The organism is Aphanothece hegewaldii CCALA 016, assembly GCF_003007785.1.
Taxonomy (GTDB): domain Bacteria; phylum Cyanobacteriota; class Cyanobacteriia; order Cyanobacteriales; family Microcystaceae; genus Chroococcus; species Chroococcus hegewaldii.
Map to the genome: position 1 here is coordinate 1 of NZ_PXOH01000003.1, position 57,671 is coordinate 57,671.

The window sequence follows — 57,671 nt, forward strand, 5'->3', positions numbered from 1 at the left end:
CGCGTCTATTTAATACTTATGGTCCCACAGAAACAACCGTCGTCGCCACACAATACGAAATAACTTCATCTATTGACATCAATACAGTACTAATTGGAAAACCATTAAACAACGTTCAAACCTATATCTTAGACCAATACTTACAACCCGTACCTGTTGGAGTACTAGGAGAATTGCACATCGGAGGAAGACAACTAGCGAGGGGCTATCTAAACCGTCCTCAACTCACACAAGAGAAATTCATTCCCAACCCTTTTAGTAATGACCCATTGGTTAAATTATATAAAACGGGTGACTTGGCGCGTTATTTAAGTGATGGAAATATTGAATATGTCGGACGCATCGATAATCAAATAAAATTACGAGGATTTCGTATAGAATTAGGAGAAATAGAAAGCATTTTGATACAACATCCTGAGATTCAAAACGCTGTAGTAATAATGAGAGAAACAGCATCAGGAGACAAACAATTAGTAGCTTATTTAGTTGCTCCTGAACAACCTATAAATAATATCCGTGCTTTCTTACAGGAAAAACTTCCCCCTTACATTATTCCTCAAAATTTTGTCTTTTTAGAATCATTTCCCCTGTCTTTTAATGGTAAACTCGACCGTAAAGCATTACCAACACCCGATAATCTCAATCGAAATTCATCAAATTTTATTGCACCAAGAGACCTTTTAGAACAACAACTCTCGATAATGTGGTCAGAGGTTTTAGAGCTTAATTCGATTGGAATTCGAGATAATTTTTTTGAAATAGGCGGACATTCCCTGTTAGCTGTTCAATTAATGTCTTTGATTAAACAACAGTTTGGACAAAATTTACCTTTAGCAACTCTTTTTCAGTATCCAACCATTGAACAATTAGCGAGTTTGTTACGCCAAGAAGCTAATTTAAGCTTACATTCTCCTTTAGTTTCTATTCAACCCAAAGGAACTAAACCACCATTATTCTTTGTTCATCCTGTCGGTGGAATGGTTTTATGTTATTTTGATTTAGCCCAACAATTAGGAACAGAACAACCTTTTTATGGATTACAAGCAGGAAATTTAGATAAGATGAATAGTGTTGAAGAAATGGCGCAATACTATTTAGAAGCAATTCAAACTGTACAACCTCAAAGTCCTTATTTAATTGGGGGTTGGTCTTTCGGTGGTTTAGTAGCTTATGAAATAGCGCAACAACTTCAAAAACAGGGTGAAACGGTTTCTTTTTTAGGCTTAATTGATACCCACATTCCTGATGACGAGCCTTTAAATTTAGAGCATCCTCTGAATTTATTAGCAGATTTATTTAATATTGAACGTCCAGAAATTGAGCCAGAATATGTAAATCTAAGCCAAGAAGAACAACTTATTTATGCTTTTGAAATTGCCCAAAAAACAAATTTAATTCCCGATGATTTTGATTTAGAACAAGCACAATATCTCTGGCAAGTTTATCAAAAAAATGTTATGGCTTTAAATGCTTATAAACCGCAATCTTATACAGGACAAATTACTTTATTTCAAGCAACCGAAAATACTTTAGCTCAAGAAATCCAAAATAATCTAGAAAAATGGAGTGAATTAACAACTAATGAAATTAATAATTATTTGCTTTCAGGAACTCATTACACAATCGTTCGTCCTCCTTTTGTTGCTGATTTAGCATTGTGTTTAATACAGTGTTTGACAAACCTCACACCCTAACCCCCTCTCATAAAAAGCGAGGGGGAAAATGGTAAAAGAATCCTACATGATTAATGTTCTATTTCTTCAATTAATTTAGGTGTAGAACAGGTTAAAACATCATGTCCTGTTTCTGTTACTAATACATCATCTTCAATGCGTATCCCAATACCTCGCCATCTTTCAGGTACTTCGGGTTGTCCTTCAAAAGGTTTAAAATCGGGTGATATATAAATTCCAGGTTCAACCGTTAAAACATGACCAGATTGTAGAATTTGCCACGTTTCCTCATTACATTTATAACCTCCCGCATCATGAACATCCAAACCTAACCAATGTCCCGTCCTGTGCATATAAAAAGGCTTGTATTTTTCCTCTTTAATAATTTCTTCAATATCCCCAACTAATAAACCTAAATCCATTAAACCTTCAACTAGAACCCTAACGGCTGTATCATGAAAACAATTATAAGGTTGACCAGGTTGTACAGCTTCAATTGCTTTTAATTGTGCCGTTAAAACAAGTTCATAAATGATTTTTTGTTCGGGTGTAAATTTTCCATTTACGGGAAAAGTGCGGGTAATATCGCCGTTGTAATACCCATAGGAACAACCCGCATCAATGAGCAGTAAATCATTATCTTGTAGCTGACAGTTATTCTCGATATAATGCAGAATACAAGCATTTTTACCCGATGCAACAATTGACGGATAAGCAGGCCCAATTCCCCCTTCAATACGGAAAGTATGTTCAATTTCGGCTTGAATTTGATATTCATATTTTCCGACTTTAGCAAATTCTCTCGCCCTATTGTGTGCCATAGCAGAGATAGCAGTCGCTTGACGAATCATTTCTAATTCAGCAGGACTTTTCACCAAACGCATTGGATGAAGAATAAAATTAGTATCTTCTATTGCTACGGGGGCGGTTCCTCGTTTCGGGTAGCCAGCTATGAGACGTTGCCAGTGAGAAAGAATAGTATCATTAAACTTATGATCGCGTCCTAAATGATAGTATATGCGATCGGCTTTTTCGATATACTGGGGTAACTTTTCGTCTAATTCGTGAATTGAATAAGCTTCATCCGCTCCAAAATCCTGTTTAACCCCCTCTACTCCCCAACGATAACCCGTCCAAGTTTCTTTTTCTGGGTCTTTCGGCTGTACAAAAAGAATAAAGCGATGTTCCGCATGATGAGGCGCTAATACTGCAACCGCTTCGGGTTCATTAAACCCCGTCAAATAAAAAAAATCGCTATCCTGACGATAAACATACTCTACATCGGAGTGCATCACGGCATGAGGCGCACTGCGAAAAATCGCTGTACCATTGCCTACTTTTTCCATCAACCGTTCTCTACGTTGACGATATTCTGCTTGAGTAATGTCCATCATAAGGGCGTTAAGTATCTACAAATAAAGATTTATCTCTTTATATTATGGAAAAAAATTAATCTCATGGTTGACAGTTCTTGGAACAAGCTATGATCATTCATAAACGCTACTATCTTTAAGACTATGGGTGAATCAAAACGTCGTAAAGCAGCGCTCGGCGAAAAATACGGACAAGAAGAAAAAATCGTCTCTTGGCTTCCTTTTACCAACAAACAAGCCGAAGAAGCTTATAAAATAACCACTAAAGGAGCTTGGGTTGGTATTGGTGTTTTAGCAGCCATTTGGTTTACCATCTGGTTTATTGGTCCTGCGTTCGGTTGGTGGATGGTTCAGTGAATTAACCGACCTTTGCGAGAAATTGTTGTTATTGGTGCTTTTATTTTTTATGGCACCAGTTCTTGTTCTAAAAGCTGTATCAAGCTGATCGCAAACTGAATCGGAATTTAACCCATTAGCATCATAAGAATTTATCAACCTCAGATAGAAGATAATTTTACTTAATTTGTTTAAAATTCTGCAATCATTTATTAATCAACGATGGAATGAACGCAGAAATATCGATTATTTGGGACAAAATGCAGAAAATGGTCAATGATTTCCTATCTCTGCTGCCCAACCTGATCTTAGCATTAATTGTCTTTGCTATCTTCTTCTTTACAGCTAGGACTATTAAGCGAGTCGTGAGAAACCTGACACGCAACCATCGCCAAGCGCGAAATCTAGGTTTAGTGCTAGGGCGATTGGCACAAGGAACAACAGTTCTACTCGGATTATTTATCGCATTGTCGATCGTAATTCCGTCACTAAAAGCAGGGGATCTAATTCAACTATTGGGAATTAGTGGAGTTGCGATCGGATTTGCTTTCCGGGATATCTTACAAAATTTCCTTGCGGGTATATTGATCCTTCTAACTGAACCCTTTCAAATTGATGATCAAATTATCTTCAAAGATTTTGAGGGAACAGTAGAACAAATTCAAACACGCGCCACAATGATTAGAACCTACGATGGTAGGCGTATCGTCATTCCAAATTCAGAGTTATTTACCAATTCTATTATTGTAAATACCGCATTTTCTCACCGCCGTTTCGAGTATGACATTGGGATCGGTTATGGGGATGACATCAACACAGCAAGACAATTAATCTTAGAAGCAATTCACGAAACTGATGGAGTTCTACAAGATCCTGCCCCTGATGCAATTGTCGTCGCGCTTGCTTGTAGTACAGTCAACATCCGCGCTCGTTGGTGGGTACAACCGCCGCGTCGTGCCGATGTCCTAAAAGTTCAAGATCAAGTATTAACAAATATCAAAAATAAGTTAATGAGCAATGGGATTGATTTACCCTTCCCAACACAGCAAATTTTGTTTCATGATCAGACTGAAGCAACAGATGGCGATCGCACTCGTCAACGGGAAGGTTGGCCATCCAAAAAAGGCCAAGATCCACAGCCCCGTAGTATTAGCGATGCAGTCTCCAAACTTGCTCAAATCAAAAATCAGCGAAATGGGAACGCCGAACAGGATAACCGATGAAACAGACTAAATTTAGCCAACTTTGGGATTCACTACATTCTAGTTTCTGGTTTGTCCCAACCCTAATGGTTATTTTAGCGAGCGCACTTTCATTCATCACAATTCAACTTGATCAAACGCTAAAAACGGATATTATTGGACAGCTTGGCTGGGCTTATTCTCTTGGCCCTAGTGGTTCACGCGCCATACTTTCTGCGATCGCTGGCTCAATGGCTACTGTTGCTACAACTGCCTTTTCTATTACAATTGTTGCGCTTCAGCTTGCATCTTGACAATTTGGCCCTCGATTGTTGCGTAACTTTATGCAAGATACGGGCAATCAGATTGTACTCGGAACATTTATCTCGACCTTTGTTTATAGCTTGCTGGTACTGCGAACGATCAATGGCGTTGAAGAAAACGAATTTGTACCCCATCTTGCCGTGACGTGTGGTATCGGATTAGCAATCGCTAGTATTTGTGTACTCATTTACTTTATCCATCATTCGGCCTCTTCGATCCAAGTCGATCAAGTCATTACTAAAGTTGGTATTGAATTAGAGGATGCAATTGATCGGCTTTTTCCCGACAAAATAGGAAGGGGTGCATCAAAGTTAAGCCAAGAACCGATAACGGACATTCCAACTAATTTTGAGCGTGATGCTTACTCAATTAAAGCCATCAATAGCGGCTATATTCAAGCCATTGATCATCATCAGCTTATGAAGATTGCGACAGAAAATAACCTGCTGTTGAGAGTTCAGAACCGCCCAGGAAATTTCGTTGTTAAAGGTAGTGAGCTTGTACTGGTTTTCAGTGAGGAACGGGTTAACAAAAAGCTTACAAAGCAGATTAACGATACTTTCGTTTTGGGATTACAACGCACAGAGCAACAAGACGTAGAATTCTCCGTCAACCAGCTTGTTGAGATTGCTGTACGCGCTCTTTCGCCTGGAATTAACGATCCATTTACTGCCATTCGGTGTATTGATCAACTGAGTGCAGCCCTGTGTGATCTAGCTCAAAGAGAGATACCTTCTCCCTATCGCTACGATAATAATAACAAGCTTCGTATTATTGCTGAACCGATTTCATTCGCGGATGTGACAGATGCTGCTTTTAACCAAATTCGACAGTATGGAAAAACGAGTGTAGCGGTTACGATACGATTACTAGAAGCGATCGCTGTTATTGCTCCTTTTACCTATCATAAAGCAGACAGTGCCTCACTATTGCGTCATGCTAAGATGATTGAGCGCGGTAGCTACGAGGGAATTTCAGAGGAGTTAGACCGCGAAGATATCAAAGAACGATATCTAGCAGCAGTTAAAGCACTCAAACAAGCATAATTTAGCCTAATTACCGCCAATCATCGAGAACGAAAACATCAGGACGATTAAAACCTACTTTATTGGGTTTCTGCATAGCTACCCCCGTAATTTCTGTGCGGAACCCAAGATTTAGCATTGTACAATAAGCTTCATGACGACTGGTATTCACCCCTGCTCGTAACTTCGTCAAACCTTGAGTAAAACTAAACGCCTCACACAATTCCAGTAATCGCTCAAAGTGTTCACCTGCTTTATCTGTAGGTCGAATTGCACCAAATTTAACAAAACAAGTCTGATGACCCGCTTCAGTTCCTTGGCCACAGTGACAAACCGCAAAACCCAGCAAACGGTCATTATCCCACAACATCACCGTATCACCAAGTTTTAGAGTATCAACTGCTTGAATTTCTTTAGATAAATCTAATCCATCATAGATAGCATCAGTCAGACTTTGACACTCAAAGAGAGCGATCGCTTTTTCGCTTTCATTAAATTGAGAATAACAACTTTGAGACAAATTTAACTTAAGCGGTTGTATCGATTTCGCCATCACTGGAGTGAGAAACTGAGGATAAAAGCCGAATTTTTGATACAGTCCGTGATGTTTTGAGCTATTAGGAAAAGTAAAAAGTCCTGCTTGTTGTATTCCCCATGCTTCAAATCGTTCCATTTCTGCCGCTACCAATGATTTAGCAATACCTTTCGCCCAAAAATCAGGATGAACACTTAAAGGTCCAAAAAAAGCAAAACTACCCCAATGAACCCCTAAAATTGAGCCGACTAATTGTTGATTCATTTGAGCAGCAAAAGCCCCACTAGGTTCGGTTTTCCAACGATGGGGAAAATGAGCCGCACCACTCTCAAATTGCATCGGGTCGGGTAAACCAATAAAAGTACCAAAAGCCAAGCGAAAAATCTGGTCAGCTTTGGCTAATTCTTGTTCTTGTAAAAGACGGATTATAATTTCTGACATGATAGACCTGCACAACATTAAAAATGGGTTATTAGATAAGTAAAGAACAACTTAGAAAACCAGATATTTTATTAAATTTAACTTTAGCGAATCCGTATAACAGGACATTTTTATAGGGTATTTATAACGAATTTAGTAACCTAAGATTAATCTAAGTTTCTACTGGAGATTGAGGTAATTCAGTTAATGAATTGAGTTCGTTTTTCAGTTCTTCTGATAATTCTCCTTCTTTAATCGCTTCTAATTTAATAACTTCTTGAATTGCTTCTTGAATTGCTTCTTGTTTAAATTCTATTTCTCTATTTTTAGCCAGCATTTCTTTAAGGAGAGATCGAGGATTATCATTAATTCTTCCTGAACGAATAAACTCAGCATAGGTATCCGCTTCTATATTTAAAAGAGTTTCTCGCAATTGTTCGACTGGTAAAAACTTTAATTGTGGATTTGCGGTTGTCAATTCTTTAATTTTTTCTTCAATATTCTTAAGTTGTTTTTCAATTAATTCCTGTTCTGCTTGATAAACTTGTGCATTAAAATCAGCCGATTTATCTAGAGATTCCATATAATTTAGAATACGATTAAGAGCGACCTTTTGAGCTAATAATTCTGAATATTCTAATCGAAGAGGCTGATCACCGATTAAATTGAGTTTATTTAATAACCACTGAATTGATAAACCTTGAACTAATAATGTAAATAATACTACGCCAAAAACAGTTTCAATAATTTCTTGACGCGCTGGAACAATAATCGGTAAACTCAAAGCGAGTGCAACTGAAACAGAACCTCTTAAACCACTCCACCATAATACAGTCTGTTCTCGCCAATTAATCTTACTTTCGGCGATAAAATTACTAAAATTACCTAAACCAAAAATACTAATAAAACGAGTTATTACTACGGCTAAAATCGCAATACCAATGACTTTAAAATTATCAGTTAAACTCGAAAATTTAACCTGATCACCAATTAAAAGAAAAACAATTGAATTCACAAAAAAAGCGAAGAACTCCCAAAACTCAGTTACTAATTGACGAGTTCGGGGATTCATGCCAATCCGAGAACCAAAATTCCCTAAAATAATCCCGACAATAACAACACCAATTACCCCAGATCCTCCTAATTCTTCCGTTAATAAATAAGTTCCATAAGCCGACACTAAAGTTAAAGATTGCTCAACTGATGGAACATCAATTCTTTGAGTTAGATAAGAAATTCCAAAACCAATTAAACCCCCGATGACCACGCCCAAACCAACATAAGTTAAAAAACGATTGAGAGTTTCAGACAGTGAAAAATCGTGAACACCGACCGGCATTTCCGCTAAGAGAAGAAACGCCACAACTGCCACCCCATCATTAAATAAACTTTCGCCTTCCATTAGCGTTAGTAAACGATTACTTGCGCCCAATTCTTTGAATAATGCGACAACTGCAACTGGATCGGTTGAAGCCAAACTTGCACCCACTAATAAAGCCGTTACTAAAGATAAAGACGTAAATTCATCTAAGGCAAATCCCACCCCAATCATTGAAATGATGACACCAACGATCGCAAAAAGACTTACAGGTAGCCAATTTTCTTTTAATTCTCGCCATCGGGTATTCCAAGCGGCTTCAAACAATAGAGGAGGCAGAAAAATTTCTAGAATTAACTCTGGAGAAAGATTAACTAAACGAATATCTAAAAACGCTAATCCCAAACCAACAATCACCAAAAGGAGAGTATAGGGAATTTGGCGAAACCAAGTAAAAATCTTGGAAATGGTGGCGACACTCAAAGAAACGGAAAGAACAATTAAAAATTTTTCTAAATTTTCCTTAATGGCTGCATCGGCTACTGATTCTAAACTCATAAAGGGGATGTAAAAACGGCGGTAAATGGATAGAATATCTGGCTGTGAGTCCGTCTAAACTATTGTATTACTGTTGATCACCAGAAAAATAGCTCAAATACAGGTTAGAATCTCTCTATTAAACTTCTGAGCAACTCAGGTTTTTTGTTAAAAGCCCTTTTTTTGACTTATGCCCCCTGAAGTGAAAATGCCTACATCTGCCCGAAATTGGGAGGATTTACCTCTAAATACGCCGCCTGATGGTCAACACTTAGATAACATGAAAGCCCATCTAGACTTGATTTTAATGGCTTTAGAGGCCTTGACTGAAATTAGCTCAGATGGCATTTTACAGGCAGTCCACGCGCTAAACTTAGAAGAGGTGATCGCAGATCGAGTAGCCTTGTGGCGATTACGTCAGTCTAATCCTAAACGAAAAAGTTCGGGCGGACGAAAAAAAATGGATGTTGAAGAAGCGCGATCGCTGGTTATTATTATCGGTTATCTCGCTCAAGAACACAGAGAATTACTTCGTCGGGCTGTCGGTTTACTAGAACAAATGATCGCACAAAATCAAGAACCTCATCAAGCTTCCCTTCTAGGGGATTACCTCGACAACTTTAGCCAAATCTATCAAGATAGGCTAGAAGAAGGCGAAAAAGTGACAACCCAATCACTCACCCAATTAGCCTTTAAACTATTAGTCGATTTATTGTTTTACAGTAGTCATAATGGTCATCGTCGTCTTTGGTTAGCCCTTCTAGATTATTCAATTCCTTAAATCTTATGTTTTCTCAAGAAGTCCTGATTCGTCGTTATACACCTCCTACCTGTACCCTAGAATTATCGGGTAATCGTTCTAGATTGTATTTATGGACGGGACAAAATCGTGTAAAAGATATAGGCTTTATACTACGGTTTGATGATCCGAGAAATCCCACCGAAGACCAAATTATCGTAAAAGGCGATCGCACCCAATTACAAATTTTTAGTGATGTCGTCAATCACTATATCCAAAACTTTCTTAAAACCTCATCCTCTCATCTTCCTCTAACAGCCAGTTCGACGGCTACCCTCTTACAACCTACTATTACCCTGCCCTCGATCCCTTCCCTACACCCCCTAGGGCTTCTCAGACATGAATTATCTTTCGGTTCTTTAATCGTCGAACCCCCTCAATCTTCCGTTTCCCTAACCGCTTCTCAACTCTATGATTTAGCCAACGCCTTAGAAGAATATAAGACTGATATATCAATTTTACCAGCGATCGCCAAACCCAAATTGCAGCAAGTCGCCACAACATGGTTAGGAACCGCAGTAGCAGCATTTTTGATCGCATTAGGTGTCGGTACAGCAAGTCTAAAAATTCGAGAAAATCTCCAACAAACCGCAAGTCTTCCCGAAGCAAATTCTAAACCCGCCGAATCGATCGTCAAAGATGTTTTACCCCCCGTTCCCACACCGCCAACTGGTACACCAGTTCCATCTCCTAGTATTCCGCCAACCTTAGCGCAACGTCAACCCCTACCCACACCATCGACAGTCGTCGCCTTACCCCCACCACCGCGCAATCCCTCGATACCCGTCGTCATTCCTCCTAGAGCAGTCTTACCACCGCCTCCAGTAGTTCCAAGCGCCAACAATCCAGCGATTATTATTACACCTCAAACCAGCAACCCATCAACAGTTCAACCCTCTAGAACCCTACCCACTTTACCCCCTCCAGTTGCGCCCAGATCGACGCAAAACCTTTCACCACAGACGTTTAATCCAAATCCACCCGCGCCAAACTTACCAGAGTTACCCCCTCTAGCATCATCACAAGAGACCGAAACAGCTAAAACAATCAGCACACAAAGTGATAAAAGTCAAGCAACTTTATTAGATACCATTCCTCAAGTCGGTGAAGCTAGACAATATTTTAAGGAACGTTGGAAACCGCCAGAAAGCTTACAACAAACCTTAGAATACCGTTTAGTCCTAAGTCAAGATGGTTCGATTAGTCGAATTACTCCATTAGGTCAAGCGTCTAAAATTTATTTAGATCGGACTGGGATGCCATTAATCGGAGAAACTTTTGTATCTCCTCTAGAAGTTGCTGGAAATCCTCAAATACGACTGGTTTTAAGTCCAGATGGAACCGTTAGAACATTCATGGAACAATAATTAATTGGGCAAATTTCTTCGCTCAAGATAACTTAATGAAAAGCCAAACTCATAATAATTAGAGCTGATGTAGATGTATACTGAGAGTGACTCCTCATTGAGTCTGTCGATCGCCCGTTTATCTCAAATAAACTCCAATCACTTTGCAATCTGGGTAACACGTTCTGCGATCCCAGGTGGGTATGTTCATCATGATTGTACATGGCCCGAAAAATTAACTCAACTCTGGTTAGCTTGGCAAGAATTTTATTCACTACAAAAAGTGGCTTTTCCGTTTGCCACCCCCGACTCACTCCCCCTTTTATTCCATCCCGAAGCAGGGGAAAGCTATAGCACTCAAGTAATGCAAGAATTAGGAATCAACTTATGGAACTGGTTATTTAGTGGCGCAATTAATCAAAGTTTAGCTCAAAGTTGGGGAATGGCATTAGGACAAAATCGATCGCTACGCATTCGCCTAGAAATCCGCGAACCCTACCTAATAACCTTACCCTGGGAAATCATCAAACCATCTCCGAGCAAACAATCGATCTCACTACATCCGCAAATCTTATTTAGTCGTACAACCAGTAATGTTGATCCCCTAGCCTTTGTCCCATATCGCAAAACATTAAACATCTTACTCGTTTTAGGACAAAAAGAACCCTCTAACCTTGCTACAGATGCCACCGTACTCACCCAAATTTCTAAATTAGTCCCATCGAATGTCCCCGTAAAGCTAACAACACTCACTCAACCCACGCCCGCAGAACTAACAGAAGCATTAGATAACGGAGATTATAATATTTTCTTTTATGGGGGACACGGCATGACTGGTCCCAATGGAGGCTACTTATTATTGCATCCAGAAGCCGTGATTAATGGCACAGAACTCGCTCAAACCCTCGTCCGTAATCATATTACCCTCGCCCTTTTTAACGCCTGTTGGGGGGCGCAGAGTGCCACCTGTGAGCAACAGATCTTAGAACAAAGTAGCCTTGCAGAAGTTCTGCTCAATCATGGCGTTCCTGCCGTTTTGGGGATGCGTGACACAATTTCTGATCCAGAAGCGTTATGTTTTATCCAAGCCTTTACCAAAGCATTAACAGGGCGACTTCCTATCGATCATGCGGTTCGAGTCGGTAGACAACAACTGTTAACCATTTACAAATATCATCAACCTGCTTGGACATTACCTATTCTTTATATGCACCCTGAATTTGATGGTGTGTTACTCGAACCAAATAACGCAGGAATTACAGAATTGCCAGATTTACCGCTAAATATCGAACAACCTTTATTTCCCGTTGCCTGTTTACGTCCACTGAAAAACCCTCACAAAGTCTGGCCAATTAATGGGGGACTCATGCGACTCGGCCGACAGAGTGAAAATGATCTAGTCATAGAAGAAAAATGGGTTAGTCATAAACACGGTGAGATCTTCTGTCGTGAAGTTTTAGCGAATTCTGGTTATCAGTATTTCTTTAAAGATTACTCTCGTTTTGGTACCTTTATTTCAACGAATGGCGAATGGCAAAAAATCCATCACCAAGAAATCCCTTTAGAATCTGGGGTACAGCTTCGGTTCGGCAGTCTATCGGGTCAGATTTTAGAATTTTGCATTGAATCATAATTAAATTTTAAGTTTATTTTTTCGTGTGATGATTTTGAGCAATTTTTCGGGAACTTTAGGAATGTAGTCTCTGAGATTGAGCGGTCATTTGGCTGCGCGAAAACATAGCGTAGCCATTTCCTACCTCTTTTATAGTCAAAAAAAGCTGTGACGGAGCAGTACTTATGACGCACATCGTATCTATTCATTCCTACCGGGGGGGAACGGGTAAATCAAACCTCACCGCTAACCTCGCTACAACGATGGCTATGGGGGGAAAGCGAGTAGGGATCATCGATACAGATATTCAATCCCCAGGTGTTCATATTCTCTTTGATTTAGATGAAACCAAAATTCATAAAACCCTTAATGATTATTTGTGGGATCATCAATGTCATGTTAAACAAATTGCTTATGATGTCAGTTATGTACTCAAAAATTATGAGGGAAACGGACAAATCTTTTTAGTTCCATCGAGTATGAAAAGTGAAGATATCGCCACAATTCTTAGTGAAGGCTATGATGTAGAACTATTGCAGAAAGGATTTTATGAATTAAGCGATTATTTAACACTCGATTATCTTTTTATCGATACTCACCCTGGTTTAAATGAAGAGACTTTATTATCGATCGGTTTATCCAATACCCTTGTTATTATTTTACGACCTGACCAACAAGATTATCTCGGAACAGCCGTTATTGTCGAAATTGCTAAAGAATTAGAAGTCCCCAAAATGCTATTAGTTGTCAATAAAGCATTACCTGATTTTGATTTTACAATTCTTAAAGAAAAAGTCCATGAAACTTATCAGCTACCTGTAGGGGGAATTTTTCCCTTATCTACAGAAATGTTGCGTTTAGGAAGTCAAGGATTATTTTGTCTAAAATATCCTGAACATTCTTTCTCTCAAGAATTGCGTCACGTTGTTTCTTATCTTTAGAATGAGAAAAATAATCATATATGTTATCCAAAATTTCCGAAAAATCTATGCACACTGTCCGATGGATTATTACTAGCGGATGGTTGTTACTAATTTTTTCTCTATTCTATGATCCGATTTCTGCCAATTTATTTACTTTTAGCACTTTAAATAATTCAGCAACTTGTATTAAAGTTCAAGGAATTTGTCTATCTCAAAAACCTTATCCATTAGGAAATTCAATCTTTTGGGGTTTAATCATTCCTATTAGTATTTTTATTTTATTTGTTTTTGGTCATGAATTTTGGCGACGCATTTGTCCACTCAGTTTTTTATCACAAATTCCTCGCGCTTTGGGAAAACAACGACGCATTAGTAAAATTGACCCCAAAACAGGACAAAAACGCCATGAACTTATTAAAATTAAACCCGATTCTTGGTTAGGACGAAATCATCTTTATTTTCAATTTGGTTTTTTATATTTGGGTGTCTGTAGTCGAATATTATTTTTAGATTCCCATCGTCTTTTATTAGGTATTTTTTTGTTAGCGACGATTGTTTTTGCAATAACAATTGGTTATTTTTATGCGGGTAAAACATGGTGTCATTATTTCTGTCCGATGGGAACAGTACAAATATTTTATGGTGAACCGAGAGGACTATTAACAAGTATTGCTCATAATAGCGATAAAAATCCAATCACTCAATCGATGTGTCGTCATATTAATCCTGAAAATAAAATAGAAAGTGCCTGTGTAGCTTGTACATCTCCTTGCTTAGATATTGATGCAGAAAGATCATATTGGGAAAGATTTAATCGCTCTGACTATAAATTTATTTCTTATGGTTATGTCGGTTTAGTTATTGGTTTTTTCTTTTATTATTATCTTTATTCAGGTGATTGGCGTTATTGGTTTAATGGAGCTTGGTCACATGATGAAACACAACTTAAAAGCCTATTTTCAGCAGGATTTTATTTAGATGAAACAGCGATAGCTATTCCAAAATTAGTGGCAGTTCCTTTAACAATTGGACTTAGCACTTTTTTAAGTTATCTCATCGGCAAAAAGCTAGAAAAAGCCTATAAATCTTATCAACTACAACGCGATACATTTTTAAATTCCCAACAAGTTCAACATCAAATATTTACACTGTGTACTTTTTTCACTTTTAATTTATTCTTTATTTTTGCTGCTCGCACTTATATAAATATATTACCGATACAGCTACAATATATTTATAATATTTCTTTAGTTATTTTAAGTACAATTTGGCTATATCGAACTTGGGGAAGAAGTCGAGATCTTTATGCTAAAGAAGGTTTAGCAAGTCGTTTACGAAAACAACTGAATCAATTACAGTTAGATGTATCACGATTTTTAGAAGGTCGTTCTTTAGAGCGTTTAAATGTTGATGAAGTTTATATTTTAGCCAAAATTCTACCAGGATTTACAGGAGAAAAAAAATTACGAGCTTATAAAGGTGTTTTAAAAGAAGCTTTAGAAGAAGGATATGTTAACTCTGCAAGCAGTTTAGAAGTGTTACGACAAATGCGTCAAGAATTAGGAATTAGCGAAGATGAACATTTACAAGCTATTACAGAATTAGGAATAGAAAATATTGAATTATTAGATCCAAATATACAACGAACTCGTGAAAATCAATTACGTTTATTTTGGTTTAAACAACGAATTAAAGAATTAGTAACCCATAAAAGACGTAGAGGTGCAACAGGGTTAGGTCGTGAATTATTGAAAGTGATTAAGAAAGAAAAATCAGTTCATGAGGTATTAAAAAAAGATCATAATAGTTGGCGCAATAACTCACAAGAATATAATATTACTCCCGAAGAAGAAGTCTCAATATTAGCAGAATTAGAACCCGAATCACAATTTATTCATCGTAGTAATATTCTTCTCGATCAATTGCAACAATTAGCTGATTCTTATCAAGCTTTAGAGAATAAGAAATTAGCTTTTAAACCTAAACCTTATCTGGTTTCAGGAATTAATATCCTACAAAAAACTATTCAACGTAAACAAAAACTATTTGCTAAAGGAATTTTAGAATTATTAGAAAACCTAGAAAATTCTCCTGATGCAACTCACATCGCTATTGCTTTAGCAAGTTTAGCACCTCAGAGTTTATTAGAATTACTTTCCACTCAAGAAAATGACTGGGAAAAACGCTTAAATTCTTTTTTATTGGCGCGAATTAGAAAACAAATTAAATATGCTAAAACCATTATTTATCCTTTTTCGGAACCCTCGCTTATTCCTTATTTAGAAGTATTAGTCGATGAGTCAGATTCTTTAACTAAAGCAGTTAGTCTATATTTAATGGCATATTTAGATATTCTGCGAGGTCAACAAAAAGCTATTCAACTGTTAGAATCTTACTTAATTCTTAATCCTTTAGTCAAAGAAACAGCCCAAACGGTTTTAAATAATCATTTAACTTCTCAAAACACACTTTTAAAATTACTATATTTATCAAGTTGTGAATTATTTGATAATTTAAAATCAGAACAATTATTAGATCTAGCTTACCAAGCGAATTTCAAAACTTATCATTCATTAGAAATGATCTTAAATATGGGTGAGCTAAATCATGAATTATTGATTTTAGTCGAAGGAGAAGTTAAAGAAGAAAGAGAAAATGGACAGTTTAAGACATTTATTATTACCCCTGTACAAACCCTTAATCAAGTGGAACTATTAGCACAAATTCCGCAAATGTCTAATTTAATTGCGATGGTTTCTGAAACTAAAGTTTTAGCCTTAGATAGCCAGTGTTTTGATACTACTTTTGCTCAAAATCAAGAATTAATGAAAAAAGTTATTAGTCAATTAGCAACTAAATAATTAATTCGGTAATTTGGTCATTTCACCCGTCAAAAGATTTCCCGTAATAGGATTAATTTGATTTACAATAAAAAATGCTTCTTGGGCGACTTTAATTCCATCATCGACTTGAGCTTTAGTAATAATAAATAAAACATCACTTTCACCAGGTGGAGTAGCAATTCCTGTACCATCTGCATTAATATTATAAGGGCGTACAAATGGTGCTGTAACAAAAACTCTTTTTCCGTTGGTTTCTCCTGGAAGATTAACGATCGCATTTCCTGAAAAACTACCCTCACCATCATAATTCATAATGCCTAATCCTAACTGAGAAACTCTTCCCCCATGTCCCGTCAAAGTATAAGCATATTTTCCCTTAAGACTAGCATTTGTAAATTTTCCATCATTAGGTAGTTTAGTCGCTTCTAACTTTAATAAACCTCCAGTTTTTTCGTCTAACTGTTCTTGAATTAAATATAACTTTTGCGCTTGTTTAGCATTATCTTCTTGAGCTTGAGTAATCACAAGTGCTAAATTAACTTCTTTTACTGTACCATCAGGTAAAGAGGTTTTGATGATACTTTGTCCCGTACCATCAGGATTAATTGTATAAGTTCCACTTAAGAGCAATTTTGTTAACATTCTTTCGGAAATTGAAGCCCCTGGTAAATTTTGAATCGTTGTACCAGAAAGTTTTCCTTTTCCATCATAATTAATTACACTAATACCCGCTTGCGGATATTGTCCCCCTATATTTAAAGTAACAACCGCATAGTTTCCTTGTAAGCTTGCATTCGTAAAATTTCCATTGGCTTGAACAACTTTTCCATGTCCTAAAATTAGAAAGAGTGCTAAAATAGAAAAAAACAAGCAAAAAAACTGAAATCTTTTAACTAAAAAGAATTCTTTAAGCATATCAAATCATTAGAAAAAACAATCAAAGGTTAAAGAACGAGAATTAACAGCGAGATGTAATAAACATATCATGATTTGCCAAAAAAATTTTTAACCAACGTGGTCTTTCTGATGGCAAAAAATAACATTATGTCTCATTTTAGAGAATCCCTAGAATCTATAGTTGTTTCTGCGAACCAAATGTCACAAATTGAGGGGCGCATTTTTGAAGCTGGAATGCCCGTTGCAGCTTTAATGGAAAAAGCCGCAGGAATAGTCGCTACTCGTATTCAACAACTTTATCCTTTTCAAAAAGTTTCAATTGGCGTTTTAGTCGGGCCGGGTCATAATGGAGGCGATGCTTTAGTTGTAGCCAGAGAATTACACTTACAAGGTTACTCCATTTCGATTTATCAACCTTTCAGCAAACTTAAAGAACTAACTTTACAGCACGCCCGATATACCAATAGTTTAGGCATACCTCATCATCAAACGATTCAAGCCTTACAAGAGTGTGAATTGATTATAGATGGTTTGTTTGGCTTTGGTCTAGAACGATCGCTTACCTCGGATCTCGCGGATGCAGTCAACCTTCTTAACCAATGGCAAAAACCCGTTATTAGTATTGATATTCCCTCTGGTATTCATACTGACACAGGAGCGGTTTTAGGAGCAGCAGTTAAAGCAACACATACTCTTTGTCTGGGTTTATGGAAACGGGCGATTTTTCAAGATACAGCCTTAGAATACATTGGAAAAGCCGAAAGACTAGACTTTGGTATCCCTCATTCAGATGTATGGGCTATTTTAGGACAAAATCCCCTAATACAACAGATTACACCCACTCTAGCTCGTTCTTTTCTCCCTTTACCTCGTCCTCTCGTCACCCACAAATACAAACAAGGACATTTACTCCTCATTTGTGGTTCCTCTCGTTATGCAGGAGGGGCAATTCTCGCGGGTTTAGGCGCAAGGGGAAGCGGTGTCGGAATGCTTTCTATCGCCGTTCCTACGTCCTTAAAACCCCTTCTGGTGAGCCATTTACCCGAAGCCTTGATCATCGATTGTCCCGAAACCGAAACGGGAGCGATCGCCCAGTTACCGTCTTTAAGTCAGTATGATATTATTGCTTGTGGACCTGGTTTAACGCAGGATGCAGAGACTATTATCGAACAGGTTTTACAGAGTGAGCAACCTTTAGTACTCGATGCAGATGGCTTAAATATCTTGGCTAAACTGGGAATAAGTAAAATCTCTACAAGACAAAATCCGACGATTTTAACACCCCATTTAGGCGAGTTTAAACGATTATTCCCTAGTATAGAAAATCTCGATCGCATTAGTGCTGTATCCGAAGCTGCTCGACAAAGTGGTGCAATAGTACTATTTAAAGGAGCAAGAACAGCGATCGCACATCCAGACGGTAAAATATGGCTCATTCCCCAGAGTACACCCGCTTTAGCGAGGGGAGGAAGTGGGGATATATTAACTGGTTTACTAGGTGGGTTACTCGCACAGTCTAAGCAACCCGTAGATAAGACAGTAGCGATCGCTGCATGGTTACATTCCCAAGCAGGTATTAAAGCAGCAAAAGATAAAACAGAGTTAGGGGTAGATGGCATTACTTTAGCACAGTATATTAATTTAGCAGTCTCGGAACTACTATAAAAATCTGTGTTTCTAGAAGACGCGACATATTTTTATCGAGAAGACGCGATATATTTTTATGGAGAAGACGCGATATATCTCGTCTCTACTTTAGATCTACATTAAAACAAGTCGTATTCGCATACACCCAAAACTCTGTTACCATTCCTTCGGGGGAAGCAGGATAGTACTCTTGACCTAATACCACTAAAGGATCTTTCGTAAAACCAGACGCACCCTCATTATATTCCTCCGCGCCTAAATGCCCCAAAACATTCGCCGCAAAGACTACTTGAGGTTGTTTTCCTCCCAGTAGACACATATATTCAGTTTCAACGGTTTTAGCAGCACTTGAAGAAGGAACCGCATGAAATACAATAGTAAAACCGCCACTAATACCCAATGATTGAAAAGTTTGAGATTTGCCAACAAACTGATCAATAACATCCTGTGGAAAATTATACTGTTTTAGTTGGTTTTGTAAACCCGTCAAATCTGCGCCACCGACTTTTAAAATTTTTGCCATCGCTTCATGAGAAAGAGGATATTCATCTTGTACAAAAGCGCCTTCCGTCTCCCCAATAAACACCGGTGCGCCACCTGTGGGAATATGTATCCAGTAGTAAGTATCTGCTTTTTTGCCAAATGCTAGAGCAGGGGTTATAAAAATATATAATACGACAGACAGAATCATTAAAGTCTTTATGATTTTACCAAGGATGCGTTTCATAGAAGCTTTTTTCCATACTTGATCGATCAGATACATTGTAACTACAATAAAAACATGAGTGGGATAGAATTTGAGTGGGATAACCAAAAAGCTAAATCTGTTTTCTTTAATAGGGGACTTTTTATGATGCAAGAAGAATATGATTTTTCCCAATCTGTTCAAAATTTTTATCTAAAAAAGCTTAAAAACAAAACAATTATGAGCATTACACTTAACTCCGAACAAGAAAAATTTATTCAAACTCAACTAGAAAGTGGCCGTTTTACAGATGCGATGGAAGTCATTCAAACAGCTTTTCATCTGCTGGAAAAACTTAATGATGATTATTTACAATGGGTAGAAGAGACTCGTCAAAAAGTTGATTTAGCGATCGCTGAATTAGACAGAGGCGAAGGACACGACGGCGAGACAGTAGTTAAAGAAATTTTAGAACGATTTAAACAAGCACGTCAAGAAACAGAATGAATCGTTACATTATTTCGCCATCAGCTACCCGTGATTTAAACACCATTGCCGATTATTTTCTGACTAGAAATGTAGAGACAGGAGAAAAATTATTTCAGGAGTTTAATCAAAAGTGTCAAAAACTGACTCAATTTCCCCTTTTAGGACGAAGCTACAACCATATTAAACCTTCACTACGAGGTTTGTCTTTAATGAATGGATACATCATATTTTATAGAGTGAGCAATGGAGTAATCGAAATTTTACGAGTAGTCAATGGTCGTCAGGATTTAGAGGCTTTATTTGATGATTACAATGCACAATAATAAAAGAAATAAAAATATCCAACTCATCATCCCTCATGTCATACAAATATTTCGATACTGAAGACAATCGTAAATCCTTTGAATTACCAGGTGCTAAACCTCACTATAACCCAGATCGCCCAGGACAAGTAAATCATATATTCCTCGATCTAAGTCTAGATATTCCAAATAAAAGCTTTCAAGGAACTTGTACCATTACTCTAACTCCCATTCGCACAGGTGTTACACAGCTTGTTTTAGATGCAGTTGATTTACAAATTCAGTCCGTTTTAATCGATAATATCAGTCAACCCTTTACATACGATCGCTCCTCACTGCTCATTCATCTCCTCACACCAACCACCACTCAACCCATCAAGATCGCAATAACATACAAAGTCGAACACCCACAGCGAGGACTCTATTTTATCGCACCAGAAGAACATTACCCAAATAAACCCGTACAAGTTTGGACACAGGGAGAAGATGAAGACTCTCGTTTCTGGTTTCCTTGTTTTGATTATCCAGGACAACTAGCTACATCGGAAATACGAGTAAAAGTACCATTACCCTATTATGCTATTTCTAACGGAGAATTAATATCCACCGAAGAAATAGGCGAAAATATAATCTATCATTGGTCACAAAAACAAATTCATCCAACCTATCTGATGACATTAGCGGTGGGAGACTTTGCAGAAATAAAAGACAGTTGGAATAATATCCCCGTCAACTACTATGTCGAGAAAGGAAAAGAAACCGAAGCTATTCTGAGTATGGGGAAAACTCCCCGTATGGTGGAATTTTTCTCCAATAAATTCGGTTATCTTTATCCTTTTCCCAAATATGCTCAAGTCTGCGTCGATGATTTTATTTTTGGGGGGATGGAAAATACCTCTACCACGATTTTAACCGATCGCTGTTTACTCGACGAACGTGCTAGTATAGACTCACTCCGTACCGAAAGTTTAGTCGCTCATGAACTCGCTCATCAATGGTTCGGTGACTTAGTAGTGATTAAACATTGGTCCCATGCTTGGATTAAAGAGGGCATGGCTTCTTATTCTGAGGTATTATGGGTAGAACAAGAATACGGTAAAGATGATGGGGCATATTATTTATTAGGTGAAGCGAGAAGTTATCTAGATGAAGATGCAAACCGCTATCGTCGTCCCATTGTCACCCATGTTTATCGAGAAGCGATAGAATTATACGATCGCCATTTATACGAGAAAGGTGCCTGTGTGTATCATATGATTCGTACCATCTTAGGTGACGAACTATTTACCAAAGCGATCCATACCTTCGTTAAAGATAACGCACACAAGACCGTAGAAACCATCGATTTATTGAGAGCGATCGACCAAGCAACAGGATATAATTTAATGTTCCTGTTCGATCAATATGTGTTCCGAGGTGGACATCCTGATTATAAAATTTCTTACTCATGGGATGGAGAAAGTAACTTAGCTAAACTGACTGTAACCCAAACCCAAAGCGAAAAAGAATTATTTGATCTCAAAATCCCGATCGGCTTCGGATATACATACAATATACAAAATGTCAAGATATATACACTACGAATTCATGAAAAAGAACAAAGTTTTTATTTTCCTTTAGAGACAAAACCCGACTTTATTAGCTTTGATGTTGGTAATAATTTCCTCAAAACCGTTACCTTAGAATATCCTTTACCCGAACTAAAAGCACAATTAAAGCATGATCCAGATCCCATTTCTCGCATTTATGCAGCACAAGCAATAGGTAAAAAAGGTGGGTTAGAAGCAATAGAAGCATTATCAGCAGCATTAACTCAAGATCCGTTTTGGGGAGTGCGTTTAGAAGTAGCAAAACAACTAACCAGCATTAACCTCGATCAAGCAGTAACCGCAGTCATTCAAGGGTTACAGGATACACATCCAAATGTCAGACGCGCTGTAATTGATGGTTTAAGTCAAAGTAAAACCCTTGTTAGTTATAACATCCTGAAAACATTTTTAGAACAAGGAGATCCTAGCTATTACACCGAAGCAGCAGCAGCAAGAGTATTAGGGGGAATGGTTTACGGAAATCTTAAAGAAAAAGAACCCGAAGTTATTGCATTACTCAAAAACGTCTTAGAAACTCGTTCTGGATGGAATGAAGTGATAAGATCTGGAGCAATTGGAGGATTAAGTCAGTTAAAAACCTCACCTGTAGCCGTTGATATTATCTTAGAATATACAAAATTGGGTGTACCTCAACCCTTGCGTTTAGCGTCCATTCGTGCATTAGGTGCGGTATCGGTTGGACAAACACCCGATAAACTCCAAGCTATCCTAGAAGAATTAAAAAATATTACCCAAGAAAGCTTTTTCTTGACTCAAGTCTCGGTTAGTATTGCATTAGGACAAATGGAGACACCCAAATCGATCGCAATTCTCCAATCTCTTTCTAATAGTACCCCAGATGGACGAGTCAAACGCATGACCTCTGAAGCCATGCAACGAGTGCAAAAAAACCTAGGATCAGACAAAGCATTAAAAGGAATACGAGAAGAAGTCGAACAACTCAAACAAGAAAACCAAGATCTTAAAAGTCGTCTCGCTAAACTAGAAGCAAAAACGAATTAATATAGTGAGGGGATAGAATAAGTTCCTGTCTCCTTCTCCTTTGTTGCTCCGATTTTTCCCATGAATTATCATAAACTTATCATCGATGAACCATTTACCCAATGATTGGAAAGATATTCAACCTGATATTGTCTATCAAACCAATAAAGGTAAATTTGTTGCTTTTGCTAAAACTCAAATTGAACTCGGCAAAAAGTACGATCCAAATAACAAACACCTTAAAGCTATAGAAAAAGGAGAAGTATCACCTAGAGGAAATATGGGTTTAGTCCCTTCGGAACAAGAAGGATACTATCTCAAATCAAAAGTGTTAGGTAAAGGAGGAGATTACCGCTTTCATGCAAAATATATCGCTCGCTCAATTAAAATAGATGAAGATGAACAAGAAATAAATGAACAATTATATATGATTTTATATTTTTCAGGTTTCATGACCGCTCATTAAAATGGTAAATTTATATGCAATCAGAACTTTATAAAACTTTAACTACTTTAGAAAAATTATCACCTAAAGCATTAGAAGCTATTGGACAAGAACACTTAGAATATTCTAACTATAAAATTATTGGCTATTGGGATGAAACTAAGCAATATTATGAAGAGATCACCTTAAAAAAAAACTGTTTTGTCAAGTTATCCAGTTATTCAATTGAGAAGCATTTTATTAATTCGTCTAAGAATTTTTGGATTAAACTTAAATTTAAAATTCAAGCTGAAGAAGTCAACACAAATATTAATAATATAATTGGTGAAATGATTTTAATTTTAGATCATCAATTTCAATATATTGATGAAAATTGGTTAATTGATGTTAATTCTCCTTTTGTAGTTGCTAAAGTAGAAAAAGAAATTAACTAAAACTTTTAAATATTACCCAAGAAAGCTTTTTCTTGACTCAAGTCTCGGTTAGTATTGCATTAGGACAAATGGAGACACCCAAATCGATCGCAATTCTCCAATCTCTTTCTAATAGTACCCCAGATGGACGAGTCAAACGCATGACCTCTGAAGCCATGCAACGAGTGCAAAAAAACCTAGGATCAGACAAAGCATTAAAAGGAATACGAGAAGAAGTCGAACAACTCAAACAAGAAAACCAAGATCTTAAAAGTCGTCTCGCTAAACTAGAAGCAAAAACGAATTAATATAGTGAGGGGATAGAATAAGTTCCTGTCTCCTCATTTATCTTGTACTTAAAACGAATTTATTCTAAAAAGCAATAATTTTAATTAATTTTTGTAATACATTCAGCATCCAAAACCGTTAAATTTTTACTTTTTTTTATTGAACATTGCTCCACAACTTCAGTAAGAGCAGGTATTTCTCCTTGTTTTAACTGTTGGGAAGTTTTTAAAATAACATTATTAAAAGAACTATTAACAAGCCATTTTTGTTGCAACAGATAATCTAATGAAAAGGTTGTTGGTTCGAGCATTATATAATCTATTCCATATTTATTAATTAACTTTTGTGTATCGCCTAAATTTGTACTATATTGCGCTTTAATTAAATCAATTGCTCTTTGTTTCATTTGATTATAGTAAACTGGATGAATGGGTAAAGCAAATTCTGTACTAAATAAGACTGAACGTTTGGCAAAAGCTGGTATATTACTGGTATCAGAGGCTAAAGATGCTACTAAAATATCTTTGGGTTTTGATGCGTAAAAATGATATATTTCTGGATTTTCTCCAATTCTCCATTCTTGTAGTCTTAAAAATAATGGTGGAATAAAACTAGGAATTAAAAGTAAAATGATGCCGAAAGTTAGGATAATTTTCTTTTTTTTATTTAATTGATTCTCTAAATATTCGATTAAAATACAAATCAAAATAGCTGTAAAAATAGCCAAGATAAATCGAAGAATATGATAAGTATAACGTCCAGGGAAATATAGAATTAGCGGGACAAAAGAAGCGATGATAAACATCATTAAAGAAGCGATAAAAAGTTGCAATAAAATTGTTATATTTATAAATATTCGTGATTTTTTTAAAGCCAAAGGTAAAAATAAACCAAGCAAAATAAAAGGAGGAAATATTGGCGCACCTAAACCAGAACTACTTTTAAAAGGTAAAAAAAATGGATTAAAACCAAAATATTCTATTCTTCCATTAAGTTGATATTCTGGCATTATTTTCATTTTATTTATTGTAATTACTGAACCAAATTCAGAAACGTGTAAAGCAAAAGGAAGAAGCACAATTAAAGAAGTTACTAAACCGAAAAACCAAAAAATATAATTTATTTGATCTTGAGTGAATCTAATTTTATTATTTTGCCAATCAAATAATCGAATAGTTAGTAAAACATTTTCCACAAAAACTAACTGAGGAAAAAATAAACCTTGTAAGGCAATAGTTATTAAACAAGGAATGAGCGATCGCTTTACCAGATAATATAAAAATGCTGCAAAAATCGGATATACAAATGCTCTTGGTGTTCCCGAAACTAAATCATCTTTTAGCCAAATATTTATATTTAATATAAGAGTTGCTAAAAATGCACCAAAGGAAATAGGTAAAATTTCAAGAAAGAATCTAAACAAATAAAGCGTTGTAATAATTGCCAGAAAAATCGGAATAATTTTAGCAAGAATTAAGGGTGAAATTCCTGATTTTGCTCCTAGCCAATAAGAAAATTTATAGCCAATTGGGGCGACGGAATGAAAATAATTAGAAATTAAATCATTTTTAAATAGTTCAGGATCAATCAATTGTTGTAGCCAAACAATATGTTGACGTGCATCATCTTGTACAATATAAGGCTGGCTAAAAGAATAATAAAGAGAAATTAAGCCAAAATATAAAGGAGCAATGAGACTAGCAATTAACCAAAATTTGGATGATTTATTTAATAATTTCATATTTTTTCACATTATAATTTTTTTCAGGGTTTATCGACCAAAACCATACAATTAATTTGTAGAGACGTGATATATCGCGTCTGTACGATTTATACGAATTTGGTATTATTATGATTTGTCGACCAAACCCTACAGATATTCGGCAGCTTTAGACTTTTGTTTCAATCCAAAAACGTTGGCGTTGAAATGGATAGGTAGGTAAGATAACTTTATTACAAGACTCATTTTTATATAATTCTGACCAGTTAATCGTGTCTCCTTGGATATAAAGTTGAGCAATTTTTTGTAAACTTTCTAACTGATTTTCTGCATTAACTGTAGGAGTTTGGTTTCCAAACCCTTTATTATCTCCAAACCCTTGAGACGCTTTGCTGTAAAAAATCGGATCAGTAATTTGCCCATTAATAAATAAATTTAGTTTACCTTGTAATTCTTCAGTTGAAGAAGCAATAATACATAAACGATGATTAAAATGCGCACGCCCTGTATTTACTGTAAAACAAATATCCGTGAGTGACAGATCTCGATGAGTTTTAAAAAAATGGTAATATTTTTGTACTAATTCCTGTAAAGCTTTTTCACTTTTTGCCGAAAGGGTAAAAAGATTGATTGAAAGTTCCTTTGTTTTAATTTCCTTTAGTGGTGCTTCTTCAACAACAACATGAGCATTTGTACCACTAAAACCCAAAGAACTCACACCCGCAATACGTGGCATATTTCCGCGTTTGAAGGGTGTAAGCTGAGTGGGAATTGTAAACGGTAAATCTTTCCATTCAATATTCGGGTTGGGGGTTTTAAAATGAATCTGAGGGGGGATTTTTTCGTGTTGTAGGGCGAGAACAACCTTAATAAGACTTGCTATACCTGCTGCGGCTTCCGAATGCCCAATATTGGCTTTAACTGCCCCTAACAGTACCGATAGATTTTGTCCAAAAACAGCCCCTAACGCCCCAACTTCAATGGGATCACCTAAAGCGGTTCCAGTGCCATGTGTTTCAATATAGCTAACCTCTTCAGATTCTACCTTAGCATTCTCCAAGGCTTGTCGGATCACGGCTTGTTGTGCAGGGCCATTGGGTACGGTTAAACCACTGCTTCGCCCATCTTGATTGATCGCAGAACCGCGAATCACTGCTAAAATATTGTCATGGAGTGCGCTGGCATCACTTAAACGTCTTAAAACAATAACACCACATCCCTCGGAACGAACAAAACCATTAGCCGACGCATCAAAGGTTTTACAACGACTTTCAGGAGATAGCATCCGCGCTTTAGAAAAATTAATACTTACTTCGGGCAAAAGAATAGTATTCACACCACCCACTAAAGCGAGATCACATTCACCATTGCGTAAACTAGAAATAGCCAAATGAACCGCCACCAACGAAGACGAACAAGCCGTATCGATCGCCATACTGGGGCCAGTTAGTCCTAAACTATAAGATAAACGACCTGCCGCGATACTGTGAGTATTTCCCGTCGCCAGATAAGCATCGATATCCGTCACATCTCGCATTAATAAGCGATGCCAATGATCATTCCCACAAATACCAATAAAAACCCCAGTTTTGCTACCATTCAGTTGATCTGGGGCAATTCCCGCCATTTCTAAGGCTTCCCAACTCACCTCTAAGAGTAGACGTTGCTGAGGATCAAGACTCATCGCTTCACGGGGGGCAATGCGGAAAAATTGAGCATCAAAATCTTGTAAATTAGATAAGAAACCGCCCTGATGGACATACATTTTACCAGGACTAGCTAGATTTGCGTCATAATACATTTGGGTGTCCCAACGATCTAAGGGAATATCTGCGATCGCATCCTCACCCGATGCTAAAAGATGCCAAAACGTCTCAGGGTTATTAGCTTCTTTGGGAAAACGGCAACCCATCCCAACAATAGCAATGGGTTCATGTTGAGCATTTTCGAGACGTTCAATTTTAGCTTGAAGTTGTTTAAGTGCTAGATACACCCGTTTTGTGCTTGAAGACGTATGATCATCATTCGTCTCTATGGGGTTTGAGTTAGATATCATCCTGAATATATTAATGAGAATTGTTTGACAGTTATTGAATTGAGGTCAACATTAACGAGAAACTGTCACGATATTGCTTAAGATCTATTGTGAGTTCGTTCATCCTCATTTAAAGTATATAAGATGAAAAACGAGAATAGCGATTCATCAAGGTATCGGTAAAGTATAAAAATCAATGGTTGATCCGACACAATATTCTTTTAGGAAAGACAAACTATCTAAGCGCAGTCACCCTGGAACATCTCAGACTCATTCTGATCAGTCTAACGCTAAACCCTTCGCTTTGAGTGATGGTGGTTTTCTTTTTTATGAACCGAATACACCGACAACTTTACCCGAAATTCTTTTATTAGCTGCTAGGATTACAACAGGAACTCGTCTCATTTATCTAGATCGACAAGGGTTCGCAAACGCCCAATCTTACGCCGAATTACTCCAAAACGCCTCAAAAATTTTGACGGGTTTACGAGAAGCTGGTTTAAAACCCAAAGATCAAGTTATCCTACAATTAGAAGAAACTAGCGATCTACTGACTGCTTTTTGGGGCTGTATTCTTGGTGGTTTTATTCCCGTTATTCTCGAAATTGCTACGGCAACTCCTACCCTAGAAAAACTGCGCCATCTGTGGAATTTTTTAGATAAACCCCTAATTATTGCCAAAAATAACGCCCAAATTCAGCAATATCTTTCTCATCCTCGAATTTTTAGTCTAGATCTAAATTATCTCGCTACAACTGACTATCATCAACCCAAACCCGATGATGTTGCTTTTTTCAACCTCACTTCTGGCAGTACGGGAATACCCAAATGTATTCAACTAACCCATAAAAATATATTATCTCGCGCTATTGGAGCAAACATCCACAATCATCATCAAAGCGATGACATTATTCTAAACTGGCTACCTTTTGATCATATCGGTAGTATTTCCGATTGGCATCTACGCCCTTGTATACTGGGATGCACTTCTATTTATGTCCAAAAAGAATATATCCTCAAACGCCCCCTAAATTGGCTAGACTTAATAGATAAGTACAAAGTTACTCACAGTTGGTCGCCTAATTTTTTCTATGCTTTACTCAATGATCAACTGAAAAACGAACCGAGACAACATCGGTGGGATCTTTCCTCTGTTCATTGTCTCCTAACTGCTGGCGAAAATATTACCCAAAATGTTATTCAAGAAACCCTTAGACAACTCTCATCCTATGGTTTAGCGCAAACTACGATTAAACCTGCTTTTGGAATGGCGGAAGTCGGTTCAGGAATTACTTATTATATTCACAAAACAGAACCCTTTAAATTTTATCCCATTGATGAACAAGGAACATTTGCTGATTTAGGAACGCCAATACCTGGAATTACACTGCGCGTTGTCGATGATAATAATACTATTGTATTAGAAGACGAGATCGGTTATCTACAAGTTAGAGGCGAAGCAGTTACCCAAAGCTATTATAATAACCCAGAAGCAAACGAAGCGGCATTTACAGAAGATGGCTGGTTAAAAACAGGAGATTTAGGCTTTTTGAAAAAAGGTCACTTGATGCTTACAGGTCGTAGTAGTGAGATTATTATTATTAATGGGACAAACTACTATAGTCATGAAATTGAAGCGATCGTTGAACAAATAGAAGGGGTTACCGTCTCATATACCGCCGCTTGTGCCGTCAAAAAAGATAACGATGAAACCGAACGACTCGCTATATTCTTTAGCACAAATCTACAAAATTGTCAAGTTGTATGTCAGGAAATTAGGCGATCGCTCATAGCAAAAATGGGGATTAATCCCGATTATCTCATACCCCTTTCTCAAACCGAAATTCCTAAAACCGCCATTGGTAAAATCCAACGTAGCAAACTCGCGCAACAGTTCAAAGCGGGTTTATATAATGACATCCTTCACTCATTAACCTTGTCTTTTGACCCCAATCAAATTGAACAACAACTCCAACGCATTTGGCAAGACGTTTTACGGAGCGTACAAGACAGCCCCTTACAAAAATCAGACATCGGTCTTCATGATAACTTTTTTGAACTGGGGGGAACCTCATTTCTACTGGTACAAGTTCAACAACAATTACAAGAATATACAGGACAACCTCTATCCATTACCGAACTCTTTCGCCACCCGACCATATATACACTAAAACGTCATTTATGTCAAGGTAAAAACCAACATCAACCCAAAACCAAAAAAGAAGTCATTAAAGGCGATATTGCCGTTATTGGGTTATCGTGTCGTTTTCCTGGGGCGAAGACAATTGATGAATTTTGGCAAAATCTGACCAATAACGTCGAATCAATCAGCCTTTTCCACACCGAAGAGATCCTAGCTTCTGGCATATCACCCGAATTAGTCAATCATCCCAACTATATCAAAGCCAGTCCAATTTTAGATGACATCGAAACCTTTGACGCAGAATTTTTCGGCTTTTCTGCGGCTGAAATAGAACTTATAGACCCCCAACAACGACTATTATTAGAATGCGCTTACGAAGCCCTCGAAGATGCAGCCTGTAACCCATTCACGTATACAGGTGACATTGGCATCTATGCAGGTGCTGCCATGAATACCTATCTACTGAATAATATATATCCTAACCGTCATCGACTTGACCCAAATGATTCTCTTGATGTCGCAACACTCGACTCAATGGGTGGTTTTCAAATGATGGTTGCTAACGACAAAGATTATTTAACGACACGAATTTCTTATAAACTTAATCTTACGGGCCCTAGTATAAATGTACAAACCGCTTGTTCATCGGGACTTGCAGCCATTCATCTCGCTGTTATGAGTTTAAGACAGGGTGAATGTGACATGGCGTTAGCGGGTGGTGTATCCGTACAAGTTCCCCAAAAAATCGGTTATCTTTATCAAGAAGGGATGATCCTTTCTGCTGATGGTCATTGTCGCGCTTTTGATGAGTCAGCTAGTGGTACTATTTTCGGAAGTGGCTGCGGTTTTGTTCTCCTCAAACCTCTAGAAACTGCACTCAAAGATCACGATCGCATTTATGCTGTTATAAAAGGTTCAGCATTGAGTAATGATGGCGGTACGAAAGTCGGATATTTTGCCCCTAATGGAGATGGACAAGCCCGCAACCTAGAAAGTGCCTTAAATAACGCAGGAATTACAGCAGAAACCATCAGTTATATTGAAGCACACGGAACAGGAACTCTGCTAGGAGATCCCATCGAAATCGCTGGACTATCCCAAGCATTTCGGAATTATACTCAAAAAAAGGGTTTTTGTGCCATTGGTTCCGTAAAAACGAATATCGGACACTTACAAATTGCTTCTGGAATTGCAGGATTTATTAAAACCGTACTTTCTTTATATCATCAAAAAATCCCTGCTTCACTGCACTTTAAAAAACCCAATCCTCAAATTGACTTTGAGCATAGTCCTTTTTATGTTAATACAATGTTACAAGATTGGACATCGACAGAAAGTCCCCGTCGCGCTGGTGTAAATTCTCTGGGCATTGGTGGGACAAATGTTCATGTTATTTTAGAAGAAACCCCCACAATAGAAGATAAACCCTTAGAAAATAGCGATCGTCCCTTCCATCTTTTCACACTTTCTGCGAAAACGAATACAGCCTTAAACGATTTAGTTAAGCAATATCAACAATTTTTAGCCAAAAATCCCAATATTTCCTTAGCGGATCTTTGTTTTACCGCTAATACAGGACGCGCCCACTATAGCGATCGTATAGCCATTATTGCCGAATCCGTCGCACAATTACAAGAACAATTGAGTAAAAAACTCACAGTCATCCCAAACACGACATCGCCTAAAAAAATCGCCTTTCTTTTTACGGGGCAGGGTTCACAGTATATTAATATGGGGCGACAACTCTACGAAACTCAACCCGTCTTTAGAGAAACACTTAATCACTGTGCGGATATATTACGTCCTTTTTTAGATAAATATTTACTTGATGTATTGTATCCACAAGATATAACACCCCAAAATGGACACACATTACTCATCAATAATACAGCCTATACTCAGCCAGTATTATTCGCCTTAGAATACGCCCTGTTTAAATTATGGCAATCATGGGGAATTGAACCAACTGCTGTTATGGGACATAGCATTGGTGAATATGTTGCAGCAACTGTAGCCGGTGTTTTTAGTTTAGAAGATGGACTAAAATTAGTAAGCACACGTAGTAAATTGATGCAAGCTTTACCCCAAAATGGCGAAATGGTTGCGGTAATAGCTGATGAGTTTACAGTCAAAGAAGTCATTAAAAAATACGAAAAAGAAATAGCCTTCGCTGCTTTCAATAATTCTCAGAATACCGTCATTTCAGGGACACGAACAGCCATTCAAAAAATCGTTAAACTGTTGGAAGGACAAGGAATTAAAACTCAAACCTTAAATACTTCTCATGGGTTCCATTCTCCTTTAATGAAACCCATGATCGCCGAGTTTGGTCGCATAGCGCAAGAAATTAGCTATAATTTACCCCAAATCGCTCTGATTTCTAATGTAACAGGAACTATTATTCGAGATGAAATTGCTACACCCGCTTATTGGTGTCGTCAAATTCAAGAACCTGTAAGATTTGCGGATGGTTTTAAGGTTTTGTTACAAGAAGGCTACAACATTTTTATTGAATGTGGTAGTAAACCTATCTTACTCGGAATGGGACAAGCGATCGCACAAGAAATCAACCCCAATACTGCTCATGACTATCTCTATAACCCTAGTTTGTCTCCAAAATCTTCTTTACAAACTGGTCATGATGCGTCTTTACCAATAATACTAAATAGTGTTGCCCAACTCTATCTTAGAGGTGTAGCGATCGATTGGATTAGTTTTGAAAAACCATTATCTCGTTATAAGCTTAGTTTACCCACTTATCCGTTTCAAAGAAAACGTTATTGGATCGAGCCACCTTCTAGTATAAATGTTTCGCCTCGCCAAGAGTTAAACATTCATCCATTATTAGGAAAACGTTTACCATCAGCCCTCAAAGAAATTATCTTTCAATCCTGTCTCAATCTAAATACCCTAGAATGGATTAAAGACCATCAAGTTTATCAAGTTCCTATTTTACCCGCAACCGCATATATAGAAATCGCTTTAGCCGCCGGGCAAAACGTTTTTAAATCGACAAATCTCGTTTTAGAAAATATTACCATTCAACAACCGTTAATTTTTGCTGACAACAATTCCACAACAATTCAAGTAATTTTAAATAAAAATTCGGAACAATCAAGCTTTGAAATTTATAGTTTGATTAACGAGGATGAATGGAAACTACATAGCTTTGGGAATATTACGCACACAAACTATACAATAAATAATAATATACCTAATTTTGAAATATTACAAAAACTAGAATTAATATCAACTGAAAGCTTTTATCAACAATGCCAAACTCAAGGTTTAGAATATGGTGAAACATTTCGAGGGATTAAACAACTTTGGCGGAAAGACGGACAAGCATTAGGAAAAATACAATTACTGCTAGATACTCATCATTATTTATCTCATCCTAGTTTACTCGATGCTTGTTTTCAAGTTGTTTTAGCGGCGTTTCCTACTTTTGCCACAACAGAAACCTATTTACCCTATCGCATAGAAAGTTTGTGTTTTTATCGTCTTCTGAGTTCAAATATTTGGAGTTATGTACAAATACGCCCCATAACAGAGCAAAATCAAATCATTGCAGACTTACAAATATTCGATGAAACTGGATTAATTGCAGACATTCAAGGACTTACATCAAAACGCGCCAAACCAGAAACCTTACTCGGAAAAACCAATACAATTAATCATGATTGGTTTTATCAAATTGAATGGCAACCACAGCCCCAAATTCCAGTCTATCAATCTAAACAGAATTATGGTCATTGGCTTATTTTTGCAGACTCGACAGGCATAGGTCAACAGTTAGCCAACTTATTAGAATCACAACACCAAACTTGTACACTGATTTTCCCCAGTGATCTTAACTTAAAACAAAGCGAATACGATCAGCAATTACTCAACTCATTTTCAACCATAACAGGTGTCATTCATTTATGGAGTTTAGATATCGCAGACACTTTAGAACAAGGTTTAGAAAAAAGTTGTCAAAGTACCTTGTATTTAGTTCAAGCATTAATCAAACAAAGTGAGCCAACACATCTTTATCTGATTACACGCGGCACACAAACCGTAGCTAACCACAATCCTAATCTAAATCATATCGCGGCCTCGCCACTGTGGGGAATGGGTAAAGTCATTGCTCTAGAACATCCCGAATTAAACTGTATCAGAATTGATCTCGATTCAAACCCAAAAAATGACGTAATTCAAGATATATACTCGGAAATCATGACGCAACATATAAATACACACCATGACGCGTCATTAGGTGGTATTGAAGATCAAATCGCCTTTAGAGAGGGTTTACGTTATGTTCCTAGATTAGTTCGTGGTACTTTACCTCAAAAATCATCTTCTAGCGAAGAACCATTACAGTTAGCCATTAAAAACCGAGGAACCATCGATAATTTAACTTGGCAACCCCAAAAACGAAATAAACCCGCATCTCAAGAAGTAGAAATACAAGTTTGGGCGACAGGATTAAATTTTCGGGATCTTTTGAACGTATTAGGATTATATCCAGTCGAAGAACTCGGTTTAGAGTGTGTAGGCGAAATTACCGCAATAGGTGAAAGCGTTACAGACTTAAAAATAGGTGATACAGTAATAGCGATCGCACCGAATAGCTTTAGTCAATATGTTACCGTTAATGGGAATCTAGTCGCCAAAAAACCGAAAAACCTCAGTTATCCCGAAGCAGCAACTATTCCAGGTGCTTTCCTGACTGCCTATTATACCCTCATTCATCTAGCCCAACTCAAACCAGGTGAACGAATTCTCATTCACGGGGCCGCCACTGGAGTCGGTTTAGCCGCCGTCGAAATTGCACAATATAAAGGTGCAGAAATATTCGCCACCGCATCCGAAAGTAAATGGGACTATCTTAAATCTAAGGGCGTAAAATATGTCATGAATTCCAGAAACCTTGAATTTTCTGATGAAATCATGAGAATAACACAAGGAAAAGGTGTAGATGTCGTTCTTAATAGTCTTAATGGGGAATTTATCCCGAAAAGCCTATCCGTTTTAAATTCTGGGGGACGTTTTCTCGAAATTGGTAAACAGGGAATTTGGCAACCCGAACAAGTCGCGCAAATAAGATCAGATGTATTATATACAAGCTGTGATCTTTTAAAACTAGCCCAACAAAACCCGCAGCTTATTAAAGATTTGCTTTCTCAACTACTCATCTTATTTGAAGAGCAACTTAAACCCCTTCCTTTTTCGATTTTTTCATCAAAGAGAGTGATTGATGCTTTCCGAAAAATGAGCCACGCTAAACATATCGGAAAAATTCTAATTAAATCGCCCAAAACTAGCGTAATTCGCAGTAACGGCACTTATTTAATTACTGGAGGACTAGGAGATATTGGGCTCAAAGTCGCTCAATGGCTGATCGAAAAAGGAGCCTCAACACTAATTTTAGTCGGCAGAAATAAACCCTCAACACAAGCCCAAGAAACCATTACACAACTAACCCGCCATACCACAAAAGTTCTCGTTTGTCAAGCTGATGTATCTAATTACCATGACATTTCTGAGATTTTTCAAAAAGCGAAAACATTGCCACCGCTACGGGGTATCATTCATGCAGCAGGGGTTTTAGATGATGGAATACTTGAAAATCAGACTTGGGAACGTATGAATCAAGTCTATTTACCCAAAATTCAAGGAGCATGGAACTTACATAAATTGAGTCAAAATCTGCCCTTAGACTTCTTTATTTTATTTTCCTCGGCGGCATCTTTGCTAGGGAGTGGAGGTCAAGCGAACTATGTCGGTGCAAATAGCTTTCTTGATAGTCTAGCATCGGCTCGTCATAAAATGGGTCTTCCTGCAATGAGTATAAATTGGGGTGCGTGGTCAGAAATTGGTCTAGCTGCGAGAAATCATACGGCGAGTTCAAGTATACCGGGTATGGATGCGATCGCGCCTGAACACGGTCTAAACATCCTAGAACAACTCCTTACCGAATCTATAGCACAAATTGGCGTAATAAATCTCGATTGGTCAAAAATTCCAAAATCACCCTTTTTGAGCGAAATTATCACCGAAACCAATAATAATATAGTAAGCTTGTATCAAGACGTACAAAAAAACGATTTAATGACACACGTTTTATTACAACTTGCGACCGTACTTGGTTTAAAATCTATTGAAGCCATTGATCCACAACAAGGTTTTATTGAACTTGGTCTCGACTCCCTAACCTCAGTTGAATTCAGAAATCGACTTTCAATGACTTTAAACTGTACCTTACCTTCTACCCTCGCCTTCGATTATCCCACTGTCACAGATTTAGTCAATTATCTAATGAAAACCCTATATACTAACAAAAACGCACCAAAACAAATAGTTAGCGCGTCATTGCCTGATCTAGACACAATTTTAGAAGACCTTTCGGACTCGGAAGCAGAAATATTACTAAATGAGATGCTCGATAACCTCAATTATTAATCAATTATGTCAAATGAACCGATCGCTATCATTGGTATAGGGTGTCGTTTCCCTTGTGCACCAAACCCAGTTGCTTTCTGGCAATTAATGCGAGATGGCAAAGATGCTATTACTGAAGTTCCCTCCTCTCGCTGGAATGTAGATACTTATTACCATCCCGACGCAAAAGAACCCAACAAAACAAATACACGATGGGGAGGTTTTCTCGATCAAATTGACCATTTTGACCCGCTATTTTTTGGCATTGCACCGCGAGAAGTCCTTTCAATGGACCCCCAACAACGCCTCATGCTCGAAGTTGCCTACGAAGCTTTAGAAGATGGGGGAATTATCCCCGAACAAATCGCAGGAACTAGAACAGGTGTATTTATTGGGATTGGCAGTCATGAATATTCGACGATGCTTTGGCACAAACCCTTAAATGACCCCTACAGTACCACTGGAACCGCCAACTGTCTAGCAGCGAATCGAATTTCATATGTATTTGATTTCAAAGGGCCAAGTTTAGCAGTAGATACAGCTTGTTCGTCTTCTTTAGTCGCTGTACATCTAGCGTGTCATAGTTTATATACAGGGGAATCAACTCTAGCCATAGCGGGTGGTGTGAATATTATTATGCTGCCAGGCGGTGTGGTGGGTTTTACCAAAGGCGGTTTTCTGTCGAGTGAGGGACGCTGTAAAAGTTTTGATGCTGATGCTAATGGTTATGTACGGAGTGAGGGAGCAGGTGCCGTTATTCTGAAACCCCTCAAGAATGCGATCGCGGATGGAGATCGGATTTATGCTATCATTCGTGGGACAGCTACAAATCAAGATGGGCGTACTTCTGGACTCGCTGCACCTAACCTACAATCACAGATTGATGTTCTAAAAGAAGCGTATCACAACGCGGGGATTTCTCCAGACAAGGTACAGTACATCGAAGCACATGGCACCGGAACCAAAATCGGCGATCGCATCGAATTAGAAGCCCTTAACACAGTTCTCGCCCCAAACCGTAATATAGATAATATTTGTGCCATTGGTTCAGTCAAAAGCAATATCGGACACACCGAAACCGCAGCAGGAATAGCAGGACTCATTAAAGTCGCACTAGCTTTAAAAAAACGTCAAATACCAGCCAATTTACACTTTAATAAGCCTAATCCTGCCGTAGATTGGTCTAATCTCCCGCTACGTGTACAGGAAACCTTAACGCCTTGGAATAATACCAAAACTCCCCTCATTGCTGGTGTTAATTCTTTTGGTTTTGGTGGTACTAATGCTCATGTTGTACTAGAAGAAGCCCCAATTAGTCAATCTTATAGCTCTAAAATCTTAGAACGTCCATTCCATCTACTGACGCTTTCGGCAAAAACAGAACCCGCATTACGAGAACTTGCTGATCATTATCGACTATATTTAGAACAAAATCCTGTAACATCGATCGCGGATATTTGTTATACAGCCAATACCCGACGCTCACAGTTTAATTATCGTTTGTCTGTAATAGCAGAATCTAGAGAACAATTACAAGAAAATTTAACGGCTTTTAGCCAAAATTTACATACACCATCAATTCAGTTTTGTCAAGTAAATGATACAAAACTTGAGCCGATTGTTTTTCTTTTTACAGGACAAGGTTCACAATATATCAATATGGGGCGACAACTGTACGACACCCAACCCCTATTTAGACAAACACTCGATCGTTGTGCAGAAATCTTAAAAGCATATATAAATATACCTTTACTCGATGTTATCTCTTCAGAATTGATCGATCAAACCATTTATACCCAACCCGCTTTATTTGCCTTTGAATATGCGTTAGCGACTCTATGGATGTCGTGGGGTGTTGTGCCATCCGTCGTTTTAGGGCATAGTGTTGGGGAATATGTCGCAGCTTGTCTAGCGGGAGTTTTTAGCTTAGAAGATGGGTTAAAACTGATTGCAGCGCGTGGTCGTTTGATGCAGTCCTTACCTAATGATGGCATGATGTTAGCCGTTTTAGCAAATGAAACGACAGTACGAGAGGCAATACAATCTTATGCGGAAGATGTCTCTATTGCGGCGTTTAACGGTACAGAAAATTTTGTCATTTCAGGGCGAATTGATGCCATAAAATCGATTCAAGCCTATTTTACAGCACTAAGCATCAAAACAAAGCCACTAACAGTGTCTCACGCCTTCCATTCTCCCTTGATGGAACCAATTTTAAATGATTTTGCTCAAGTTGCTCGTGAAATAACCTATCATCAACCCTGTTTAAGTTTAATTTCTAATCTGACGGGAGACTTTATCACCGATGATATTGCTACACCTGAATATTGGTGTCTGCATATTAGACAAGCGGTTAAGTTTGCTCAAAGTATTACGACTCTCCAAAATCACTATAAAATATTTATTGAAATTGGCGCACAACCGACTTTACTGGGAATGATTCGCACTGTATGGACTACAAGCCATGAAATGTCTTTACTACCCAGTTTACGTTCAGGCTGTTCCGACTGGCAACAATTATTAAACAGTTTGAGCGAACTTTATTTAAAAGGATATAAAATAAATTGGGTTAGTTTCGATCAAGATTATTCTCGTCGTTTAGTTACATTACCTACTTATCCCTTTCAACGTCAACGTTATTGGGCTGAAAATGCCGAACAGTTTATTACTTCTTTTTCATCTCAAGTCGAAAAAAATAGCCCCACCATTCACCCTCTTTTAGGACAAGCCGTATCAATTGCCAATAGTTACTCAATTCTATTTCAAACAAAAATTAGTCAAAATAAACCGATTTACCTACAAGACCATTGTTTAGAAAATACGCCGATTTTTCCTGCTGCTGCTTATATAGAAATGGCAATAGCAGCCAGTTATAGTCTTTATCCTGAGAATAATATTCAACTGAAAAATGTTAGAATTGAACAACCATTAACTTTAAGTGAAGGTGTTAGTAAAACAATTCAATTAATTTTAGATCCTGTAGAGTCACAATTTAAAGTTTTTACCATTAATGAAGCTCAAGTTAGTACTCTTCATGCTCAGGGTGATATTGTAATTCCCGAAAAGTATCAACAGAAGTCAGTTAATCTTCAAAAAATAAAAAATGAATGTCATCAAGTTTTATCTATTGCTGAACACTATCAAAATTGTCAAAAACAAGGCTTAAATTACGGTTCTTACTTCCAGGGGATTCAAGACATATACTACAGTAATAATCAAGTTTTAGGACTAATTAAACTGCCAGATAGTCTACAACAAGAAGCGAAAAACTATCAGCTTCATCCCACTGTATTAGATGCCAGTTTTCAGATTATTGGGGCAAATTTAGAAAAAAAAGATGATATAGTCTATCTTCCAGTTGGCTTAGAAAGTATTTATTTTTATCGTCCATTAACTAATTTGTTTTGGAGTTTTGTAGAAATTAAACAACAAAATACTACAGAAATCAAAGCCGATATACAATTATTAACTGAATCTGGAAGTATTTTAGCTGATCTAAAAGGATTTACCTTAAAAGCAGTTAAACGTCAATCGTTAGAGCAAATTTTTCAAGATAAACCGAAAAAAGAAGTTACACAACAATTAGAAAATAATTTATATTATCAAATTTCTTGGCAAGCAAAACCGAAATCCAAACAAACTCAAAAATTAGTAGGAAATTGGCTGATTTTTGCAGACGCTCAAGGAATAGGAAATAAATTAGCCGATGTAATCCAAAAACAAGGAAATCATTGTATTTTAGTAAGTATTGGAGACACTTATATTTGCATTGATAAGCAACACTATCAAATTAATCCTTCAAAAAGTGAAGATTTTAAACGTTTATTCAATCAAAAACGTTCTGATTTAAAAATTGTTCACCTGTGGGGTTTAGATGAATCAACGAATTTAGCTGAATCACAAATTAGAGGTTGTGGAAGTGTCTTACATTTAATGCAAGCTTTAAATCAAACCAAAGTAACTCATCTAAACTTAATCACAAAAAATACTCAGGTAGTAAAAAACGAAACCCAATTACAAATACAACAATCGACATTATGGGGAATTGCGCGTGTTATTCGGTTAGAATATCCTGATTTATTTTGTCGCACTATCGATTTAGATTCACTCGAACAAAATCTACAAATCTTAGAAAATGAATTACTAAATCCTGACAATGAAGAACAAATCGCCTATCGTGATGGAATACGTTATGTACCGCGTTTAGTTCCACAAATATTAGATGAGCAAAAAAACGAATCTATTCAATTAAAAATAACACAAACAGGCTCATTAGATAATTTAACACTTACACCTTTAATACGTCGAAAACCTGCACCCGATGAAATCGAAATTGCTGTAAATGCTACGGGTGTAAACTTTCGTGATGTTTTAAATGCACTCGGAATGCTACAACCTTATTTAGAACAAATGGGGTTTAAAAATGCGTCTGATATTCCATTTGGGGGCGAATGTGCAGGAAAAATCGTAGCAATAGGAGAAGCGGTTAAAGGGTTACAAATAGGTGATGAAGTTATCGCAGTATTCGCTTTAAGTAGTGTAGCGAGTTTTGTCACCGTTAAATCACAGTTTGTCGTCTCCAAACCCAACCAGATGACTTTTAGTGAAGCAGCAACCATTCCCAGTACATTTTTAACCGCATATTACGGGTTACATTATTTAGCCAAAATTAAAGCAGACGATCGTATTCTAATCCATTCAGCAGCAGGAGGAGTAGGACTTGCAGCAGTACAAATAGCCCAACGAGTCGGGGCGAAAGTTTTTGCCACCGCAAGTTTACCAAAATGGGATTTTTTGCGAGAAATGGGAATTCAACACATCATGAATTCTCGTAATCTCGATTTTTCTCAAGAAATCATGACATTAACCAATAATGAAGGCGTTGATCTGGTTTTAAATAGTCTTAATGGTGATTATATTCCCCATAGTTTACAAGTTCTCAAAAAAGAGGGTAAATTTGTTGAAATTGGTAAGATTGGCGTTTGGAATGAAGAACAAGTTAAACAGTTTCGCAATGATATAACTTATTATCACTTTGATTTACTAGAAATTGCGCGAGATAATCCTAATTTAATTGCTAAATTACTTAGAGAATTAATGCTTCTTTTCCAAAATGGTAGCCTAAAACCCTTACCGCATAAAGTTTTTGACATCAAAGAATCTGTAAACGCATTTCGCTATATTGCTGGTGCAAAACATATCGGTAAAGTGATTATTTCTTTAAACGAGCAATCCTCATCTACACTAAATATTAAGACCGATAGCACTTATTTAATTACTGGTGGTTTAGGTGCATTAGGATTACAAGTCGCTCAATGGTTAGTACAAAAAGGTGCAAAACATTTAATTCTCGTTAGTCGTAGCAACCCATCTATAACCGCACAAGAAACCCTTCAACAGCTAAAACAAGACGGTGTAGAAATTACTATTACTAAAGGCGATATTTCCAAAATACAAGACGTTAATCGTATTATCGGGCAAAAAAGAAGAGGAAAAAAACAACCCCCACTTGCAGGAATTATTCATGCAGCAGGGGTTTTAGATGATGGAATGCTGTCTAACCTGACTTGGGAACGATTTAAAAAGGTGATGGATGCAAAGGTACAAGGTGCGTGGAATCTTCATATTGCCACTCAAGAGCTACCATTAGACTTTTTTGTTTGTTTTTCCTCAATAGTTTCTTTGATAGGCTCTCTAGGTCAATCTAGCTATGTTTCAGCTAATGTTTTTATGGATACTCTAGCCCATTATCGCCGTAGTTTGGGTCTGCATGGACTAAGTATTAATTGGGGCCCTTGGAGTGATGCAGGAATGGCCGTTAATTTAGAACAAAATCTCTTGGCAACTAAAGGAATTACCAGTATTACCCCAAAATTTGGTTTACAAGTTCTAGAATCTCTATTAGAGCAAAATCTTACTCAGTCGGGTGTCTTTTTAGTAGATTGGTCAAAATTCTTAACTCAATTACCACCTAATAAAGAATATCCTTTCTTTGAAAAACTCAAACCTATTGTTACTCCAATTCCTGAAAAAACAACTAAACAAAGTTCAGAATTTATCCAACAATTTGAAGCAACTCCTAAAAGTGAACAAAAACAATTTTTATCGGAACATATACGACATCAATTAGCTAGAGTATTAGGTTTTAGTCAAGCGGACCAAATTGACCTATCACAGAATTTTTCTGATTTAGGGATGGATTCTTTAATGGCAGTAGAATTCAAAAATAATCTACAAGTAAGTCTAGATATTACCCTTTCTAATAATCTATCCGTTGATTATCCTTCTGTCGAGTTATTGACTAACTATTTACTCGAGGACACGTATTTTCGACAAGTCGAAAATACCAGAGTGTCCGTAACAGAAATTGGACAAAATGAAATAGTAGATATTGTCCAAATACCAGTAACCAATAATTTACATACCAATGGTCATAAACCATCAATTGTTACACCACAAATCAAAAGCGAAATACAGAATATACCCCAACAATTTTATAAATTTGAGGAATCTAGTGAATATATTAGCTTAAAAAATGATATCAATAAAGCTAATCAACTTGGCAACCCATTTTTTATCGTTCGTGATGGAATTGCTAAAGATACCATGATAATTAATCAACAAGAATACATTCATTATTCTAGTTATAATTATATCGGAATGTCTGGTGATCCAAGAGTTTCTCAAGCAGCAAAAGAGGCAATAGATCGTTATGGGACTTCTGTTTCGGCGAGTCGTATTTTATCTGGTGAAATTGCTTTACACCAAGCATTAGAAAAAGAAATTGCTGATTTTTTAGGAACTGAAGACTGTATTGTTTATATTGGTGGTCATACGACAAATGTTACTACAATTGGTCATTTATTTAGAAGAAATGATCTAATTTTATATGATGCCCTGAGTCATAATAGTATACGTCAAGGGTGTCAAATGTCGGGTGCGACATTAATAGAATTTCCCCATAACGACTGGCAAATTCTAGAACAACTTTTGATTCAGCATCGTCATTTGTATGAAAAAGTTTTGATTGTTATTGAAGGAATTTATAGTACTGATGGTGATATTGCTCCTTTGCCTGAAATAGTGGAATTGAAAAAACATTATAAAACATTTTTAATGGTAGATGAAGCCCATTCTATCGGGGTACTTGGTGCAACAGGAAGAGGAATAGGTGAATATTTTAATATACCTGCAAAAGATGTTGATTTATGGATGGGAACCCTGAGTAAATCATTTGCAAGTTGTGGGGGTTATATTGCTGCTTCTAAAGCAATCATTGAATATCTTAAATATAGTGCGCCTGGTTTTGTTTTTAGTGTGGGAATGACTCCCGCTAATACTGCATCTGCTTTAGCTGCTTTACAACTTCTTAAAACTGAACCAAAACGAGTGAAATTATTATGCGATCGTTCTAAACTTTTCCTTTCTCTTGCTCAAAAATTCGGATTCAATACAGGAATTAGTAATAATACACCAATCATACCAATTATTATCGGTGAACCTGATGCCTCTGTCGAATTATGCAAAGAACTATTTAAACAAGGTATTAATGTACAACCAATGGTTTATCCTTCTGTTCCTTATAATGCTGCTCGTTTACGCTTTTTTATTACTTCTTCTCATACCGAAGAACAAATTAAATTTACTTTAGAAGCATTAGAAAAAGCGATGATGTTACTGCCTAAGTAAGTATTATATAGATAGCTATATTGCTTTATGATTAGCTATAACCCTAAATTTATTATAGAAACTAATTCTTGAAAAACATGAATGAAAATTATTCAAATAATAAACTTAATACCTCTCCATACACCAATAAAATTAATAGTTTATTAAAACCTAAAATTAACCATAATTTACCATTAGTTATGGATTTATTTGCTGGATGTGGCGGATTAAGTTTAGGATTTGAGGCACAAGGATTTTTAACAGTTGGCTATGAAATCAATCGAGATGCGTGTCTTTCATATTCACAAAACCTTCAAGGAGATTGCTTGAATATTAAATTAACCGAATATACAGAATTACCCAATCCTCAAATTATTATAGGTGGTGTTCCTTGTCAACCTTTTAGTGTGAGTGGTAAACAAAAAGGATTGAACGATACTAGAGATGGGTTTCCAATTTTTATCTCGGCAGTGAAAAGATATCAACCCAAACTATTTTTAATTGAAAATGTTCGAGGTCTTTTTTATCGCAATAAACCATATTTAGAAAAAATAATAACTCAGTTGCGTCAACTTGATTATTTAATTGAAGTAGATTTATTAAATTCAGTTTGGTATGATACTCCACAAAATAGAGAAAGAGTTTTTATTGTAGGTCATCGGGGAAAGTTTAAGTTTCCTCAAAAAATAAATATAAAAATTTCCGCAGGAGAAGCTTTAGGTGATTTAGCTGTTTTTATACCACCTGAATCAAATTTTTTGACCCCAAGTATGGATTCTTATATAATAAAATACGAGAAAGCCTCACATTGCTCGCGTCCTAGAGATCTTCATCTAGATCAACCTGCTCGTACAGTTACTTGTCGTAATCTTGCAGGTGCAACGGGTGATATGCAGCGTATAAAACTTCCAGATGGTCGTCGTCGTCGTCTAATTCCACTTGAAGCTGCACGATTACAGAGTTTTCCAGACTGGTTTAAATTTAATGGTAGTGAGCAATCAGTGTTTAATCAAATCGGAAACGCTGTTCCACCAATGTTAGCTTATTATTTGGCTAAAAGTTGTAAAGATTATTTTGAATTAAATTTTTTTTATGACAAAAATGAAATCATTGCCAAAAATATTTCTATTACTAATCAACAATCCTCTCAACAATTAAGCTTATTTTAAATTTATTTCAAAAAAATATAATAATTAGTTTATGAATGATGAAAAAAAAGAAATATTAATCGCGGAAGCCAAACAAATTATTAATGATTTAGGACTTCCTAAGAAAATGCTTGCCAAAACTCTTAAATACTATTACTTGGGAAACTCATGCTTGGTTAGCCGATCATCCAACTCATATGATTCATTTTAATGGCGATAAATATTGGATTAATGAGTAATACTAAATCCGCCATAAATTACATCCTTAAAATAATGTAGGGATAGGGAATCCAAATCCTTATAAAAACTGGGTTTGGTTTCCAAACCCCTACGCTGATACAGATTTCTTATAATTAATTTCCGTTTTGTTGTCCGAAAAGATGTTCTAAAATTCGGATAACTTCGGTGCGAATACCTGTCATTTCGTTCCGAATAACCTCTCGATCTGCTTCAGCTTGAGTTAAAAATTGATTTAGCCTTTCCTCTAACCGTCTGATGTGGGCTGTATTGGTGTTAACAGCATTCGTCAATGTTACAAGATCTTGTCGGTTCTGTTGAGTTAAAATAGCTGTTGCTTGTAAGATTTCTTCGATTCGTGAGAGCCTGTCTTCTGTCATTTTTAATCTACTCCAAAATAGTGAAAGTTTTTATATTACTCTTCAGGATACGAACTCAAGGGTATTAATTATAATTATGGGGTAATATGTTGTTATTTATGGATTTGGTAAAAATACTACTTGTTTAACAATACCTAATTTACATCATCAATGACTCGACCATAACGCGCTACTAAAGATGAATCCATCTCCAAAAAAACCCACATTTGATCGCCTAGGGAAAAATGCCACCATTCACCCTGATGACGCTGAAAACCCGCTTTTCTCATGACTTGATTTAATAATTCTCGATTTTGGCAATACATTTGTTCTTGTTTAGTTTTGGCTTGAGCATAATAATCAGGATACGATCGCTCCGATAACTCATCAATTTCGCCCCCCATATCGACTAAATTCCCTTCCCCGTCCACTAAAGTCAAATCAACTGCGGCACCGGTACTATGAGGGGGAGGAGTTGCCAAATCATAGCTAGGTACTGCCCAAATTTTGTACACTTGTGACCAGATTTCTTGTTCAAGTTCGGGGGAAAGATTTTCGGCCGTCAATCCTTGTTCGTTTAATACACTCGAAAATGTATAATCGACCATAAATTGTTGCACATTCACAGGACGATAAGCATCAAAAATTAAGATACGCCATCTAGGATACCGTTTCTCTAAATTAGTTTGTGCTTTTAATAACGCTTCAACAACACCCCGACGAAGATAATACGGAGACTTTCCCCTATAGTTAGCCCCTAATTTTTCATAGGGATGAGGAGATAAAACCGAGAAATAGTCTAAAGGAATAGGTACAAGCGGTTCCCCACACTCTAGAATTCTGATTTTCTGATACGGTTTCATGGCTATCTGTTCAAAATAGGCTGTTAGACAATAGAATGTAGAGAAAAGACCCTACTCAACTCATTCATGACTTTCTCAGAGCGATCGCTTTGCCAAATTGACAACTTTTCAACAATCGTCATATTTTTAGGGCTAGACATTTATGGGGTTATCATCAAAACAATTAGCCATTTATTTCGGTTTATTAGCTCTTGGTGGCGGAGCGGGACTCATTGGAAGTCGATATCTCAACGAACAAGAACTTACTACACAGATCGATGAAAATCCTCAAATTGTTCCAGCAACGATTAAACCTTTTGCCTTACCCTCCTATTCTTCATCTGGAGATAATCTAAATTTTATTGCGAAAGCTGTTCAGAAAGTTGGCCCGGCGGTGGTTAGAATAGATGCAGAGCGTGAAATTAAAGAGGCTTTGCCAGACGCACTAGAACAACCGTTCTTTCGTCGTTTCTTTGGTGAAGAAATCCCCACACCCAAAGAACATTTAGAACGGGGAACGGGTTCAGGTTTTATTCTATCTTCTGACGGCAAACTCTTAACTAATGCACACGTCGTTGAAGGTGCAAGTCAAGTTAAAGTTACTTTAAAAAATGGGCAAATTTATACAGGAAAAGTGATCGGAATTGATCCGATGACTGATGTTGCAGTTGTGAAAATTCAGGCCGCCCAATTACCCGTTGTTGCTTTAGGACGTGCAGAAAATTTACAACCAGGAGAATGGGCGATCGCTATTGGAAATCCATTAGGTTTAGATAATACCGTAACAGTGGGTATTATTAGTGCATTAGGTCGTAGTAGTAGTGAAGTTGGCGTACCTGAAAAACGAGTTAAATTTATTCAAACCGACGCAGCTATTAACCCTGGTAATTCTGGGGGACCTTTACTCAATGCTAAAGGCGAAGTTATTGGAATCAATACAGCAATTCGCGCTGATGCTCAAGGTTTAGGTTTTGCTATTCCCGTTGAAACCGCTACTAGAGTGGCTGAACAACTGTTCTCTAAAGGAAAAGTCGAGCATCCTTATTTAGGAATTCATATGGTCACTTTATCTGAAGAATTACAAAAACAAATTAATCAGAATAAAGATTTTGGCTTCAAAATTGATGACAAAGAAGGCGTAATTATTATTCGTGTTGTTCCCAATTCTCCAGCCAAGCAAGCAGGTTTACAAGCCGGAGATCTCATATTAGCAGTTGGCGAAAAAACCGTAAAAACGGCAAATGATGTTCAAGAACAAGTCGAACAGAGCGAAATTGGCCAAACTCTAGAGATAGAAATTAAACGAAAAGGAGAAATTAAATTAATTTCTGTTCGCCCTAGAGCATATCCAAAACCACAAGAAAACGATGAAAAACAATAATATCTTAATTGATATTTATATTTTTGATTTTTTCTTTTACTTAAAAATAGTCAGATAATTACACATTAAAACGGAATAATAAAATATCGCCTTCTTGCACAATATATTCTTTTCCTTCGCTTCTGACTAATCCTTTTTCCTTGGCTGCATTCATACTTCCCAAAGTAACTAAATCTTGATAAGCAACGGTTTCAGCGCGAATAAAACCTCTCTCAAAATCAGTATGAATTACCCCTGCTGCTTGAGGTGCTTTCATTCCTGCTGTAATTGTCCAAGCGCGGGTTTCTTGAGGTCCTGTGGTTAAATAAGTTCGTAAACCCAATAACTCATAAGTCGCTTTAATTAACGATTTTAATCCCCCTTCTTCTACATCCAAAGATGCTAAAAATTCTTGTCGCTCTTCCTCGGATAAATCGACTAATTCTGCTTCAACTTGAGCCGAAATAATCACAACTTTGGCTTGTTCAGTTTCGGCAAATTTGCGGACTTGTTCCACCCATTCATTCCCCGTTGCTAAATCATCTTCAGCGACATTAGCCGCATAAATAATCGGTTTTCGGGTCAAAAGTCCTAATGATTTAATTAAACTTTCTTCCTCTTCTGATAAACTAACTTGTCTGGCTGATTTTCCTTCACTTAAAACCGCCATCAAAGATTCTAAAACTGTTAATTCTGCTTGTGCTTCTTTACTATTTTTAGCTTGTTTGCGAACTCGGTCAATTCGTTTTTCAACTTGATCAAAATCGGCTAAAACTAATTCTAAATTAATAATTTCTATATCTCGAATCGGCTCTACTGAACCCGATACATGAATAATATCAGGATCATCAAAACAACGCACAACTTGTACAATTGCGTCTACTTCTCGTATATTCGCTAAAAATTGATTTCCTAGTCCTTCTCCTTTGCTGGCACCTTTGACTAAACCCGCAATATCGACAAATTCAATCCGAGTCGGTACAATCTTTTCTGAGCTAGAAATCTTGGCTAAAACCTCTAAGCGTTCATCTGGCACAGAAACAACACCCACATTAGGTTCAATGGTACAAAAGGGATAATTTGCGGCTTCTGCTTTGGCATTAGCGACTAAAGCGTTAAATAATGTAGATTTGCCAACGTTAGGTAGTCCGACGATACCTGCTCTTAACATAAGAATTGATAAAGATTGTAAAGATAATAATATTTTTAATAGTCCGATTAACTACTCTAACACGCTCTGGAAGTAATCAGGCTTAAATTAAAGGACAGGAAAGAACATTCTCTCCTGTCGCTTTAAATAAATTTTGGATTAATTTCTAAATGGTACGATAAGAAGTCTCAACAAATTGGGCAGGAATCCAACCGCCATTTTCTAATTCTAGCCAGTTATTTTCTTTGCGTCCAGTCAAATTCACTCGATCGCCATTTTGCAGTGTTCCAGTGACTCTGTAAGTCGTACCAGGACCAGAATAAACATCTAATGCTTCACCATTGGTTCTGACAAACCCTTCGGCACGTTCTGTACCCGTTGTCTGAGTAGCATAATTGTTGTAATCCGTAGTACGCTGTTTTCCTCTGGTTAATGCGATCAGTAAAGGAATACCAATTAATGGTAACAGTAACCACAGCCAAGGACTAACCCCTCGATCATTATTTTGAGTGTTTTCGGTTGTTTGATTATTATCAAAAGCGACGCTTTGATCTCCTTGAGTATAACCACAAGTCAGTCTAGCTTCGGTGTCACCTTTGACTAAGTTAAGAACGACTTTAACGCGATCGCCTGTCGCATCATACGGCTCAACGGTTAAAATATCTTTTAAAGTGTAGCCATCTGCTTTTGCTTTATCAATACAAGCGGTTTTAGCTGCATTCGCTACATCGGGTGCAACTGTTCCTTGTGCTTGAATGGGTGACGCAACTGCTAAAGTCGCTGCTGATAATATGGCTAATACCCCAGCTTTTTTTAAATTTGTCGTTTTCATTATAGATACCTCGAAAAGAAATTCGCCTTGTTTTTGGCGCTGAATAGATATTCAATAATTTGTCTGGCTAATTTTTTTATTGATTAAGCGTCTGTAATATAATTAAAGACACTTTTTAAAAAAAGACAACAAAACAAATCAGTAAATATCAGGCTCCCTAGTAAAAATGTTTAAATTTGGATTTTTCAATTTTCAGGATAACACTGATCTGTATTCATCACAACTAACATTAGTTACTATATATCCAAGTGACTATTTCTTTAGATAGATAAATTTAAAAACAGATTTTCTCCCTTTTTGAATTTAATTTAGTTTAGATCATCATGCTAAATCCACTTAAGTAAAAAACCGTAATCAAATGATGCTATTAGAAACGATTCAATTAGCCGAAAAATTAGCCGATGTATCGGGAGATATAATCTGTCAATCCTTTCGCCAGCCTAAGCTACAAGCCGAAACCAAAATAGAGGAAGTATCTTCTATTGTAACGCTCGCCGATCAAAAAGCTGAATTAGCAATGGTCGATTTGCTCTCTTTAGAAGCGCCCCAAGATGGTATTATTCGAGAAGAAGGTGAAAATATTTCCTCAGAAAGTGGTCTTTATTGGGTACTTGATCCTATTGATGGTACGGCGGCTTTTGCTAAAGGATTTCCCATTTTTGGTACTTTAATCGGTTTAGTTGATCTCAACAAAAATACAACAATCTTAGGAATTGTTAATCAACCAATACTCAAAGAACGATGGTTAGGAGTAAGAGGAAAAACAACGCGACTTAATAACCAACCTCTTGTTAATATTTATGCCAAAGAAACAAAAAGTCAGTTAAAAGATGCTTGTTTGACATCAACAACCCCGCTAATGTTTATTACACAACGACAAAAAGCGATCGCCACTAAACTACAACAAGTCTGCAAACGAACCGCATTCGGAGGAGACTGTTATAATTATGTTTCTCTTGCGTCGGGATGGAGTGCAATGCCAATGGTTATTTTAGAATCCGATCTCAAGTATTATGATTTTTGTGCGTTAATACCGATTATTGAGGGAACAGGCGGTATAATAACAGATTGGTCAGGAAAACCACTTAATGAACAATCTACAGAAATTCTAGCCGCATCTAATCCCGTTTTACATCAACAAGCATTAGCCGTCATCTATAATAATGACTGAAGATCTTTTTCTAAATCTTCGGGTTTAGTTAGAGGAGCATAACGTTTAACAACTTTACCACTCCGATCAACTAGAAATTTGGTAAAGTTCCATTTAATGCCTTCCGTGCCTAAAATTCCTGGTGCAACTTTTGTCAAGTACTGATACAGAGGGTGTGCATTTTTGCCATTGACATCAATTTTTTGAAAAAGCGGAAAACTTACACCAAAACGCGTTTCACAAAATGATTGTATCTCAGCTTCGCTCCCTGGTTCTTGTTGTCCAAATTGATTACAAGGAAAACCTAAGATGACCAATCCTTGAGCCGCATATTTGTCGTATAATTCTTGTAAACCTTTGTATTGTGGCGTAAAACCGCACTGAGAAGCGGTATTGACAATCAATAAAACTTTGTCTTTAAAACTACTTAAACTGACGGGTTGACCTTCAAGACTAATTGCTGAAAAGTCGTAAATTGAGGGGGTAAGTTGCGTTGTCATAAAAATTCTCGCTGAATAGTTGTATAACCCTTAAGATTCATCATATGTTTCAAGATCGAGAAGATAGATATAAGGTTCGATTAATTCTTGACGCTGAAAAGCGATCGCACGTAATAAATGCCAATCTTGTAACGCTTCAAAAGGATTATTGTAGTCATCTTGTTCCAAACGACCAGCCAAGTTAGCAATGTCATCCACACTTAGCATGGCGATGTCTTGTTTAGATAAATCTAAAGCGATCATAAAAGACACCTCCTTTGATACCATATTTCCTTTATCTTATTCTAACCCTAATTCGGTACTCTAGAAGAAACGATCGCAATATTGCTTTTGTTTAAAAGCTTGTAGTCACGTGAAGAGCGTTGACTTAACATCCAAAATCCTAATTATTAATTGTTATTATATTCGCGCCTAAAGCGAGCGTTCACTCGAATAATTATGGAGTTTTGAGTAAGATAAATAACAGAATCAAACGATGCTACCACTTTCCTTTGACACTTTAAGAGCAATGGTACAACTCAACGAACCCGCGACAAATAGAACAAAAGAACTACCAAACGCATCGAGCAAGGCTAGTATATTAAGGATGCTTTGGGTCATCGTAAAACCTTTTAACTACCTCGAAACGATGCACAAACGCTATGGTGATTTCTACTTAGATGTCTTTTCCGCCTTCCCACCAACCCTCATCATTAGCAACCCACAAGCGATCGAAAAAGTCTTTACCTTATCACCCGAATTGTTCCTCTCAGGGCCAGCTAATGCTATTTTAAAACCCCTTTTAGGTGCGACGGCGATTTTATTTCAAGATGGCGATCGTCATACGAAAAAGCGTAAGTTATTGATGCCTCCCTTTCATGGTGAACGGATGCGAGCTTATGGACAAATGATCCGAGAAATTACGCTGCAAGTGATGGCAGAACCGATTAAAAAAGGACGATTTACAGCGCGTCCAGTCATGCAAGAAATCTCACTAGGAGTGATTCTTAAAGCCGTTTTTGGACTCAGAGAAGGAGAACGCTACGAGAAAATACGTTCAACTTTAATTAAATATCTCGACTTTTTTAATGTGCCTCTAAATGCAACTTTTCTATTTTTCCCATCATTACAAAAAGATTTAGGGGCGTGGAGTCCTTGGGGTCGTTTTCTCCGTCATCAAAAAACCCTATATCAATTACTAGACGAAGAAATTCAAGAAAGACGAGAACAGCAAGACTTTGCAGGTGAGGATATCATGAGTTTGCTACTTTCGGCTAGAGATGAAGAAGGACAAGGGATAAGTGATGAGGAATTACGAGATGAGTTATTAGCTTTACTTTTTGCTGGACACGAAACAACTGCACTCGCTTTATCTTGGGCTTTATATTGGATACATTATCTCCCTGAAGTGCGGGACAAGCTATTAACAGAACTGTCTACACTCAATATCGCCGAGGTTGATCCTTCCGAAATTGCCCGTTTACCTTATTTATCAGCCGTTGTAGCGGAAACCCTCCGACTTTATCCAGTGGCACTCTTTACCTTTTCACGTGTTCTACAAAAACCAATGGAATTAATGGGCTATCAAATTCCTCAAGGTGTGGGTTTAGCGATCCCAATTTATATGACTCATCAACGACCCGAACTTTATCCAGAACCTAAAAAATTTATACCCGATCGCTTTTTAGAACGTCAATTCTCTCCTTATGAGTATCTACCTTTTGGTGGTGGAAACCGTCGTTGTATTGGTGCAGCTTTTGCGTTGTTCGAGATGAAAATCGTCTTAGCAACCATCTTGACTAACTATTCCTTAACTTTAGTCGATCAGCGTCCCGTATTACCCGTCCGTCGTGGTATTGTCTTTGCCCCCGCAGGTGGTGTACGTTTGAAGGTCAAGTCGTAGGATAATGATACTGATGCCAGTGATGAGCAATATCAATACGACGACATAACCAAACTTGCTCATGATTCTTGACATAATCGAGAAAACGTGCTAAGGAAGCTGCTCGACCTGGACGACCCACTAAACGACAATGTAAGCCAATACTCATCATTTTTGGTGCGGTTTCACCTTCAGCGTAGAGTACATCAAAAGCATCTTTGAGATAAGCAAAAAACTGCTCACCTGAGTTAAAGCCTTGAGGTGAGGCAAAACGCATATCATTATTATCGAGGGTGTAGGGAATGACTAAATGTGGCTTACCGTAATCATAGTCCCAGTAAGGCAAATCATCGGCATAACTATCCGCATCGTATAAAAATCCCCCTTCTTCTACGACGATTTTTCGCGTATGGGGACTATTACGCCCAGTGTACCAGCCAAGAGGACGACTTCCTGTGACTTCGGTATGAATAGCGATCGCTTTTTCTAAATGTTCTCGTTCTGCGGCTTCACTAAAATGTTTATAATCAATCCAACGATAGCCATGACTTGCAATCTCCCATTCTGCTTCTTTCATGGCGGCTACAGCGATCGGATTTCGCGCTAATGCCATCGCAATACCATAAATTGTTACAGGAATTCCGCGTTGAGTAAACATTCGGTAAAGTCGCCAAAAACCCGCCCGACTGCCATACTCATATATCGATTCCATATTCATATGTCTTAAACCAGCGAATGGCTGCGCCCCAACTATTTCTGATAAAAATGCTTCAGAAGCCGTATCCCCATGTAAAATACAGTTTTCTCCGCCTTCTTCGTAGTTAATCACGAACTGTAAAGCGATACGGGCTTGATTTGGCCAATTTGCATGAGGTGGATTTTTTCCGTAACCTACTAAGTCACGCGGATAAGCTTTACTCATTGTTTTATTTAGATTGTATACAATGCGGCGGCTTTTTATTTGTAGCACGATTAAGCTATTTCGTCAAAACCAACATTCAGTCACGATTTGTGGGTTTGTTAGTAGGCAACTAATAGATTAAAGTGAAGTAAGTCGCCTAAAAGTAAAACAGTAAGCTCAAAAAAACCCATAAACTGTTTAATCTCATAAAAGGTTGACTTATATGTAATTTTATGATATGGCGCGAAAGATGAAGGAGTAATGCTTTGAGTCACACTTTTTTACTGGAAGCAGGACGCTGGACGATCGAAGGAAATTGGGTAGAAAGAAATCAATCACCTCTTCCTTGCAAAGGGCGAACGATTATTGCCTGGACAAATGATAATTGGTTTACGATGGTGACTAAATTATCTTTTTCGCGTTCCGATCGAGAAGATATATCTTTTCAGTATCGAGGCCGGCTTGATGGAGATGAAAGGCAATATACTTATGTTTTACAACAAAGTGACTTAGGACAAATCGAAGGTGAAGGATGGGTGGGAGCTAATTCAATTATTCAACGTTATTGGGTATTAAGCGATCGCCAGCGTCGTAGTGGCTTTGAAACATTCTACCGGACTAATAACAATACTTATCATTTATCCAGTGGCATTTTATCGGGTCATTATTTAATAAGCACGATGGAAGCCGTATTAGAACGTCAGTATTAGATCATCAATTTTAAAATCTTCTTCACGAATTGTTTATTTACCCGATAAAAAAGGGAATCTTTAGACTGTAAGTCTTCTAAATCGTTTTCAAATCCACTAGCTTAAAACAACAAGTGAGATCTTAAGGCATAACTAACAGAAGACTTTTAAAAGCCCTAACCCAATCTAACCCACTATCATACTACAGTAGCCATTCGCTATGTCGGCAGAATCTAGACATCGTCGCTTACTCGCAAACCGTTACCAACTCCTAGAATTAATCGGTAGCGGTGCAATGGGACAAGTATACCGAGCAGAAGATAAATTATTAGGAGGAGTTACCGTTGCTGTAAAATTTCTCTCCCAAGCTTTGCTAAACAAAAGAATGCGAGAACGTTTTGAACGAGAAGCGACTATTTCTGCCCTTCTAGGTGAACGAAGTATCCACATTGTTCGGGTAAAAGATTATGGCGTAGATGAAAAAGAGATCCCTTTCTACGTCATGGAATTTTTACAAGGTGAAAGTCTTAGCGAGATTGTAAAATATCATCCTCTACCTCTGTCTAGATTTTTTAATCTAACCCGTCAAATCTGTTTTGGGATGGAATGCGCCCACAAAGGAATTATTTTTCAGGGCGAACTCTGTCCAATTATTCACCGAGACATCAAACCAAGTAATATTTTAGTCACTCAAGATTCGGGTTTAGGAGAATTAGTTAAAATTCTTGATTTTGGAATTGCTAAACTAATTCAATCAGGAGAGTCTCAAACACAATCTTTTATGGGGACTTTAGCTTACTGTTCCCCAGAACAAATGGAAGGCAAAGAACTCGACAGCCGTTCAGACATTTATAGTCTAGGTATTATGGTCTATGAAATGTTAACGGGTGAAATGCCCCTATTTCCCGATAATTCCTCTTTTGGCGGTTGGTACGAAGTTCATCACTATGCAGAACCTCGCCCCGTTAACCCAGGACTGAAAATTCCTGCCGCTTTAGAAGAATTAATGTTACGCTGTTTAGCAAAAGCACCCTCTGACCGTCCTCAAACCATCGGCGAAATATTACAAACTTTAGAACAAATTGAGCCACTGGTTAAAGAAGCGCAACAACCCGTTAAAGAAAAAGTAGTCGCCAAAGAGCATAAAAGTAAATTAACCTCACTTCCGACAGATGCCCCCCTTGCCCCAATTAATCCTACTATTGCCAAAGAAATCTGTTTACAATCTTTTTGGCCAAAAGACAAACCTCGACAAAAGATTGTTTTTCCTAGCTGTTTAAAGGCGGGTGAAGCATATTTTGCTAGTCTGTGGGTGATGTTAGATCAAGATGATATTGCTACTCGTATGGCGAGTCTTCGTTACAATCAATTTCTCTATTTACCCACGCCTCACCCAATGTTACTCTGGATCACTGTTCTCTACCATAAAGAACACGGTCCTCGGTGGCTACCTTGTTATTTAGATTTAAAAACACCAGTTGGTCAACGCACAGCCCGTATTTTAGGAGAATCTGGGCGTTATTGGATTTTATTTTTCGCGTTAGAGGGTTCTGATCAATGTCTTAATATGATTACAGCTTCTATACCGCCCAATCAAGGCAAAATGCTCACAGAATGGGCGAATGCTGGACAGATGGCACCAATGGGGAAACCCCAAATTAGTAAACGGATGTTAAAGCGAGAATTGGAAAAGCTTAAACCCAAAATCTTGATTAAGTTAGAAGCAGGTTTTGCTAATTCTCCCGAAATTACACCAAGTAAACATTAATTAGTTAAAGATTATCTATCTTAGTAGTTATTGTTTTTTATTGCTTGGGCGAGAAAAATATCTGAGGGAACCAAATCTGACGTAGGATGGATTCACCTAAACTGGGAGCAGCTAAAGAAAGAAAAGGATTACGATGTAACATGGCAAAGGCGATCGCGCTAATATCTTCTTCTACAGCTACTTTGGTAATTTCGATGATCGGATCTCCAATGCGAATTTCAGTTTTAACTTTTAAAGAGAGTGCTTCTAATTCTTGTTTAACGCTGTCTAACTTCTCTTGAGCTTCTTGTTGTTTGTATTTTAAAAGATCATTGGCACGAGCTTTGCTTTCTAATACCCAAAGTAATAAACATTCTTGTACCGAGTTCGATGGACGATTCGCCGCATATTTTTTAATTTCTTCAATCAGATATTGTGCTGCTCCGCCACCATCGTAAGGTATAAGTAAATATCGCCAAAGATGCCCACAACGAAAACTCAATTCTTCATTCATGTACACAGAAGTCAATTGAGGACGCATTAGCATTAAAGGAGCGGTGGTCACTTTTGCTAAATCGAGTGTTGGTATACCAAAGATTTGCTCTTCAACACCACTAAAGCTAGGTGGTATCGTGAAAATAACATCAATAGAATAGGTTTTTACAAGATCTACTATTGCAGCGTTGGGACTTCCGGCTCTAACCTCTATCTTAACATCAACGCCATCAGGAACATTTTTTAAAGCGCTTTCCAGTTTTTGTCTTGCTTCAATAACTTCATGATCGTTTTGGCTTGGGATTCGCCCTTGTTTCCATGCGGGAATACTATGAAAGAAAATAATTTGCTTTAAACCACTATTGGCTAGTTCTGGAACATAACCGACTAAACGCTGTAGACC

38 protein-coding genes and 2 pseudogenes (1 of these 40 running past the window's edge) are annotated in these 57,671 nt (G+C 37.4%); 25 read left to right on the plus strand and 15 right to left on the minus strand.

The genetic code is table 11. The features are described from left to right. Window positions 1-1,694, plus strand: a 1,694-nt coding sequence (locus C7H19_RS03395; protein ID WP_146136487.1) for a thioesterase domain-containing protein, incomplete at its 5' end; no start/stop codon positions are given. A gap of 50 nt (window positions 1,695-1,744) precedes the next feature. Here C7H19_RS03395 and C7H19_RS03400 read toward each other — a convergent pair. Then, window positions 1,745-3,064 (minus strand): aminopeptidase P N-terminal domain-containing protein, encoded by a 1,320-nt coding sequence (locus C7H19_RS03400; protein ID WP_106455713.1) that lies wholly within the window; start codon window positions 3,062-3,064, stop codon window positions 1,745-1,747. Between the two features lie 126 nt (window positions 3,065-3,190). On the opposite strand from C7H19_RS03400, the gene C7H19_RS03405 reads away from it, so the two are divergent. The 3 genes and pseudogenes from C7H19_RS03405 to C7H19_RS03415 all read left to right on the plus strand — a co-directional run bounded on the left by C7H19_RS03405 (window position 3,191) and on the right by C7H19_RS03415 (window position 5,933). Next, complete coding sequence (locus C7H19_RS03405; protein ID WP_106455493.1) at window positions 3,191-3,403, plus strand: DUF2839 domain-containing protein; 213 nt, start codon at window positions 3,191-3,193, stop codon at window positions 3,401-3,403. 206 nt (window positions 3,404-3,609) lie between these two features. After that, complete coding sequence (locus C7H19_RS03410; protein ID WP_106455494.1) at window positions 3,610-4,605, plus strand: mechanosensitive ion channel family protein; 996 nt, start codon at window positions 3,610-3,612, stop codon at window positions 4,603-4,605. Next, window positions 4,602-5,933, plus strand: a pseudogene (locus tag C7H19_RS03415) (DUF2254 domain-containing protein). The gene C7H19_RS03410 and the pseudogene C7H19_RS03415 overlap by 4 nt, the downstream one beginning before the upstream one ends. Before the next feature lie 10 nt (window positions 5,934-5,943). Here C7H19_RS03415 and C7H19_RS03420 read toward each other — a convergent pair. Together C7H19_RS03420 and C7H19_RS03425 are read right to left on the minus strand one after the other, a co-directional pair. Continuing rightward, the gene (locus C7H19_RS03420; RefSeq protein WP_106455495.1) at window positions 5,944-6,888 is read right to left on the minus strand and encodes a GNAT family N-acetyltransferase; all 945 of its coding nucleotides are present in this window, start codon (window positions 6,886-6,888) and stop codon (window positions 5,944-5,946) included. A 151-nt stretch (window positions 6,889-7,039) separates the two neighbouring features. Next, on the minus strand, window positions 7,040-8,743 hold the full coding sequence (locus tag C7H19_RS03425; RefSeq protein WP_106455496.1) for a cation:proton antiporter: 1,704 nt from the start codon (window positions 8,741-8,743) through the stop codon (window positions 7,040-7,042). A 187-nt stretch (window positions 8,744-8,930) separates the two neighbouring features. Between C7H19_RS03425 and C7H19_RS03430 the strand changes: the two genes are divergently transcribed. The 5 genes from C7H19_RS03430 to C7H19_RS03450 all read left to right on the plus strand — a co-directional run bounded on the left by C7H19_RS03430 (window position 8,931) and on the right by C7H19_RS03450 (window position 16,263). Continuing rightward, window positions 8,931-9,503 (plus strand): DUF3038 domain-containing protein, encoded by a 573-nt coding sequence (locus tag C7H19_RS03430; protein WP_245927271.1) that lies wholly within the window; start codon window positions 8,931-8,933, stop codon window positions 9,501-9,503. 5 nt (window positions 9,504-9,508) lie between these two features. Then, on the plus strand, window positions 9,509-10,888 hold the full coding sequence (locus C7H19_RS03435; RefSeq protein ID WP_106455498.1) for a DUF4335 domain-containing protein: 1,380 nt from the start codon (window positions 9,509-9,511) through the stop codon (window positions 10,886-10,888). 73 nt (window positions 10,889-10,961) lie between these two features. Continuing rightward, window positions 10,962-12,500 carry a CHAT domain-containing protein gene (locus tag C7H19_RS03440; RefSeq protein WP_106455499.1) on the plus strand — a complete coding sequence of 513 codons (1,539 nt, stop codon included), beginning with the start codon at window positions 10,962-10,964 and terminating at the stop codon, window positions 12,498-12,500. Between the two features lie 164 nt (window positions 12,501-12,664). Beyond that, window positions 12,665-13,420 (plus strand): MinD/ParA family ATP-binding protein, encoded by a 756-nt coding sequence (locus tag C7H19_RS03445; RefSeq protein WP_106455500.1) that lies wholly within the window; start codon window positions 12,665-12,667, stop codon window positions 13,418-13,420. Between the two features lie 47 nt (window positions 13,421-13,467). After that, a complete protein-coding gene (locus C7H19_RS03450; RefSeq protein WP_181280518.1) occupies window positions 13,468-16,263 on the plus strand; it encodes a 4Fe-4S binding protein in 2,796 nt (931 codons plus the stop codon). Here the strand turns inward: C7H19_RS03450 and C7H19_RS03455 are convergent, their stop codons facing one another. Next, window positions 16,264-17,115: a hypothetical protein gene (locus tag C7H19_RS03455; RefSeq protein ID WP_146136488.1), complete on the minus strand. Its 852-nt coding sequence runs from the start codon at window positions 17,113-17,115 to the stop codon at window positions 16,264-16,266. It lies immediately after the preceding gene. A 174-nt stretch (window positions 17,116-17,289) separates the two neighbouring features. Between C7H19_RS03455 and C7H19_RS03460 the strand changes: the two genes are divergently transcribed. Then, on the plus strand, window positions 17,290-18,807 hold the full coding sequence (locus tag C7H19_RS03460; RefSeq protein WP_106455503.1) for an NAD(P)H-hydrate dehydratase: 1,518 nt from the start codon (window positions 17,290-17,292) through the stop codon (window positions 18,805-18,807). Window positions 18,808-18,892: 85 nt separating this feature from the next. Here the strand turns inward: C7H19_RS03460 and C7H19_RS03465 are convergent, their stop codons facing one another. Beyond that, window positions 18,893-19,516 (minus strand): hypothetical protein, encoded by a 624-nt coding sequence (locus tag C7H19_RS03465; protein ID WP_106455714.1) that lies wholly within the window; start codon window positions 19,514-19,516, stop codon window positions 18,893-18,895. A gap of 123 nt (window positions 19,517-19,639) precedes the next feature. Between C7H19_RS03465 and C7H19_RS03470 the strand changes: the two genes are divergently transcribed. The 6 genes and pseudogenes from C7H19_RS03470 to C7H19_RS03495 form a co-directional block, all read left to right on the plus strand. Then, complete coding sequence (locus tag C7H19_RS03470; RefSeq protein WP_245927273.1) at window positions 19,640-19,981, plus strand: ribbon-helix-helix domain-containing protein; 342 nt, start codon at window positions 19,640-19,642, stop codon at window positions 19,979-19,981. Beyond that, window positions 19,978-20,286 (plus strand): type II toxin-antitoxin system RelE/ParE family toxin, encoded by a 309-nt coding sequence (locus tag C7H19_RS03475; RefSeq protein ID WP_106455504.1) that lies wholly within the window; start codon window positions 19,978-19,980, stop codon window positions 20,284-20,286. The genes C7H19_RS03470 and C7H19_RS03475 overlap by 4 nt, the downstream gene beginning before the upstream one ends. Before the next feature lie 35 nt (window positions 20,287-20,321). Then, on the plus strand, window positions 20,322-22,877 hold the full coding sequence (locus C7H19_RS03480) for a M1 family metallopeptidase (protein WP_106455505.1): 2,556 nt from the start codon (window positions 20,322-20,324) through the stop codon (window positions 22,875-22,877). An 85-nt stretch (window positions 22,878-22,962) separates the two neighbouring features. Further along, window positions 22,963-23,322 (plus strand): hypothetical protein, encoded by a 360-nt coding sequence (locus tag C7H19_RS03485; protein WP_219907572.1) that lies wholly within the window; start codon window positions 22,963-22,965, stop codon window positions 23,320-23,322. A 14-nt stretch (window positions 23,323-23,336) separates the two neighbouring features. Further along, window positions 23,337-23,735, plus strand: coding sequence for a hypothetical protein (locus C7H19_RS03490; RefSeq protein WP_106455506.1), 399 nt, complete (start codon window positions 23,337-23,339; stop codon window positions 23,733-23,735). A gap of 17 nt (window positions 23,736-23,752) precedes the next feature. Beyond that, window positions 23,753-24,022: pseudogene (locus C7H19_RS03495) on the plus strand (aminopeptidase); the annotation flags it as partial. A gap of 80 nt (window positions 24,023-24,102) precedes the next feature. On the opposite strand, the gene C7H19_RS03500 reads toward C7H19_RS03495, so the two are convergent. Next, on the minus strand, window positions 24,103-25,593 hold the full coding sequence (locus C7H19_RS03500; RefSeq protein ID WP_219907573.1) for a hypothetical protein: 1,491 nt from the start codon (window positions 25,591-25,593) through the stop codon (window positions 24,103-24,105). A gap of 298 nt (window positions 25,594-25,891) precedes the next feature. Continuing rightward, entirely contained in the window at window positions 25,892-27,778 is a 1,887-nt protein-coding gene (locus C7H19_RS03505) for a type I polyketide synthase (protein WP_106455508.1), read from the minus strand. 175 nt (window positions 27,779-27,953) lie between these two features. On the opposite strand from C7H19_RS03505, the gene C7H19_RS03510 reads away from it, so the two are divergent. From C7H19_RS03510 to C7H19_RS03525, 4 genes are all read left to right on the plus strand, one after another. Continuing rightward, window positions 27,954-36,350, plus strand: coding sequence for a type I polyketide synthase (locus C7H19_RS03510; protein WP_106455509.1), 8,397 nt, complete (start codon window positions 27,954-27,956; stop codon window positions 36,348-36,350). Window positions 36,351-36,356: 6 nt separating this feature from the next. Next, window positions 36,357-44,018 (plus strand): type I polyketide synthase, encoded by a 7,662-nt coding sequence (locus C7H19_RS03515; RefSeq protein WP_106455510.1) that lies wholly within the window; start codon window positions 36,357-36,359, stop codon window positions 44,016-44,018. 77 nt (window positions 44,019-44,095) lie between these two features. Further along, on the plus strand, window positions 44,096-45,166 hold the full coding sequence (locus tag C7H19_RS03520; protein ID WP_106455511.1) for a DNA cytosine methyltransferase: 1,071 nt from the start codon (window positions 44,096-44,098) through the stop codon (window positions 45,164-45,166). Window positions 45,167-45,276: 110 nt separating this feature from the next. Then, window positions 45,277-45,384 (plus strand): BsuBI/PstI family type II restriction endonuclease, encoded by a 108-nt coding sequence (locus tag C7H19_RS03525; protein ID WP_106455512.1) that lies wholly within the window; start codon window positions 45,277-45,279, stop codon window positions 45,382-45,384. Between the two features lie 114 nt (window positions 45,385-45,498). On the opposite strand, the gene C7H19_RS03530 is transcribed toward C7H19_RS03525, so the two are convergent. After that, complete coding sequence (locus tag C7H19_RS03530) at window positions 45,499-45,762, minus strand: hypothetical protein (protein ID WP_106455513.1); 264 nt, start codon at window positions 45,760-45,762, stop codon at window positions 45,499-45,501. 134 nt (window positions 45,763-45,896) lie between these two features. Beyond that, window positions 45,897-46,604: a M15 family metallopeptidase gene (locus C7H19_RS03535; RefSeq protein WP_106455514.1), complete on the minus strand. Its 708-nt coding sequence runs from the start codon at window positions 46,602-46,604 to the stop codon at window positions 45,897-45,899. Between the two features lie 142 nt (window positions 46,605-46,746). Between C7H19_RS03535 and C7H19_RS03540 the strand changes: the two genes are divergently transcribed. Further along, window positions 46,747-47,964, plus strand: coding sequence for an HhoA/HhoB/HtrA family serine endopeptidase (locus C7H19_RS03540; protein WP_106455515.1), 1,218 nt, complete (start codon window positions 46,747-46,749; stop codon window positions 47,962-47,964). 58 nt (window positions 47,965-48,022) lie between these two features. Here the strand turns inward: C7H19_RS03540 and ychF are convergent, their stop codons facing one another. Then, a complete protein-coding gene (gene ychF, locus C7H19_RS03545; protein ID WP_106455516.1) occupies window positions 48,023-49,114 on the minus strand; it encodes a redox-regulated ATPase YchF in 1,092 nt (363 codons plus the stop codon). Between the two features lie 145 nt (window positions 49,115-49,259). Further along, on the minus strand, window positions 49,260-49,925 hold the full coding sequence (locus C7H19_RS03550) for an SH3 domain-containing protein (RefSeq protein ID WP_106455517.1): 666 nt from the start codon (window positions 49,923-49,925) through the stop codon (window positions 49,260-49,262). A gap of 358 nt (window positions 49,926-50,283) precedes the next feature. Here C7H19_RS03550 and C7H19_RS03555 point away from each other — a divergent pair, with 358 nt between their 5' ends. Then, window positions 50,284-51,096, plus strand: a complete 813-nt coding sequence (locus C7H19_RS03555; RefSeq protein ID WP_106455518.1) for an inositol monophosphatase family protein — start codon at window positions 50,284-50,286, stop codon at window positions 51,094-51,096. Here C7H19_RS03555 and C7H19_RS03560 read toward each other — a convergent pair. After that, complete coding sequence (locus tag C7H19_RS03560; protein WP_106455519.1) at window positions 51,081-51,575, minus strand: glutathione peroxidase; 495 nt, start codon at window positions 51,573-51,575, stop codon at window positions 51,081-51,083. The two genes, C7H19_RS03555 and C7H19_RS03560, sit on opposite strands and share 16 nt — an antisense overlap. Before the next feature lie 30 nt (window positions 51,576-51,605). After that, complete coding sequence (gene isiD / locus C7H19_RS03565; RefSeq protein WP_106455520.1) at window positions 51,606-51,818, minus strand: protein IsiD; 213 nt, start codon at window positions 51,816-51,818, stop codon at window positions 51,606-51,608. Window positions 51,819-52,050: 232 nt separating this feature from the next. Here isiD and C7H19_RS03570 point away from each other — a divergent pair, with 232 nt between their 5' ends. Next, window positions 52,051-53,457 carry a cytochrome P450 gene (locus tag C7H19_RS03570; RefSeq protein WP_245927275.1) on the plus strand — a complete coding sequence of 469 codons (1,407 nt, stop codon included), beginning with the start codon at window positions 52,051-52,053 and terminating at the stop codon, window positions 53,455-53,457. On the opposite strand, the gene puuE is transcribed toward C7H19_RS03570, so the two are convergent. Continuing rightward, complete coding sequence (gene puuE / locus C7H19_RS03575; protein ID WP_106455521.1) at window positions 53,447-54,358, minus strand: allantoinase PuuE; 912 nt, start codon at window positions 54,356-54,358, stop codon at window positions 53,447-53,449. The two genes, C7H19_RS03570 and puuE, sit on opposite strands and share 11 nt — an antisense overlap. A 245-nt stretch (window positions 54,359-54,603) precedes the next feature. On the opposite strand from puuE, the gene C7H19_RS03580 reads away from it, so the two are divergent. Both C7H19_RS03580 and C7H19_RS03585 read left to right on the plus strand, forming a co-directional pair. Further along, window positions 54,604-55,047, plus strand: a complete 444-nt coding sequence (locus C7H19_RS03580; RefSeq protein WP_106455522.1) for a hypothetical protein — start codon at window positions 54,604-54,606, stop codon at window positions 55,045-55,047. A gap of 199 nt (window positions 55,048-55,246) precedes the next feature. Then, window positions 55,247-56,794: a serine/threonine-protein kinase gene (locus C7H19_RS03585; RefSeq protein WP_106455523.1), complete on the plus strand. Its 1,548-nt coding sequence runs from the start codon at window positions 55,247-55,249 to the stop codon at window positions 56,792-56,794. Window positions 56,795-56,831: 37 nt separating this feature from the next. Here the strand turns inward: C7H19_RS03585 and C7H19_RS03590 are convergent, their stop codons facing one another. Next, window positions 56,832-57,671, minus strand: the 3' portion of a protein-coding gene (locus C7H19_RS03590; protein WP_106455524.1) for a universal stress protein. The gene runs 39 nt beyond the window's last position; the window shows 840 of its 879 coding nt (coding positions 40-879); its start codon lies off the right edge, out of view; it ends in the stop codon at window positions 56,832-56,834.

Coding starts and splice junctions, on each gene's coding strand:
- C7H19_RS03400 (WP_106455713.1), bottom strand. CDS start 3,064: ATGGACATTACTCAAGCAGAATATCGTCAACGTAGAGAACGGTTGATG.
- C7H19_RS03405 (WP_106455493.1), top strand. CDS start 3,191: ATGGGTGAATCAAAACGTCGTAAAGCAGCGCTCGGCGAAAAATACGGA.
- C7H19_RS03410 (WP_106455494.1), top strand. CDS start 3,610: ATGAACGCAGAAATATCGATTATTTGGGACAAAATGCAGAAAATGGTC.
- C7H19_RS03420 (WP_106455495.1), bottom strand. CDS start 6,888: ATGTCAGAAATTATAATCCGTCTTTTACAAGAACAAGAATTAGCCAAA.
- C7H19_RS03425 (WP_106455496.1), bottom strand. CDS start 8,743: ATGAGTTTAGAATCAGTAGCCGATGCAGCCATTAAGGAAAATTTAGAA.
- C7H19_RS03430 (WP_245927271.1), top strand. CDS start 8,931: ATGCCTACATCTGCCCGAAATTGGGAGGATTTACCTCTAAATACGCCG.
- C7H19_RS03435 (WP_106455498.1), top strand. CDS start 9,509: ATGTTTTCTCAAGAAGTCCTGATTCGTCGTTATACACCTCCTACCTGT.
- C7H19_RS03440 (WP_106455499.1), top strand. CDS start 10,962: ATGTATACTGAGAGTGACTCCTCATTGAGTCTGTCGATCGCCCGTTTA.
- C7H19_RS03445 (WP_106455500.1), top strand. CDS start 12,665: ATGACGCACATCGTATCTATTCATTCCTACCGGGGGGGAACGGGTAAA.
- C7H19_RS03450 (WP_181280518.1), top strand. CDS start 13,468: ATGCACACTGTCCGATGGATTATTACTAGCGGATGGTTGTTACTAATT.
- C7H19_RS03460 (WP_106455503.1), top strand. CDS start 17,290: ATGTCTCATTTTAGAGAATCCCTAGAATCTATAGTTGTTTCTGCGAAC.
- C7H19_RS03465 (WP_106455714.1), bottom strand. CDS start 19,516: ATGAAACGCATCCTTGGTAAAATCATAAAGACTTTAATGATTCTGTCT.
- C7H19_RS03470 (WP_245927273.1), top strand. CDS start 19,640: ATGATGCAAGAAGAATATGATTTTTCCCAATCTGTTCAAAATTTTTAT.
- C7H19_RS03475 (WP_106455504.1), top strand. CDS start 19,978: ATGAATCGTTACATTATTTCGCCATCAGCTACCCGTGATTTAAACACC.
- C7H19_RS03480 (WP_106455505.1), top strand. CDS start 20,322: ATGTCATACAAATATTTCGATACTGAAGACAATCGTAAATCCTTTGAA.
- C7H19_RS03485 (WP_219907572.1), top strand. CDS start 22,963: ATGAACCATTTACCCAATGATTGGAAAGATATTCAACCTGATATTGTC.
- C7H19_RS03490 (WP_106455506.1), top strand. CDS start 23,337: ATGCAATCAGAACTTTATAAAACTTTAACTACTTTAGAAAAATTATCA.
- C7H19_RS03505 (WP_106455508.1), bottom strand. CDS start 27,778: ATGATATCTAACTCAAACCCCATAGAGACGAATGATGATCATACGTCT.
- C7H19_RS03510 (WP_106455509.1), top strand. CDS start 27,954: ATGGTTGATCCGACACAATATTCTTTTAGGAAAGACAAACTATCTAAG.
- C7H19_RS03515 (WP_106455510.1), top strand. CDS start 36,357: ATGTCAAATGAACCGATCGCTATCATTGGTATAGGGTGTCGTTTCCCT.
- C7H19_RS03520 (WP_106455511.1), top strand. CDS start 44,096: ATGAATGAAAATTATTCAAATAATAAACTTAATACCTCTCCATACACC.
- C7H19_RS03530 (WP_106455513.1), bottom strand. CDS start 45,762: ATGACAGAAGACAGGCTCTCACGAATCGAAGAAATCTTACAAGCAACA.
- C7H19_RS03535 (WP_106455514.1), bottom strand. CDS start 46,604: ATGAAACCGTATCAGAAAATCAGAATTCTAGAGTGTGGGGAACCGCTT.
- C7H19_RS03540 (WP_106455515.1), top strand. CDS start 46,747: ATGGGGTTATCATCAAAACAATTAGCCATTTATTTCGGTTTATTAGCT.
- ychF (WP_106455516.1), bottom strand. CDS start 49,114: ATGTTAAGAGCAGGTATCGTCGGACTACCTAACGTTGGCAAATCTACA.
- C7H19_RS03550 (WP_106455517.1), bottom strand. CDS start 49,925: ATGAAAACGACAAATTTAAAAAAAGCTGGGGTATTAGCCATATTATCA.
- C7H19_RS03555 (WP_106455518.1), top strand. CDS start 50,284: ATGATGCTATTAGAAACGATTCAATTAGCCGAAAAATTAGCCGATGTA.
- C7H19_RS03560 (WP_106455519.1), bottom strand. CDS start 51,575: ATGACAACGCAACTTACCCCCTCAATTTACGACTTTTCAGCAATTAGT.
- isiD (WP_106455520.1), bottom strand. CDS start 51,818: ATGATCGCTTTAGATTTATCTAAACAAGACATCGCCATGCTAAGTGTG.
- C7H19_RS03570 (WP_245927275.1), top strand. CDS start 52,051: ATGCTACCACTTTCCTTTGACACTTTAAGAGCAATGGTACAACTCAAC.
- puuE (WP_106455521.1), bottom strand. CDS start 54,358: ATGAGTAAAGCTTATCCGCGTGACTTAGTAGGTTACGGAAAAAATCCA.
- C7H19_RS03585 (WP_106455523.1), top strand. CDS start 55,247: ATGTCGGCAGAATCTAGACATCGTCGCTTACTCGCAAACCGTTACCAA.